Genomic DNA, 57,671 nt, shown 5'->3' with positions numbered 1-57,671 from the left:
CCGGGCGTCTACAACCGGGGATCTGTTTACACCTTATCAGTAAAGAGCAGGCAGAACGGGCAGCGGCACAGGCGGATGCAGAGATCCTGCAACGCGATTTATCGGGCCTGCTGATGGAGTTGTTACAGTGGGGATGCCAGGATCCTGGCCAGCTGCGCTGGCTGGATTTGCCCCCTGCTCATCATCTTGCCGCCGCGCGTAAGTTGCTCACGCAACTGGGAGCGCTGGACGGTGAACGTTTATCTGTCTTCGGGCAGAAAATGGCGGCGACAGGTAACGATCCGCGGCTTGCCGCTATGCTGGCCAGTGCTCAGAATGCCGATGAAATAGCCACGGCGGCGAAGGTGACGGCCATCCTTGAAGAACCTCCACGCAGCGCAAACAGGGATTTGAGTGCGGCATTTGCCCGGCATCAACCGCAGTGGCAGCAGCGTGCCCGTCAGTTGACCCGCCGCCTGAAGGCCACCGATGGCGAGGCGGACAGTAGCCTACTGGCCCCTTTACTGGCGCGCGCGTTTGCTGACCGGATTGCGCGGCGACGCGGGCTGGACGGACGCTACCAGCTGGCAAACGGCATGGGCGCTATGCTCGATGCTGATGATGCGCTTAACCGCCATGAATGGCTGCTGGCACCACTGCTTTTGCAGGGAAGTCACTCCCCCGATGCCCGTATATTGCTGGCGTTGCCGCTGGATATTGATGCGCTGGTCGCCGCGTGTCCGGCCATTTTGCAGCACGCCGATACGGTGGAGTGGGATGATGCGCAGGGAACATTAAAAGCCTTGCGCCGTAGCCAGATTGGTCAGCTTACGGTCAAGGTGCAACCGCTCTCGAAACCGTCAGAAAAGGTGCTGCACCAGGCAATGCTTAACGGCATTCGTGAGAAGGGGCTGGATGTCCTTAACTGGACACCAGAAGCAACTCAACTGCGGCTGCGGTTACATTGCGCAGCAAAATGGCTGCCTGAAGTTGCGTGGCCAGCGGTCGATGATGCCTCATTACTGGCTAACCTTGAGAGCTGGTTGCTGCCGCATATGGATGGCGTGCATTCACTGCGTGCCCTTAAGGCGCTGGACCTTCATGGCGCGTTACTCGCCTGGCTGCCCTGGCCTTTACGGCAACAGCTGGAGAGTTCGTTGCCAGCGCATTACACTGTGCCGACAGGAAGCCGGATTGCTATTCGATATCATGAGGATAATCCTCCGGCACTGGCGGTACGTATGCAGGAGATGTTTGGCGAGGCCACAACGCCTTCACTTGCGGGAGGGCGAATCGCGCTGGTGCTTGAGCTGTTGTCGCCAGCCCAGCGGCCGCTGCAAATTACCCGCGACCTGGCGGCATTCTGGCAGGGGGCGTATCGCGAGGTGCAAAAGGAGATGAAGGGGCGCTATCCGAAGCACGTCTGGCCTGACGATCCTGCGAATACGGCGCCGACCCGGCGTACAAAAAAGTATTCCTGATGTACGGAGGTGCGGTCTGATGCCCGCGCCCCAACCCTCTCCTGCGAGGAGAGGGGGAAAAGCTTAAAAGATTTTCTCCTGGAGGAAATCTGCTGTTTGTTTTGAGAGATATCTTCTTCCTCCACCTGGAGCAAGAACTGAGAATCGGGCCTTTGCGCCTGAATGTTGCGGAGAGAGAGAGCATGGCGGGGAATGACCGCGAGCCAATTGGACGTAAGAGCAGAAACACACGTCCGGCAAAAGAGAAAATCAGTCGTCGTCGCGCCAGAGAAGAGGAATACGACGACTACGACGATGAGGATAGCGAAGAGGTGTCAGCCCCACGCAAAGGAAAGGGCCGGGGCGGCAAGCCGCGGAAGAAACGCCGCTGGTTATGGCTGCTGTTTAAAATTTGTCTTATCGGCGCGGTCCTGTTAGCCATCTATGGGGTGTATCTCGACCAGAAGATCCGTGCCCGTATTGATGGCAAAGTCTGGCAGCTTCCGGCAGCAGTGTATGGCCGTATGGTCAACCTCGAACCTGATATGCCCGTCAGCAAAAATGAGATGGTAAAACTGCTTGAGTCGACGCAGTACCGCCAGGTAACCAAAATGACGCGGCCTGGCGAATTTACCGTGCAGGCCAAAAGCATTGAGATGATCCGTCGCCCGTTCGATTTCCCGGACAGTAAAGAAGGGCAGGTCCGCGCACGTCTGACCTTTGACGGCAACCGGCTGGATACTATCGAGAACATGGACAGCAACCGTCAGTTCGGTTTCTTCCGTCTCGATCCCCGCCTCATTACGATGCTCTCTTCACCTAACGGTGAGCAGCGTCTGTTTGTGCCGCGTAGTGGTTTCCCGGATCTGCTGGTGGATACGTTACTGGCGACCGAAGACCGTCACTTCTATGAACACGATGGCATCAGCTTCTACTCTATTGGCCGTGCGGTACTGGCGAACCTGACTGCCGGCCGTACCGTGCAGGGGGCAAGTACGCTGACGCAACAGTTAGTGAAAAACCTCTTCCTGAGCAGCGAGCGCTCATACTGGCGTAAGGCCAATGAAGCCTTGATGGCGCTCATTATGGATGCCCGATACAGCAAGGATCGTATTCTTGAACTGTATATGAACGAAGTGTATCTCGGGCAGAGCGGTGACAACGAGATCCGTGGTTTCCCGCTGGCGAGCCTGTACTACTTTGGTCGCCCGGTGGAAGAACTGAGCCTTGATCAGCAGGCGATGCTGGTGGGGATGGTGAAGGGTGCGTCTATTTACAACCCGTGGCGTAACCCGAAACTGGCCCTCGAACGTCGTAACCTGGTACTGCGCCTGATGCAAGAGCAGAAGGTGATCGATCAGGAGCTGTACGATATGCTCAGTGCCCGTCCGCTTGGCGTTCAGCCGCGCGGTGGCGTTATCTCCCCACAGCCTGCTTTTATGCAGATGGTGCGTCAGGAGTTGCAGGCGAAGCTTGGTGACAAAGTGAAGGATCTCTCAGGCGTGAAGATCTTCACCACCTTTGACTCCCTGGCTCAGGATGCAGCTGAAAAAGCGGCGGTGGAGGGGATTCCGGCGCTGATTAAACAGCGCAAACTGGACGATCTTGAAACCGCAATGGTCGTGGTAGACCGCTTTAGCGGTGAGGTCCGTGCGATGGTCGGTGGATCAACGCCGCAGTTTGCGGGTTATAACCGTGCGATGCAGGCGCGCCGCTCCATTGGTTCTCTGGCGAAGCCAGCAACCTACCTGACGGCGCTGAGCCAGCCGGATAAGTACCGTCTGAACACCTCGATTGCTGATGCCCCTATCTCGCTGCGCCTTTCTAATGGTCAGGTGTGGGCACCCCAGAACGATGATCATCGGTTTAGCGGCCAGGTGATGCTGGTCGATGCGCTTACCCGTTCGATGAACGTGCCAACCGTTAACCTGGGTATGGCACTGGGTCTGCCTGCGGTGACCGATACCTGGCTGAAGCTGGGCGCGCCAAAAGATCAGTTAACGGCGAACCCGTCAATGCTACTTGGTGCGCTTAACCTGACCCCGATTGAAGTGGCGCAGGCATTCCAGACCATCGCCAGCGGCGGTAACCGTGCCACCTTATCTGCGCTGCGCTCTGTGATTGCAGAAGATGGGACGGTGCTCTATCAGAGCTTCCCGCAGTCTGAGCGGGCAGTGCCGGCCCAGGCCGCCTATATGACGCTATGGACCATGCAGCAGGTAATACAGCGTGGTACAGGCCGTCAGTTAGGAGCGAAATACCCAAATCTGCATCTGGCGGGTAAAACCGGCACCACCAACAACAATGTGGATACCTGGTTTGCCGGTATTGACGGGCGTGAAGTGACCATTACCTGGGTTGGGCGGGATAACAACCAGCCGACCAAACTCTACGGGGCAAGCGGGGCAATGGCCATTTACCAGCGCTATCTGGCAAATCAGTTGCCTATTCCTCTGGATCTGACGCCGCCCGAAGATATCACCACCCTGAGCGTGGATGAGATGGGTAACTTCATCTGTGGAGGCGGTGGCGTCCGCTCGCTGCCGGTGTGGACGACCAATCCGGATGCGCTGTGTCAGCAAAGTCAAATGCTCATGCAGCAACAACAGCAGCAGCAACAGCAGGGCAATCCGTTTAATCAGTCTGCGCCGCAGCAACAGCAACAGCAGCAGCAACCGCCACAGCAGGAAGAGAAGAGCGATGGTGTTGCGGGCTGGATTAAGGATATGTTCGGCAGTAACTAACCTTATGACCCTCAGCCGTCAGGCTGGGGGTTTTTTGGGCGATAAACCCGACCCGATAAACCGCTCTGTTACCTCGATGTAACCACCCGATCCTTCTTTATTAACGCCCCACATTTCATCTGGTTATTTCTTCATCCCCTCTGTCGGTCAGGGCCGCATATCGCTTGCTATGCTGACAATCCTTCGCATATTATGCTGCCGTCATAATAATAATTATCGTTTACGTTATCATTCACTCATCGTCAGAGAAAAAATAATGGCGCGTCTAAAAACTGCTCAGCCAGTCAACAGTTCACTGCGTAAAATCGCAGTAGTTGTAGCCACAGCGGTTAGCGGCATGTCTGTTTATGCACAGGCTGCTACAACCCAAAAAGAAGATACCATCAACGTAAGTGCCGCCGCCGCGCCACAAGAGAGCGCGTGGGGACCGGCTGCGACGATTGCCGCACGCCAATCCGCAACGGCGACTAAAACGGATACCTCTATTGAGAAGGCACCGCAGTCTGTCTCAGTGGTAACCAGCGAAGAGATGGCGCTACACCAGCCAAAATCGGTTAAAGAGGCATTAAGCTATACGCCGGGTGTGGCCGTGGGGACGCGCGGCGCGTCTAACACCTATGATTACCTGATCATTCGTGGTTTTGCCGCTGATGGACAGAGCCAGAACAACTACCTCGACGGTATGAAGATGCAGGGCAACTTCTATAACGACGCGGTGATTGATCCTTACATGCTCGAACGTGCTGAGGTCCTGCGTGGCCCCTCTTCCGTGCTGTACGGCAAGAGCAGCCCCGGTGGGTTGCTGAACATGGTGAGCAAGCGTCCCACCACGACGCCGCTGTACGAAGTGCAGTTCAAAATGGGCACCGATAATCTCTACCAGACCGGCTTTGATTTCAGCGATGCGCTGGATGACGACGGTGTTTACTCCTATCGTTTAACCGGGCTGGCACGCTCCGCCACTGCCCAGCAGGAAGGGGCAAAAGAGCAGCGTTATACTATCGCGCCATCGTTTAGCTGGCGTCCTGATGACAAAACCAATTTCACCTTCCTCTCTTATTTCCAGAACGAGCCGGATACCGGTTATTACGGCTGGCTGCCAAAAGAAGGGACGGTTCAACCGCTGCCGAACGGTAAGCGTTTATCCCGCGACTTTAACGAAGGTGCTGAAAACAACACCTACTCTCGTAATGAGAAAATGGTGGGCTACAGCTTCGAACACGGCTTTGATGACACCTTCACCATGCGTCAGAACCTGCGCTTTGCAGAGAACAAAGTGGCGCAGAACAGCGTCTACGGCTACGGGATGTGTTCCGATAAGCTCTACTCCAGTAATCCGTCCACAAGCCCTTGTGCAGGCATCGCCTCCTCTGAATGGGATCATACGCTGACCCGCCAGTACGTGATTGACCGCGAAAAATTGCAGACCTTTACTGTCGATACCCAATTGCAGAGTAAATTTGCGACCGGTGCCATCGATCATACGCTGTTGACCGGCGTTGACTTTATGCGCATGCGTAATGATATCGACTCGTACTTTGGCTATGCAGGTTCTGTTGCCCCTTCAGATATCTACAATCTTGATCGCAGCGATTATGACTTTGCTGCGCACGATGGCCCGTCTGGTCCTTACCGTATCCTGCTGAAACAGCAACAGACCGGTGTGTATGCGCAGGATCAGGCGCAGTGGGATAAGGTACTGGTCACGCTGGGTGGCCGCTACGACTGGGCGAAACAGGATTCCCTGAACCGTGACTACGGTACGCATCCATCACGTGATGATAATCAGTTCACCTGGCGCGGCGGTGTAAACTACCTGTTTGATAACGGCGTCACGCCGTACTTCAGCTACAGCGAATCTTTCGAGCCGGCATCGACCACCGGTGCTGATGGCGCGATTTTTGCCCCCTCTAAAGGCAAGCAGTATGAAGCGGGCGTGAAGTACGTACCAAAAGATCGGCCGATTGTGCTGACCGGTGCCTTATACCAGCTGACCAAAACCAACAACCTGATGGCCGACCCGGCAGGCTCTTCCTGGTCTGTTGAAGGCGGGGAAATCCGTGCGCGTGGTGCAGAGATTGAAGCGAAAGCCGCCCTTTCTGCCAGCATCAACGTGGTGGGTTCTTACACCTACACCGAGGCTGAGTACACCACCGACACCAGCTACAAAGGCAATACGCCCGCCCAGGTGCCTAAACATATGGCTTCTGCATGGGGCGATTACACCTTCTATGATGGCGCACTGTCTGGCCTGACGCTGGGCACAGGCGCGCGCTTCACCGGTTCCAGCCAGGGTGACCCGGCGAACAGCTTCAGGGTGGGTAGCTATACCCTCGTTGATGCGCTGGTACGTTATGACCTGGCACGTGTGGGTCTGGCGGGCTCTAACGTGGCGGTACACGTGAATAACCTGTTCGATCGTGAATACGTTGCCAGCTGCTTTAACTCGTACGGCTGCTTCTGGGGCGCTGAGCGTCAGGTGGTGGCGACAGCAACCTTCCGCTTCTAATCTCTCTTCGGGCACGGTTCGCCGTGCCCATTTACAAGTTGGCTCTTATGCAGGAAAAGATCGCGCTTCCCGACACAACATTTCAACTCCTTGACGTCACCTTCCGTGTGCCTGGTCGAACGCTCCTTCATCCGCTTTCGCTGACCTTTCCGGTCGGTAAAGTGACGGGGCTGATAGGGCATAACGGTTCCGGTAAATCCACCTTGCTTAAAATGCTGGGTCGCCATCAACCCCCATCCGGGGGAGAGGTGCTGCTCGACGGGCAACCGCTCGAAAGCTGGAACAGCAAATCCTTTGCCCGCAAAGTCGCTTATCTGCCGCAGCAGCTGCCGCAGGCTGAGGGGATGACCGTACGTGAACTGGTGGCAATTGGACGTTACCCGTGGCACGGCGCGCTGGGGCGCTTTGGGGTGGCCGATCGTGAGAAAGTGGAAGAGGCGATTTCGCTGGTGGGGCTTAAACCGCTTGCCCATCGACTGGTGGATAGCCTGTCTGGTGGTGAACGCCAGCGTGCGTGGATTGCGATGCTGGTGGCGCAGGACAGCCGCTGCCTGTTGCTGGATGAACCCACCTCCGCGCTGGACATCGCCCATCAGGTAGATGTGCTGGCGCTGGTGCACCGTTTGAGCCAACAGCGTGGCCTGACGGTGATAGCTGTACTTCATGATATTAATATGGCCGCGCGTTATTGTGATTACCTTGTCGCCCTTCGCGGGGGCGAAAAAATTGCGCAGGGTACGCCGGATGAGCTTATGCGCGCCGAAACCCTGGAGCAAATTTACGGTATTCCGATGGGCATACTGCCTCACCCGTCCGGGGCAGCACCGGTGAGCTTTGTCTACTGATGGCCGGTTTTAATCAGATTAGCCGTCGCCGTCTGCTGACGATGATGGCACTTTCCCCTTTGTTATGGCAGATGCGCAGTGCGCAGGCGGCCGCTATCGATACGCAGCGAATTGTGGGGCTTGAATGGCTGCCGGTTGAGTTGATGCTGGCGCTGGGCATTAAACCTTACGGGATCTGCGATATTCCCAATTACACCTTGTGGGTCAATGAGCCCGCCCTCCCTGAAGGGGTGATTGACGTCGGGTTGCGTACCGAACCGAACCTTGAACTGTTGACGCAAATGAAGCCTTCGTACCTTCTCTGGTCTGCAGGTTATGGGCCCTCTGCGGAGGTGCTGGCAAAAATTGCGCCGGGGCGGGGTTTTAGTTTCAGCGATGGTAAAAAACCGCTGGCAACGGCACGGCAGTCGCTTACCGACATGGCCCAACTCTTTAATATGAATGCCGCGGCAGAAAAGCATCTGGCTGAATTTGACCGCTTCATGGAGAGCCGAAAACCCCATTTTTCCGGACGCGGCGAGCGCCCCCTGCTCATGGTGACGCTGCTGGATGCGCGCCATATGCTGGTGTTTACGCAAAACTGTCTGTTCCAGGAAGTGCTGGATGAGTTTGGTATCCGCAATGCCTGGCAGGGGGAAACCACCTTCTGGGGCAGTACCTCGGTGGGCATTGACCGGCTGGCCATCTTTAAGGATGCGGATGTAGTGTGCTTTGACCACGGCAATGACGCAGAGATGCGTAAGCTGATGGCGACGCCATTGTGGCAGGCGATGCCGTTCGTGCGTGCCGGGCGTTTTCAGCGCGTCCCTGCGGTATGGTTCTATGGCGCAACCCTTTCGGCGATGCACTTCGTTCGCGTACTGGATAACGCGCTGGGGGGAAAAGCATGAAAAACCGTATTGCTCTCTTTCCAGCCATTGTGCTCTCGATACTCTTCATGGCGGGCATCTGGCTGACGTGGATGAATTTCAGTGCCGCGCTGCCCCGGGCGCAGTGGGCGCAGGCCAGCACTGCGCCGGATATCAACGTCATCGAACAGATGCTGTTTCATTACAGCCTGCTGCCACGCCTGGCGATCGCATTGCTGGTGGGGGCAGGGCTTGGTCTGGTGGGGGTACTTTTTCAGCAGGTGCTACGTAACCCGCTGGCGGAACCGACGACGCTTGGCGTCTCCACCGGTGCGCAACTGGGCATTACCATTACTACGCTCTGGGCTCTGCCGGGGGCCTTAACCACGCAATTTGCTGCCCTTGCCGGTGCCTGTGTGGTGGGGGCACTGGTGTTTGGCGTTGCCTGGGGTAAACGTCTCTCACCGGTCACGCTGATTCTGGCGGGGCTGGTCGTGAGCCTTTACTGCGGGGCGATAAACCAACTGTTGGTACTTTTCCATCATGAGCAACTGCAAAGCATGTTCCTCTGGAGCACCGGTACGCTAACACAAACCGACTGGAGCGGCGTTGAGCGTCTCTGGCCGCAACTCCTTGGCGGCGTGGTGCTCACGCTGCTGCTGCTACGTCCGTTGACCCTGATGGGGCTGGATGATGGCGTAGCGCGAAACCTTGGGCTGGCGCTGTCACTGGCGCGTCTGGGCGCATTAACCCTGGCGATTGTGCTGAGCGCGTTATTGGTCAACGCCGTGGGGATTATTGGTTTTATCGGTCTGTTTGCCCCTTTACTGGCGAAAATGCTCGGCGCAAGACGTTTGCTGACCCGCTTGATGCTGGCCCCGCTCATTGGTGCGCTCATCCTTTGGCTCTCCGACCAGCTTGTTTTGTGGCTGACCCGTGTGTGGATGGAAGTCTCCACTGGGTCGGTTACGGCGCTGACTGGCGCACCTCTCCTGCTTTGGCTGCTGCCACGTTTACGCAGTATGAGCGCGCCATCAATGGACGCTGGGGACAACGTACCCAACGAGCGCGGAAATGTGCAGTGGTTTGCCCTTGCAGGGGTGACGGTTCTGCTGCTGGGAATTCTGGTGGCGCTCTCCTTCGGGCGCGATGCCGAAGGCTGGCGCTGGATAAGCGGCACGGTGCTTGAGGAAATGATGCAGTGGCGTATGCCGCGCATCGCGGCTGCGTTAACCGCCGGCATGATGCTGGCGGTGGCCGGATGTATTATTCAGCGCCTCACTGGTAATCCGATGGCGAGTCCGGAAGTGCTGGGTATCAGCTCAGGTGCCGCGTTTGGGATCGTCGTGATGCTCTTCTTTGTACCCGGTAACGCTTTTGGCTGGCTGATGCCCGCCGGGAGCATCGGGGCGGCCGCCACGCTGCTCGTCATCATGGTCGCCGCCGGGCGCGGCGGTTTTTCACCCCACCGGATGTTGCTGGCCGGGATGGCGCTCAGTACGGCGTTCACGATGTTACTGATGATGCTGCAGGCAAGTGGCGATCCCCGTATGGCGCAGATCCTGACCTGGATCTCCGGCTCGACCTACAGAGCAACCTGGGAGCAAGTGTCCCGCACGGGCCTTGCGATGATAGTCCTGCTGGCGATGGTGCCACTGTGTCGCCGCTGGCTGACGGTACTGCCGTTGGGAGGCGAAACGGCGCGTTCGGTGGGGTTAGCGCTCACCTCATCCCGCATCGCGCTGTTACTGCTGGCAGCCTGTCTCACCGCCACGGCAACCATGACCATTGGCCCGCTGAGCTTTATCGGCCTCATGGCCCCGCATATTGCACGTATGATGGGTTTCAGGCGTACGATGCCGCACCTTGTTATCTCGGCGCTGGTTGGCGGGTTACTGCTGGTGTTTGCGGACTGGTGTGGCCGGATGATGATGTTCCCGTATCAGATTCCGGCAGGTTTACTCTCGACCTTTATCGGCGCGCCGTACTTTATCTATTTGCTGAGAAAGCAGAGTCGTTAATACGTCATCCCTCTCCCGGTGGGAGAGGGATCCCCAGTAATGTTACGACTTACAGCGATATTACTGCGCCATGAGAATAAAACACTCATCGCGATGACAGGGTCCGGCTGAAAATCGACGACGCGTATCCGTAAGGCCGGGGCGACGCGCAGGGATGCGCGGCGAGGGCGGATTTACAGGGACGTTACCTCCGCCCGTCCCCGATAAGCCTGAAGGAGATGCTAAGTGGACCGCGCCAGCGGCGATTTTCTTAGGCCGGGAGCCCGGGTCGCCAGGGTGGTGGCGGTGAAACCCTCTGGCACGTTCACGGGTTCTGTCGTTACAGACAAGCAAGGAACATAAGGTGAACGGAATGACCCTCAGAGCCGCATGTTTCCCCTCACCCTAACCCTCTCCCCGGTGGGGCGAGGGGATTGTCCGTGCTCGCATCTTTTTGTGGGGATCCCTTAGCCCAGTGAGAAAGGGCCGGGGTGAGTGCATCAGGCCGCACAAATCTGGCCTGATGCTACCGCTTACAGCTTCGCGAACACCCGACGTGCGGCGTCTACGGTATTGCGAATGTCCTCTTCGCTATGGGCGACAGACATAAAGCCCGCTTCGAAGGCAGAGGGTGCCAGGTAGACCCCTTCTTCCAGCATCAAATGGAAGAAGCGCTTGAAGCGCTCAACGTCGCAGGCCATCACGTCCTGGTAGCAGGTCACTTCCGGCGCATCGGTAAAGAACAGACCGAACATGCCGCCCACATGGTTGACCACCAGCGGGATATTCTGGCCGCGAGCGGCATCAATCAGACCGTCAGCCAGCAGTGCCGTCAGGTCATTCAATGTTTCATGAATGCCCACCTGCGACACCTCGGTCAAACAGGCATAACCTGCCGCCATCGCAATCGGATTACCGGAAAGCGTACCCGCCTGGTAGACCGGGCCGGTCGGAGCCAGCGCGTCCATAATGTCGCGACGACCACCAAAGGCACCCACCGGCATACCGCCGCCGATGATTTTTCCAAGGCAGGTGAGGTCAGGGGTGACGTCGTAATAAGCCTGCGCGCCACCCAGGGCCACGCGGAAACCGGTCATGACTTCATCGATAATCAACAACGCGCCAGACGCATCGCACAGCGCACGCAGCCCTTGCAGGAAGCCCTCTTTCGGCGGAATGCAGTTCATGTTGCCGGCAACCGGTTCAACGATGATGCAGGCAATCTCCTGCGGATACTGCGCGAAAGCTTCACGCACGCTGTCAAGATCGTTATAGGTACAGGTCAGGGTGTGTCTGGCGAAATCAGCCGGTACGCCCGGTGAGTTTGGCTGGCCCAGGGTCAACGCGCCGGAACCGGCTTTCACCAGCAGGCAGTCGGCGTGGCCGTGGTAGCAGCCTTCAAACTTGATGATTTTGTCCCGGCCGGTAAAACCGCGCGCCAGGCGGATGGCGCTCATGGTGGCTTCGGTGCCGGAGTTAACCATACGCACCATGTCCATCGACGGCACCAGTTCAGTCACCAGCTCCGCCATTTTGACTTCCATCTCTGTCGGCGCGCCAAAGCTCAGACCGCGTTCAGCCGCCTCAATCACGGCGTTGCGAATCGCCGGGTGGTTGTGACCCAACACCATCGGACCCCAGGAGCCGACGTAGTCGATGTAGGCTTTGCCATCGGCGTCATAAAGATAAGCGCCGTCAGCACGCTCAATAAACAGCGGTGTACCGCCTACGCCGGTAAAAGCACGAACCGGGGAGTTCACGCCTCCCGGAATAAGTTTGCGGGCGGCGCTGTAGAGGTTTTCTGACTTACTCATAAATCGTTCCTGGTGAATTTTCGAAAGTAGAGGGCATTCTAAGGGATCAGGCGATCGTTACCAAAGTTTTGCGCACGGAAAGGATAGACAAGGCGAGGGGAGAAGACTTGAAGGATTAGTAGCAGTGATGGATAATAGCCAAAATGATCGGGTCATTATTTGCCCAGATCGCAGTATGAATGGGAGCAAAAGATGAGTGATGATGTAGTGCTGCCGCTGCAGTTTACGGACGCAGCCGCCAGCAAAGTAAAAAATCTGATCGCAGATGAAGAGAATCCAAACCTGAAACTGCGTGTCTACATCACCGGCGGTGGATGTAGCGGCTTCCAGTACGGTTTCACGTTTGACGATCAAGTTAACGATGGCGACATGACTATCGAGAAGCAGGGCGTGGGTCTGGTTGTTGACCCGATGAGCCTGCAATATCTGGTCGGTGGTGCGGTCGATTATACCGAAGGCCTTGAGGGCTCGCGTTTCGTGGTTACAAACCCGAATGCGACCAGCACCTGCGGCTGCGGTTCCTCCTTCAGCATCTGAGGTTAAGGATGCAAAAAAAGCCGTGTCACTGACACGGCTTTTTGTTATCTGCCATTCTCGTCCAGCGCAAAGGTGGGCAGTTTCAGGTGCCAGCGAATAGCGGCCAGTCGAATGGCCAGCGTGACTACCATTCCGACCATACTGGCGGCTTCCAGCGGCATAGCAAAAGTATAATAAGCCGTGGCATGTACGATTCCGCCTGCGATACAGGCCGTCGCGTAAATCTCCGTTCGCAGGATCATCGGGATTTCCCGCGCCAGGACATCGCGAATAATCCCGCCACCAACCCCGGTAACCACGCCCATGCAAATCGCTACCATCGGGCCGGTGCCAGCCAGAAAAGCTTTATTAACCCCGATGCCGACAAACACCGCCAGTCCAACGGCATCCAGCACCGGCAAAACCCATTTCGGCAGGCGGCGCGGCTGGCGCACCAGCAAAATGGTTAGCATACAGGTGACCATCGCAACCACCAGGTCGGTAGGATCTTTCACCCAAAACACCGGGCCGTGAGCGAGCGCCATATCGCGAATAGTGCCGCCGCCGACTGCCGTCACAACGCCGAGTACAAGAACGCCAAAGGGGTCCATCCGGAGCTTGCCGGCGAGTAATACACCTGATATTGCAAAAACAGCGGTGCCGACAATATCCAGCCAATAGACAAGCATGGTTCAATCCCCGGTTATTTCACCTGCGCAAGGGCAGAGCAGAGTTGTTGAGCGGCGAGGATAATACGCGGGCTGGCGCGTTCAAACCAGTCACTGGTAAGCGGAATCACCGGAATGGCGAGCTGTTTGTGCCAGAATTGCTCAATTTTAGGAATCTCGCCTGCACCTCCCGCCACCACAATAGCCTGCGGCTGGCGTGCCAGTACCTGCTCACGGCTGACCTGCGGCCAGGGCACCCGGCTGGCGGCAAAGATGTTTTCCCCGCCGCACAGCTCCAGCACCTCATTTTGCAGTGAGCCTTTGCCGCTGGTGAAAAGGGGCTCGCCGCCAAATTGCAGGAAAACACGTTTTTTCGTCTGACCGGCATACTGTTTTTTCAGCGCATCATATTGCGCCAGAAGCGCATCCGCAGCCTGCGTCGCCTTTTCAGGGGTAGGGCTGTACTGGGCCAGTTGCGCAAGCGCCCCGGCGACCTGTTCAATGGTTACGGCATCTATCCACTTGACCGTAATGCCGAGCCGACCCAACTGATCGACCTGGCGCTCAGCGTTGCCTCCGCGCCAGGCGAGCACCACATCGGGTTTCAGCGCCACGATGCGTTCAACGTTCATACCTTGCCAGGTGGCAACCTGTTCAATGCTGGCAGCTTCAGCAGGGAAATCAGAATAGCTGCTCACACCTACCGGCGTAATGCCTGCGGCGAAAGCCAGTTCCGTATTGCCAGGAGAGAGAGAAATGACCCGCGGCGCGGCAGAGAGCCACACGGGGAGAAGAAGGAACAGGGCGGCCAGCGCCCTGAAAAAAGAGTTAGCCACGCGTCAGGTTCTGCACCAGCGTCTCAACCATCAGGCTGGACTGTTTCGCCGCAACCACCAGGAACTCATCAAAGCTCAGGTGGGACTGCTGGTCGGCCACGTCGGAGATGGCGCGAACGACCACAAACGGGACGCCAAAATTATGGCAAACATGCGCAATCGCCGTGGCTTCCATTTCGACGGCGGCAGCCTGCGGGAAGTTATGGCGGATTTTTGCCAGCGCGACTGAACCATTGATAAAGGCATCGCCGCTGACGATAAGACCACGCACGGCGTTGAGATTGAGCGCGTTAATGCAGCTCTCTGCCGCAGCAATCAGTTTTTCATCGGCTTTGAAACCGGCCGGGCAGCCAGGAAGCTGACCGAACTCGTAGCCAAACGCGGTAACATCCGCATCGTGATAGCGCGCTTCGTCGGAAACCACGATATCACCCACTTTCAGCGTGGAGGCCAGGCCGCCCGCTGAACCGGTATTGATAATCACGTCTGGCTTGCAGCGCTCCAGCAGCAGGGTCGCCCCCATCGCAGCTGCCACCTTGCCAATACCGGATTTCAGCAGGGCCACTTCTGCGCCATTGAGCGTACCGGTGTAAATTTCACAGCCGCCCAGGGAGAGCGTCTGTCGATTGTCGATTTTGTCACGCAGAAGCGTAACTTCTTCTTCCATTGCACCAATAATGCCAATTTTCATGGAGATACTCGCTAAAGTGATAAGACAGGGTTACGTTTACAGGTCATAGTCTATCATGGCATACAGAATTGCATGACATCCCGTGACGCCTCGCAGACAGGAGCGGCAATGAGTGAGATCGATTTTCGAAAAAAAATAAACTGGCACCGTCGCTATCGCTCCCCGCAGGGGGTGAAAACTGAACGTGAAATCCTGCGCATTTTCGAAAGCGATCGTGGTCGCATCATCAATTCGGCAGCCATTCGTCGTCTGCAGCAAAAAACCCAGGTTTTCCCCCTTGAACGCAACGCGGCAGTGCGCACGCGTTTGACCCACTCGCTTGAGGTTCAGCAGGTCGGACGCTACATCGCCAAAGAAATTTTGAGTCGCCTGAAAGAGATGCGCCTGCTCGAAACCTACGGACTTGATGAACTGACGGGCCCTTTTGAAAGTATCGTTGAGATGGCGTGCCTGATGCACGACATTGGTAATCCGCCGTTTGGTCACTTTGGCGAGGCGGCCATCAATGACTGGTTTCGTCAGCGCCTTGCCCCCGATGATGCCGCCAGTCAGCCGCTGACGGATGATCGTTGCGAAGTGGTCACGCTTCGCCTGCGGGAGGGCGAGGAGAGTCTGAATGCGTTACGCCGTAAGGTGCGTCAGGATTTAAGCCATTTTGAGGGCAATGCGCAGGGGATTCGCCTGGTGCATACCTTAATGCGCATGAATCTTACCTGGGCGCAGGTGGGCTGTATTCTAAAATACACGCGTCCGGCGTGGTGGGCGGGTGAGCCTCTGGCAACCCACAGCTATTTAATGAAAAAACCCGGTTTTTATTTGTCAGAAGAAGCTTACGTTGCCCGCTTGCGTAAAGAATTAAACCTGGAGACATACAGTCGTTTCCCATTGACGTGGATTATGGAGGCGGCGGATGACATCTCCTATTGCGTGGCCGATCTTGAAGATGCGGTTGAGAAACGCATTTTCACCGTTGAACAACTTTACCAGCATCTTTATGACGCCTGGGGCAATCACGCAAAAGGTTCGCTCTTTTCTCAGGTGGTGGAAAATGCCTGGGAGAAATCCCGCGCCAATACGCTAAGCCGCAGTGCTGAAGATCAGTTTTTTATGTATTTACGGGTCAACACCTTAAATAAACTTGTGCCCTACGCGGCACAACGCTTTATCGAAAATCTGGCGCAGATTTACCGGGGAGAATTTAATCACGCGCTGCTGGAGGACGACAGCGATTACAGCCAGCTCCTTGAATTATATAAAAACGTCGCCATAAAAGAGGTGTTCAGCCACCCGGATGTTGAACAGCTGGAATTACAGGGGTATCGCGTGATTAGCGGGTTACTGGAGATATACCGCCCTCTGCTGCAATTATCGCTCGCAGATTTTTCAGAGCTTGTAGAAAAGGAGCGTCTACGCCGTTTGCCTATTGAATCGCGCTTACTGCAAAAGCTTTCAACCCGCCATCGACTGGCCTACGTTGAAGCGGTAAGTAAATTATCCTCGGAGGACCCAGAGTATCCGGTAATGGAATATTACCATCGCTGCCGTTTAATCCAGGACTATATCAGTGGCATGACAGATTTATATGCATGGGATGAATACCGCCGCCTGATGGCCGTGGAATAACGAGTCGGGAATTGTAAAGACCACCAATAAATTTTTACTTTTTCCAAAAACTTAATCCCGGAACTTCACGTTATAAAACGACTCTGAGTGACACATACACAGCCGTTTTGCGTTATCAGTAAAGAGATTGAGAGACATGAAAAAAACTACGTTAGCAATGAGTGCTCTGGCGCTGAGCTTAAGTCTGGCGCTGATCCCGGTATCTTCCTTGGCGGCAGAGACGGCATCGTCAGCAGCCACGTCTCAGCAGCTTCCAAGCCTTGCCCCAATGCTTGAAAAAGTGATGCCTTCCGTGGTGAGTATTAATGTTGAAGGCAGCACCACGGTCAACACGCCGCGTATGCCGCGCAACTTCCAGCAGTTCTTTGGTGATGACTCCCCGTTCTGCCAGGAGGGATCGCCCTTCCAGAGTTCACCATTCTGCCAGGGTGGGCAGGGCGGACCGGGAGGTCAGGGTGGCGGACAGCAGCAAAAATTTATGGCGCTGGGGTCCGGGGTGATCATTGATGCAGCAAAAGGCTACGTGGTTACCAATAACCACGTTGTGGACAACGCCACAACCATTAAGGTGCAGTTGAGCGACGGGCGTAAATTCGATGCGAAAGTTGTTGGCAAAGATCCGCGCTCTGATATCGCACTGATTCAAATTCAGGATCCTAAGAACCTGACGGCTATCCAGTTAGCGGACTCTGACGCGCTGCGCGTCGGTGACTATACGGTCGCTATCGGCAACCCGTTTGGTCTGGGTGAAACCGTGACTTCGGGTATTGTGTCAGCACTGGGACGCAGCGGTCTGAATGCTGAGAATTATGAGAACTTTATCCAGACCGATGCTGCCATTAACCGGGGTAACTCCGGGGGAGCGCTGGTCAACCTGAACGGTGAGCTGATCGGTATTAACACCGCGATTCTGGCCCCTGACGGTGGCAACATTGGGATTGGTTTTGCTATTCCGAGCAATATGGTGAAAAACCTCACGGCGCAGATGGTGCAATATGGCCAGGTACGGCGTGGTGAGCTGGGGATCATGGGCACTGAGCTCAACTCAGAGCTGGCGAAAGCCATGAAAGTGGACGCGCAGCGTGGGGCGTTTGTCAGCCAGGTCATGCCAAACTCTGCGGCCGCGAAAGCTGGCGTGAAAGCAGGCGATGTGATCACCTCCCTCAACGGTAAGCCTATTGCCAGCTTCGCTGCCCTGCGTGCGGAAGTCGGATCTATGCCGATTGGCAGTAAAGTAACGCTCGGCCTGGTGCGTGATGGCAAACCTGTGAATGTAAGCATTGAACTGCAACAGGGTAGCCAGGCGTCAGCAGAAGCGGCTACGGTATTCAGCGGGATCGAAGGCGCTGAAATGAGTAACAAAGGCAAAGATGAAGGCGTGGTGGTCAATGAAGTTAAAGCCAACACACCGGCTGCGCGCATTGGTCTTAAGAAAGGTGATGTGGTTATTGGTGCTAACCAGCAACCGGTTAAGAACCTGGGCGAATTGCGTAAAATTCTCGACAGCAAACCTTCCGTGCTGGCCCTGAACATTCAGCGCGGTGACTCCTCTCTCTACCTGCTCATGCAGTAACCGCTTTAACCCTCTTCTCCCGTCCGGGGGGAGAGGGCTTCCCGCAGATTCTGTGAGGCCTTCCACAACTCCATACTTCTGATTCTGGCTTTGTGCATATGCACAGTGCACGGCATGATTTTCTCTCATATGCTTGGGCTCTGCTCACGGGAGGGTTACATGGCTGGCTGGCATCTTGATACTAAAATGGCACAGGATATCGTGGCACGCACCATGCGTATCATCGATACGAACATTAACGTCATGGATGCCCGTGGCCGCATCATTGGTAGTGGCGATCGCGAACGAATTGGGGAATTGCACGAAGGCGCACTGCTTGTGCTTGCCCAGGGACGCGTGGTCGATATTGATGATGCCGTTGCGCGTCATCTGCACGGCGTTCGTCAGGGCATCAACCTGCCGCTGCGTCTGGAAGGGGAGATAGTCGGTGTCATTGGACTGACGGGAGAACCGGAATCGTTGCGCAAGTACGGTGAACTGGTGTGCATGACCGCCGAAATGATGCTGGAGCAGTCCCGGTTAATGCATCTGCTTGCCCAGGATAGCCGCCTGCGTGAAGAGCTGGTCATGAACCTGATTCAGGCGGAAGAGCACACGCCTGCCCTGACCGAATGGGCACAACGTTTAGGTATCGATCTGAATCAGCCGCGCGTGGTCGCCGTTGTTGAAGTGGACAGCGGGCAGTTGGGCGTCGACAGCGCAATGGCCGAGCTTCAGCAGCTGCAAAACGCCCTGACAACCCCTGAGCGCAACAACCTTATTGCGATTGTCTCACTGACAGAGATGGTGGTGCTGAAACCTGCGCTCAACCAGTTTGGCCGTTGGGATGCCGAAGATCATCGTAAACGCGTTGAACAACTGATTCAGCGCATGAAAGAAAACGGGCAGCTGCGTTTTCGTGTTTCTCTGGGTAACTATTTTACCGGGCCAGGAAGCATTGCCCGCTCCTACCGTACTGCCCGCACCACCATGATGGTGGGTAAACAGCGGATGCCGGAAAGCCGTAGCTATTTCTATCAGGACCTGATGCTGCCGGTTTTACTCGACAGCCTTCGCGGCGGCTGGCAGGCCAATGAACTCTCACGTCCGCTACAGCGCCTTAAAGCAATGGACAACAACGGTCTGCTGCGCCGTACCCTGTCAGCGTGGTTTCGTCATAACGTGCAGCCACTGGCGACCTCAAAAGCGCTCTTTATTCACCGTAATACGCTTGAATATCGCCTGAATCGCATTTCTGAATTAACGGGATTAGATTTGGGGAATTTTGACGATCGATTGCTGCTGTATGTGGCGCTGCAGCTGGATGAACAGCGCTAAGTAAAAGCAAAACGGCAGCCGCAGGGTTGCCGTTTTTGATGTCTGCTCCCTCTCCTGTAAGAGAGGGCGGGGCGAGGGCAGCAGAGTGCGCCCATCCCCGTCACTTATTGCGCGTCAGTTTTTCCAGGTCAGATTCAATTTCATTGATCTTATTGGCAACCACGCTTTCAAGATGGCGAAGATCGTCCAGGATCTTGCGTTTCAAATCCACATCCGTGCGGTCACGCTGGCAAATCTGGTCAAGCTCATCGATAACGTAGCGCAGGTTCGGACTGATTTCCTGCACTTCCTTATAGCCCTGACCGACCCCATCCGCGACCACCGTCTTGCGTTGGCGGGGATATTTAAACTTCACGCTTTTGGCAAAAAATTCGCCTTTGTCCTTGTGAAAATAGATTTTCAGGATGTCATTATTGGCTTCCTGGCGGAGGCTGTAACGGTCAATTTCATCAGGATTGGTAATGCCTAAACTTTTCAGATTATCGTACATAGCGGTACCCTTAAGCTCAACATAACCTATGAATAATTAACGAAAAAATCTATTTTCGCCACTTGAATGTGCTAAAAAGGCGGTATATATCACCCTCTTTCAAATCGGGAGAGGGGATTGCTTAATCGATGGTACGAAGCAGTTCGTTGATACCGACTTTACCACGGGTTTTTGCATCGACTTTCTTAACGATGACTGCGCAGTACAGGCTGTATTTGCCATCTTTAGAAGGCAGGTTGCCGGAAACGACGACGGAGCCAGCCGGTACGCGACCATAATGCACTTCACCGGTTTCACGATCGTAAATGCGCGTGCTCTGACCAATATAGACGCCCATTGAGATGACGGAACCCTCTTCGACGATAACACCTTCCACCACTTCAGAACGTGCGCCAATAAAGCAATTATCTTCAATAATAGTCGGGTTCGCCTGCAGCGGCTCCAGAACGCCACCGATACCCACGCCACCAGACAGGTGGACATTTTTACCAATCTGCGCACAGGAGCCGACGGTGGCCCAGGTGTCAACCATGGTCCCTTCATCGACATAGGCGCCAATGTTGACATAGGAGGGCATCAGTACGGTGTTACGGGCAATAAAGGCTCCCTGACGAACTGCCGCTGGCGGCACTACGCGGAAACCTTCTTTCTGAAAGCGTGCTTCGTCATAGTCAGCAAACTTCATCGGCACTTTATCGAAGTAGCGGCTTTCTGCGCCGTCGATAACCTGATTATCGTTAATGCGGAACGAGAGCAGAACGGCCTTTTTGAGCCATTGGTGAGTCACCCACTGGCCGTCAATCTTCTCTGCGACGCGCAGTGCGCCTGAATCCAACAGGGAGATAACCTGGTTAACCGCTTCACGGGTAACGGTATCCACGTTTGCCGGGGTGATTTCTGCGCGACGCTCGAAAGCGGCTTCAATAACGTTCTGTAACTGCTGCATTATGACTCTTTCCATCTCTGTAAAAAAAAACGTTACCCTTTATCGTTTGGATTGAGGGCCTCTGTCAACCGTTGTTGTACCTCTTGTTGCAGCGCATTATTAAGGCCGCGCCGCTCGGCTGTCGCGATTATAAATAAATCTTCTACTCGCTCACCAATTGTCGTAATTCTCGCCCCGTGGAGCGAAATACCGAGGTCGGCAAACACCTTACCGACGCGGGCCAGTAAACCTGGCTGGTCGAGGGCAATCAGTTCGAGGAACGTTCTTCTGTCCGTATGGGTCGGCAGGAAATTGACCTCGGTCTCGACGTTAAAGTGGCGCAGTTTGGCCGGCTGACGACGTGGCTGCGGCGGTTGCCATGAGCGCTGAGTAATGGCCTGCTCAAGGCCGAAGCAGGTGGCATCGTGCCGGTCTGCGGAGAGAGGGCTGCCGTCCGGCTCCAGCACGATAAAGGTATCCATCGCCATGCCATCACGGGTGGTGAAAATCTGGGCATCATGGACGCTCAGATTGCGACGATCGAGTTCGGCGCAGACAGCGGCAAACAGATAGGGTCTGTCAGGGCTCCAGATAAAAATTTCGGTCCCGCCACGTGTCGCCTGCGGACTAAGCAATATTAAAGGCCTGGTCAGATCGTGGTTCAGTAAGTGCCGTGCATGCCAGGCCAGTTGATTTGGGCTGTGTCGTACAAAATAGTTAGCACGGCATCGCGCCCAGATCTGGTGCAGTTTTTCCTCATCAATATTGTCCATTCGCAACAGCGCCAGCGCCTGGAGCTGATGATGACGAACGCGCTCACGCATATCCGGGGTGTTCTGCATCCCACGGCGCAACTGTTTCTCGGTAGCAAAATAGAGCTCTCGCAGAAGGCTCTGTTTCCAGCTGTTCCAAAGTGTCTCGTTGGTGGCGCAGATGTCAGCAACGGTCAGACAAACCAGAAAACGCAGGCGATTTTCGGTTTGGATCTCCTCGGCAAATTGCTTAATGACTTCCGGATCCTGAATATCGCGCCGTTGCGCAGTGACCGACATCAACAAGTGATTACGTACAAGCCAGGCCACCAGCTGTGTTTCACGTGAGTTAAGCCCATGCAGTTCGGCAAATTTCAGCACATCCTGCGCGCCAAGTATGGAATGGTCTCCACCGCGACCTTTGGCGATATCATGGAAAAGGGCGGCCATTAAAATCAGTTCGGGGTGCGTCAGGCGGGGCCAGAGATCAACACAAAGCGGGTGCCGCGCTCGTGTGGCTTCCTCCGCGAAGCTCTCAAGCTTAAGCATTACCCGGATAGTGTGCTCATCGACGGTATAGGCGTGAAACAGATCAAATTGCATCTGCCCCACAATATGCGACCACTGCGGCATATAGGCCCAAAGAACACTGTGACGATGCATGGGCAGTAATCCGCGCTTAACGGCACCAGGATGACGTAACAGGCTCAGGAAAATCGCGCGTGCTTCGGGGATATAGCACAACGGTTGAGTCAGATGACGGCGGGCATGGCGCAAATGGCGCAGTGTTGTCGAATAGATGCCGGTTATGCTGCTGTTCCGCACCATGATGTAGAACATACGCAATATCGCCTGCGGCTCGCGTATAAACAGCGTCTCGTCACGCAGATCAATCAGTGTACCGCGCAACTGGAATTCATCATCAATGGCGCGAGGTTTCTCATCCGTGGTCAGGGCCAGAATGGCTTCATCGAACAGCTGTAAAAGCATATGGTTCAGTTCAGTTACGCGACGGGTAACCCGGTAGAAATCCTTCATCATATGTTCGACGGGCTGATTGCCTTCCCCTACATAGTTCAGGCGTTGCGCCACACTGAGCTGCCGGTCAAACAGCAGGCGGTTATCGTAGCGGTTCAATTCGAGATGCAGAGCAAAACGGATCCGCCAGAGCAGGTGCAGGCACTCGTTCAGCTCGTTGCGTTCGGCCTCGGTCAAAAAGCCAAAGCCGACCATCTCATCCATTGAGGTGGCACCGAAATGGCGGCGGGCGACCCATTGCAGCGTGTGGATGTCTCTCAACCCGCCCGGACTGCTTTTAATGTCCGGTTCCAGATTGTAGCTGGTGCCGTGATAGCGTTGATGGCGCTCGTTCTGCTCCACCACTTTCGCCGGGAAAAATTTTTCGGAGGGCCAGAAGGCTTCACTGAATATGTGCTTTTGCAGTTCAAGAAATAACGCGACATCGCCAATTAACAGGCGCGACTCGATCAGGTTGGTGGCGACGGTTAAATCGGATAGCCCCTCCAGCAGGCACTCCTCTAACGTACGCACGCTGTGACCTACTTCCAGCTTCACATCCCAGAGCAGAGTAAGGAGTTCTCCAATCTTCTGCGCACGGTCATCGGCGAGTTTTGTCCGACTCAGGATCAGCAAATCAATATCCGACAGGGGGTGCAATTCGCCACGGCCATAGCCCCCAACGGCGACCAGCGCCACATCGCTCTGTTCACCAAAGCCGTAGTCCAGCCACAGGCGTTGCAGTAACTGGTCGATAAACTCGGTGCGCGCTTCTATCAACTGCTCAGCGGAGAGGCCGGCATCGAAGACATGTCCCAGCCACTGCTGGAAAGTATCGATGTGGCTTTTGATACTGGCACAGGTCAGTTCACTTGAGGGCCAGTCGCCCGGATAAGCGGGTTGGCCGGGGAGGGAAGGTTTTACGGTACTGACAAACTGTTCAGAAAAGGTATTGCTCATTAGCGGGCCACCCTACGCAATGGGACAGCGAAACACGCCGCTGGCCGTCAAATGTGCCGATGCGGACAACACGTATTCATAAAAGATTAAGACAAGCGTCTAAGCAGACAAATTAAAAGAGATAACGGGAAATGAAAAGACGTTTATCTTTATGAAACATGACACGGGGCATAAGAAAAACGCGTGCTTACATACTCAAGAAATAAGCGTTTTTTCTGAATCAATTATAAAAAAGCGGCCCTTTTGCAGGCCGCTTCTCATGACAAAAAAGAGATTACTCAGCCGTGAGAACGGCGGGGATGGTGTCATCTTTACGCAGGGTAAGGATTTCACAGCCATTCTCGGTCACCACGATGGTATGTTCGTACTGGGCAGACAGGCTGCGGTCCTTCGTTTTAACTGTCCAGCCGTCTTTCATCGTACGGATGCGATAATCGCCAGCGTTGACCATAGGTTCAATGGTGAAGGTCATGCCCGCCTGTAATACCACGCCGCCATCATCCGCGTCATAGTGCAGAACCTGGGGTTCTTCATGGAAAACGCGGCCAATGCCGTGTCCACAATACTCACGTACAACGGAAAAACCTTCGCCTTCAACATACTTCTGAATGGCCGCGCCCAGCGAGCGCAGGCGGATGCCCGGTTTCACCATCCGCAGGGAGAGATAGAGGCTGTCCTGAGTTACACGGCACAGGCGCTCACCGAGGATGGTAGGCTTGCCGACGATAAACATTTTGGAGGTGTCGCCGTGGTATTCGTCTTTAATGACGGTCACGTCAATGTTGACGATATCGCCATCCTTCAGCACTTTTTCGTCATCCGGAATACCGTGGCAGACCACTTCGTTAATGGAGATACAGACGGATTTCGGGAAGCCGTGATAGCCGAGGCAGGCGGAAACCGCATGCTGCTCGTTAACGATGTAGTCGTTACAGATGCGATCCAGTTCGCCGGTGCTCACGCCAGGCTTGATATAAGGCTCGATCATCTCCAGCACTTCTGCAGCAAGGCGGCCAGCCACGCGCATTTTTTCGATTTCTTCAGGGGTCTTAATTGAGATAGCCATTGATTCTGTCCATCAGTGCCGATTTTCGACATTATTTAGTTCAAGTGCTGCTAATGGTAACAGTCTGGCCTGGCGGGTGCCACATTGAGAATCATTCTGCCCGGTGCCTTTTGTGCCTCCCCTTACGCAAAGGTGCTACCCTTGTCTACCGGGCGCCGTGAATTGTCACAGGAAATTCACTGTTCAGCGGGCGGTTCTCCATTAACAATAATTGGAGTCTGGTCGCTGTTTGTGGTATAAAGCGCGCCGGACTCACGTTCCTCTTCGGAACGAAGTCGACAAATCTCACTTTGTGTAAATAACACACACGTATCGACACATATTCCGGGGTGCCCTTTGGGGTCGGTAATATGGGATACGTGGAGGCATAACCCCAACTTTTATATAGAGGTTTTAATCATGGCAACTGTTTCCATGCGCGACATGCTCAAGGCTGGTGTTCACTTTGGTCACCAGACCCGTTACTGGAACCCGAAAATGAAGCCTTTCATCTTCGGCGCACGTAACAAAGTTCACATCATCAACCTTGAGAAAACTGTACCGATGTTCAACGAAGCTCTGGCTGAACTGAACAAGATCTCTTCTCGTAAAGGCAAAATCCTTTTCGTTGGTACTAAACGCGCTGCGAGCGAAGCGGTGAAAGAAGCAGCGAACAACTGCGATCAGTTCTTCGTGAACCATCGCTGGTTGGGCGGCATGCTGACTAACTGGAAAACTGTTCGTCAGTCCATCAAACGTCTGAAAGATCTGGAAACTCAGTCTCAGGACGGTACTTTCGACAAGCTGACCAAGAAAGAAGCGCTGATGCGTACTCGTGAACTGGACAAGCTGGAAAACAGCCTTGGCGGTATCAAAGACATGGGCGGCCTGCCGGACGCACTGTTCGTTATCGACGCTGACCACGAACACATCGCGATCAAAGAAGCAAACAACCTGGGTATCCCGGTATTTGCTATCGTTGATACCAACTCCGATCCGGACGGTGTTGACTTCGTTATCCCGGGTAACGACGACGCAATCCGTGCAGTTAGCCTGTATCTGAATGCTGTTGCTGCTACCGTACGTGAAGGCCGTTCTCAGGATCTGGCTGTTCAGGCGGAAGAAAGCTTCGTAGAAGCTGAATAATAAGGTCCAGCCCTTATTAGTACCGAGTATGGATAGGGGCCACTTTTTGGCCCCTTTTTCACTTTTACACCTGTCTGGCTGATTGCCGGGCAGGTCATCTCTCCCGAGGATTAAAGAATGGCTGAAATTACCGCATCCCTGGTAAAAGAGCTGCGCGAACGTACTGGCGCAGGCATGATGGATTGCAAAAAAGCACTGACTGAAGCTAACGGCGACATCGAGCTGGCAATCGAAAACATGCGTAAGTCCGGTGCTATCAAAGCAGCGAAAAAAGCAGGCAACGTAGCTGCTGACGGCGTGATCATCACTAAGATCGACGGTACCTACGGCATCATTCTGGAAGTTAACTGCCAGACTGACTTCGTTGCGAAAGATGGCGGTTTCCAGGCATTTGCTAACAAAGTTCTGGACGCAGCTGTAGCAGGCAAAATCACTGACGTTGAAGTTCTGAAAGCACAGTTCGAAGAAGAACGCGTTGCGCTGGTTGCTAAAATCGGTGAGAACATCAACATCCGTCGTGTTGCTGCTCTGGAAGGCGAAGTACTGGGTTCTTACCTGCACGGCGCACGTATCGGTGTTCTGGTTGCTGCTAAAGGCGCTGATGAAGAGCTGGTTAAACAGCTGGCCATGCACATCGCTGCAAGCAAGCCTGAGTTCGTTAAGCCGGAAGACGTTTCTGCTGAAGTCGTTGAGAAAGAGTTCCAGGTTCAGCTGGACATCGCCATGCAGTCTGGCAAGCCGAAAGAAATCGCAGAGAAAATGGTTGAAGGCCGCATGAAGAAATTCACCGGCGAAGTTTCTCTGACTGGTCAACCTTTCGTTATGGATCCGAGCAAAACTGTTGCTCAGCTGCTCAAAGAGCACAACGCTGACGTAACTAACTTCATCCGCTTCGAAGTAGGTGAAGGCATCGAGAAAGTTGAGACTGACTTCGCAGCAGAAGTTGCTGCAATGTCCAAGCAGTCTTAATTAAAAAAGAAGCCGCCTGAGGGCGGCTTCTTTTTGTCCCCGTCTTGTAAATTCAGCTAACCCTTATAGAGGTTGCGCTGAAAAGCGACGTACAATGTCGCCGGAATTAACTCATCTCAATCGTTGACAGTCTCAGGAAAGAAACATGGCTACCAATGCAAAACCCGTCTATAAACGTATTCTGCTTAAGTTGAGTGGTGAAGCTCTTCAGGGTACGGAAGGCTTCGGTATTGACGCAAGCATCCTTGATCGTATGGCTCAGGAAATCAAAGAACTGGTGGAACTGGGTATTCAGGTTGGTGTGGTGATTGGTGGCGGTAACCTGTTCCGTGGTGCAGGACTCGCGAAAGCGGGTATGAACCGCGTTGTGGGCGACCACATGGGCATGTTGGCCACTGTCATGAACGGTCTGGCCATGCGCGATGCGCTTCACCGCGCCTATGTGAACGCCCGCCTGATGTCCGCTATTCCGTTGAATGGCGTCTGTGACAACTACAGCTGGGCTGAAGCTATTAGCCTGCTGCGCAATAACCGTGTGGTCATTCTGAGCGCCGGTACGGGTAACCCTTTCTTTACCACTGATTCTGCTGCATGTTTGCGCGGCATCGAAATCGAAGCCGATGTGGTACTGAAAGCAACCAAGGTTGATGGCGTCTTTACTGCCGATCCGGCAAAAGATCCCACTGCCACCATGTATGAGCAACTGACTTATACCGAAGTGCTGGATAAAGAGCTGAAAGTGATGGATCTGGCAGCCTTTACCCTGGCACGTGACCACAAATTACCTATCCGTGTCTTTAACATGAATAAGCCTGGTGCGCTGCGTCGCGTTGTCATGGGCGAAAAAGAAGGCACGTTGATCACGGAATAATTCCCGTAGGCAACAAATAAAGGTAAGATTCCGCTTTATTATTTAGCGATTATGGCAGGCATCTTTCACGGTGCCTTGTACTGAACGAGACTATACTAACCACACCTGTGGCGTATGGTTTGCCTGAGACAAGATTTCAAGGATTCGTAACGTGATTAACGACATCAGAAAAGATGCTGAAGTACGCATGGACAAATGCGTTGAAGCCTTCAAAACCCAAATCAGCAAAATCCGTACCGGCCGTGCTTCCCCAAGCCTGCTTGATGGTATCGTCGTGGAATACTACGGTACGCCGACGCCGCTGCGTCAGTTGGCTAACGTCACCGTAGAAGACACCCGTACGTTGAAAATCAACGTATTCGATCGCTCTATGGGTCCTGCCGTTGAGAAAGCAATTATGGCTTCCGATCTGGGTTTGAACCCAAGTTCAGCGGGCACTGACATCCGCGTTCCGCTGCCACCGCTGACGGAAGAGCGTCGTAAAGACCTGATTAAAGTGGTACGTGGTGAAGCTGAGCAGGGCCGCGTTTCCGTGCGTAACGTGCGTCGTGACGCCAACGACAAAGTTAAAGCTCTGCTGAAAGAGAAAGAGATCAGTGAAGACGACGATCGTCGTTCTCAGGACGATGTGCAGAAGCTGACAGATGCCGCCATCAAGAAAATTGATGCGGCGCTGGCAGATAAAGAAGCAGAACTGATGCAGTTCTGATTCAACTCTTGATTAAAACGCCGTACAGAGGGCTGCGATGCGGCTTTGCTGGCGGCGTTTTGCTTTTTTATCCTCGCGATAGTGTGAGCGTTTCATGAAGCATATAACCCTTCTGGGCTCCACCGGTTCCATTGGCTGCAGCACGCTTGATGTGGTTCGCCACAATCCTGAGCGGTTTACTGTGACTGCGCTGGTTGCAGGTAAAAACGTTGCACGCATGGTCGAGCAGTGTCTTGAGTTCACGCCGCGATTTGCGGTAATGGACGATGAGGCCAGTGCCAAAGAACTCCGCATTATTTTACGGCAGCATAACAGCCGCACAGAGGTCATGAGCGGTCAACAGGCGGCGTGTGAAATGGCTGCCCTTGATGAAGTCGACCAGGTCATGGCGGCGATAGTCGGTGCTGCGGGCCTTGTTCCTACGCTTGCCGCGATTCGTGCTGGTAAAACCGTTCTGCTCGCCAATAAAGAATCTCTCGTAACCTGCGGTCGTCTGTTTATGGAGGCGGTTAAGGAGAGCGGGGCGCAGCTTCTGCCGGTAGATAGTGAACATAACGCTATTTTTCAGAGTTTACCGGAACCAATCCAACAGAACCTGGGGTACGCTGATCTGGAGCAGAACGGCGTATCGTCGATTTTGCTCACCGGGTCTGGTGGTCCATTTCGGGAGACGCCACTGGCTGAACTGGCTGCGATGACGCCGGATCAAGCCTGTCGCCATCCGAACTGGTCGATGGGGAGAAAAATCTCTGTTGATTCAGCCACTATGATGAATAAAGGTCTGGAATACATTGAAGCACGCTGGCTGTTTAATGCCTCTGCCCGTCAGATGGAAGTGTTGATCCATCCGCAATCGGTGATCCACTCCATGGTTCGTTATCTGGATGGCAGCGTGTTGGCACAATTGGGTGAACCGGATATGCGCACGCCAATTGCACACACCATGGCCTGGCCTGGACGCGTGCCATCCGGTGTGAATAGCCTCGATTTCTGTAAACTCAGTGCCCTCAGCTTTGCCGAGCCGGATTATGATCGCTACCCGTGTCTGAAGCTGGCCATTGATGCTTTTGCGCAAGGACAGGCGGCGACCACCGCGTTAAACGCGGCGAACGAGGTGACGGTGGCAGCATTTCTGGCGTCTGACATTCGATTTACGGATATCGCAGCCCTTAATTTATCTGTTCTGGAACAGATGACGTTGTGCGAACCGCAAAGTATTGACGATGTTGTTGCAGTGGATCGACTGGCTCGTGACGTTGCGCGAAAACAAGTGATACGCCTCGCAAGCTGGTGATAATCCAGCCACGCTAAGTCATGCTATTTGTTAGCGTTAGGCTTCAGTGGTATAGTCTGCGCACCCAATTGCCAGAGTTAAACCTGGCGCTGAGGTGAAGCCGTGGTTGACACGGCTTTTTTGCGTAAGGGCTTTGTATTCCTGAGTACCGCTAAATCCTTTTCAGGGACTAAAACGCGTTATGTTGTCTGCTAATCAACCAATAAGCGAAAATTTGCCTGCGCATGGCTGTCGTCATGTTGCCATTATTATGGACGGCAATGGTCGCTGGGCGAAAAGACAAGGAAAAATCCGCGCCTTTGGCCACCGGGCTGGTGCAAAATCGGTTCGCCGTGCGGTTTCATTCGCCGCCAATAGCGGAATCGATGCGCTGACGCTGTATGCGTTTAGTAGTGAAAACTGGAACCGTCCGGCGCAGGAAGTAACGGCGCTGATGGAACTGTTTGTATGGGCCCTGGATAGTGAAGTGAAAAGCCTGCATCGCCATAATGTGCGTTTGCGAATTATTGGTGATACAAGCCGCTTCAATTCGCGTTTGCAGGAGCGCATTCGTAAAGCGGAGGCGTTAACGGCTCAGAATACAGGGCTGACGCTAAATATCGCAGCGAATTACGGCGGGCGTTGGGATATCGTGCAGGGCGTGCGGCAGCTGGCCGCTCAGGTTCAGGAAGGGCTATTGCGTCCTGAACAGATTGATGAAGAGGCGCTGAGCCAGCAAATCTGCATGCATGAACTGGCCCCCGTAGATTTAGTGATTAGGACTGGTGGGGAACATCGCATAAGTAATTTTTTACTTTGGCAAATTGCCTATGCCGAACTTTACTTTACAGATGTTCTTTGGCCCGATTTTGATGAACAAGACTTTGAAGGTGCGCTGCATGCCTTTGCCAATCGAGAACGTCGCTTCGGCGGCACCGAGCCCGGCAGCGATAATGCCTGATGGGGGTAGCTTTTGCTGAAGTATCGCCTGATTTCCGCGTTTGTATTAATACCCATTGTCATCGCCGCACTGTTTTTGCTGCCGCCGATGGGCTTTGCGATTGTGACACTGGTCGTGTGTATGCTGGCTGCATGGGAATGGGGGCAACTGAGCGGCTTCACCTCCCGTACGCAACGCGTCTGGCTTGCAGTGCTATGCGGCTTTGTATTGGCAGCCATGCTGTTTACCATCCCGGAGTACCATCACAATATTCATCAGCCATTGGTTGAAATATCCCTGTGGGCGTCATTGGGATGGTGGCTGGTCGCATTGTTATTGGTGCTAGGGTATCCGGCTTCTGCAGGGATCTGGCGTCATTCAAAAGTCCTGCGGTTGATGTTCGGCATTCTCACTATCATCCCTTTTTTCTGGGGTATGCTGGCATTACGTTCCTGGCACTATGATGACAACCACTACAGCGGTGCGCTGTGGTTGTTGTACGTTATGATCCTGGTCTGGGGAGCGGATTCGGGTGCCTATATGTTCGGTAAACTCTTTGGTAAGCATAAGCTGGCGCCAAAAGTCTCCCCGGGTAAAACCTGGCAAGGCTTCATTGGTGGCTTGTTCACCGCCGCTATTATTTCCTGGGGGTATGGCGCCTGGGCAAACCTGGATGTAACGATCTCCACACTGTTTATCTGTTCCGTTGTGGCGGCCCTGGCATCAGTGCTGGGTGATTTAACGGAAAGTATGTTTAAGCGTGAAGCGGGAATTAAAGATAGTGGTCATCTAATTCCGGGTCATGGCGGTATACTGGATCGCATCGACAGTTTGACAGCAGCAGTACCCGTATTTGCTTGCCTGTTATTGCTGGTTTTCAGGACGATTTGACGGAAGGATTTATGGTGAGCATTCTCTGGAATCTGGCAGCGTTTATTGTTGCACTTGGTGTGCTTATCACCGTGCACGAGTTTGGCCATTTCTGGGTTGCTCGCCGTTGCGGCGTCCGGGTTGAACGCTTTTCCATTGGGTTTGGTAAAGCGCTCTGGCGCCGTCATGACAAGCAGGGGACTGAATTTGTCATTGCCCTGATTCCACTTGGCGGCTACGTCAAAATGCTGGATGAGCGCGTTGAGGCGGTAACGCCAGAAATGCGCCACCACGCCTTTAACAACAAAACCGTAGGCCAGCGTGCGGCAGTGATTGCTGCAGGGCCTATTGCCAATTTTCTTTTTGCCATTTTTGCTTACTGGCTGGTGTTTATCATTGGCGTCCCTGGCGTGCGGCCGGTTATTGGTGAAATAACCACCGATTCCATCGCGGCACATGCGCAAATTACACCCGGTACGGAACTTAAAGCAATTGATGGTATCGAAACGCCTGATTGGGATGCTGTGCGTTTGCAACTGGTGTCAAAAATCGGTGACAAACAAACGACCCTCAGCGTGGCACCTTTTGGCAGCGACAGCCGCCAGGACAAAGTTCTTGATTTGCGCCAGTGGCATTTTGAGCCTGACAGAGAGGATCCGGTAGCGTCATTAGGGATTCGACCTCGTGGTCCGCAGATTGAACCGGTGCTTGCTGAGATACAATCAGGTTCTGCTGCCAGCAAAGCAGGTTTGCAAGCTGGCGACAGGATCGTTAAAGTCGATGGTCAGCCACTTACGCAATGGATGACGTTTGTAACCCTGGTGAGGGATAATCCGGGTACATCACTTGCGCTGGACATCGAAAGGCAAGGGAGTTCCTTGTCTTTAACACTGATACCGGATACAAAGCCCGGTAACAAAGCAGAAGGGTTTGCTGGCGTTGTGCCAAAAATCATCCCTCTGCCAGATGAATACAAGACAGTACGCCAGTACGGACCATTCAGCGCTATTGCCGAGGCCACGGATAAGACCTGGCAATTAATGAAGCTTACGGTCAGTATGTTGGGGAAATTGATAACCGGTGACGTAAAACTGAACAACCTCAGTGGGCCGATTTCGATCGCTCAGGGGGCTGGGATGTCAGCAGAGTTCGGGGTGATTTACTACCTGATGTTCCTCGCTTTAATCAGCGTGAACCTGGGGATAATCAACCTGTTTCCATTACCTGTCCTGGACGGGGGACATCTGTTGTTTTTGGCGATTGAAAAGCTGAAAGGTAAACCGGTATCCGAGCGAGTTCAAGACTTTAGCTACCGCATTGGCTCGATATTGCTGGTGTTGTTAATGGGGCTTGCACTTTTCAATGATTTCTCTCGGTTATGAGAGAGTTTGTTAGGAAGAACGCATAATAACGATGGCGATGAAAAAGTTGCTCATAGCGTCGCTGCTGTTCAGCAGCGCCACCGTATACGGTGCTGACGGGTTCGTAGTGAAGGACATTCATTTCGAAGGCCTGCAGCGTGTCGCCGTTGGTGCGGCCCTCCTCAGTATGCCGGTCCGTCCGGGCGATACGGTGAATGATGAAGATGTCAGTAACACCATTCGTGCGTTGTTTGCCACTGGCAACTTCGAGGATGTTCGCGTACTTCGCGACGGTGATACCCTTCTTGTTCAGGTAAAAGAACGCCCGACAATCGCCAGTATCACTTTCTCCGGTAACAAAGCGGTGAAAGATGACATGCTGAAGCAGAATCTCGAAGCTTCTGGCGTGCGTGTTGGCGAATCCCTCGATCGCACCACCCTTGCTGATATTGAAAAAGGGCTGGAAGATTTCTACTACAGTGTGGGTAAATACAGCGCCAGCGTGAAGGCTGTTGTCACGCCGCTGCCGCGAAATCGTGTTGATCTCAAACTGGTCTTCCAGGAAGGTGTCTCAGCGAAGATCCAGCAGATCAACATCGTCGGTAACCATGCCTTTAGTACCGAACAGTTGATCTCCACCTTCCAGCTCCGTGACGAAGTGCCGTGGTGGAACGTGGTCGGCGATCGCAAATACCAGAAGCAAAAACTGGCGGGCGATCTCGAATCCCTGCGCAGTTACTATCTGGATCGTGGCTACGCGCGTTTCAATATTGATTCCACGCAGGTGAGTCTGACGCCCGATAAAAAAGGCATCTATATCACCATCAATGTGACGGAAGGCGATCAGTACAAACTCTCAAGCGTACAGGTGAGCGGTAATCTTGCGGGGCACTCTGCTGAGATTGAAAGCCTGACCAAAATTGAGCCGGGCGAGCTGTATAACGGCGCCAAAGTGACCAAAATGGAAGATAATATTAAAAAGCTTCTGGGTCGCTATGGTTATGCCTACCCGCGTGTTCAGTCTCAGCCTGAAATCAACGATACCGACAAAACCGTTAAGCTGCACGTCAACGTTGACGCCGGTAACCGTTACTACGTCCGTAAAATCCGCTTTGAAGGGAATGACACATCCAAAGACGCTGTATTGCGTCGCGAGATGCGTCAGATGGAAGGGGCGTGGCTTGGCAGCGATCTCGTTGACCAGGGTAAAGAGCGTCTGAACCGTCTGGGTTACTTCGAGACCGTAGATGCGGATACGCAGCGCGTGCCGGGTCGTCCAGACCAGGTGGATGTTGTCTATAAAGTCAAAGAGCGTAACACCGGTAGTTTCAACTTTGGTGTGGGCTACGGTACTGAAAGCGGCGTGAGCTTCCAGGTCGGCGTTCAGCAGGATAACTGGTTGGGTACGGGTTATTCTGTTGGTATCAACGGCACCAAGAACGATTACCAGACCTACTCCGAGTTCTCTGTCACTAACCCGTACTTTACGGTAGATGGTGTCAGCCTTGGTGGGCGCATCTTCTACAATGACTTTAAAGCTGACGATGCGGATTTGTCCTCCTATACCAACAAAAGTTATGGTCTGGATGGCACGCTCGGCTTCCCGATTAACGAATACAACACCCTCCGCCTTGGTTTAGGCTATGTCCATAATGACTTGTCTAATATGGAACCGCAGGTGGCGATGTGGCGTTATCTGGACTCCGTAGGTCAAACGTCCAGCACGACCAGTGATAACAACGGCTATAATGCCAACGACTTTACCTTCAACTACGGTTGGACTTACAACAACCTTGACCGCGGCTACTTCCCGACAAAAGGCTCGCGCGTCAACCTGAATGGTAAAGTAACGATCCCAGGATCCGACAACGAGTTCTACAAAGTAACGGTAGACACCGCGTCCTACTTCCCTATCGATGAAGATCATAGCTGGGTTGTTCTTGGACGTACGCGTTGGGGGTATGGTGATGGATTGGGCGGTAAAGAGATGCCGTTCTATGAAAACTTCTATGCCGGTGGTTCCAGCACGGTTCGTGGTTTCCAGTCCAACAACATCGGTCCAAAAGCGGTCTACTACGGCGGCCGTGGCCTGGATAACTGTGATTCGACGACAGAAAAATACTGTAGCTCTGATGATGCGGTGGGTGGTAACGCCATGGGTGTTGCCAGCGTAGAGTTGATTACCCCAACGCCGTTTATCAGCGAAAAATATGCAAACTCAGTACGTACCTCCTTCTTCTGGGATGCAGGTACCGTATGGGATACCAACTGGCAGAATACTGCTGATATGAAAGCGCTGGGTGTCCCGGATTATAGTGATCCAAGCAATATCCGTATGTCTGCGGGTATCGCACTACAATGGATGTCCCCATTGGGGCCGTTGGTATTCTCCTACGCCCAGCCGTTTAAGAAGTACGATGGAGACAAGGCAGAACAGTTCCAGTTTAACATTGGTAAAACCTGGTAACGTGCCACTGCGATGGAATGCATGATGTAGTGATGGTCGTGGCGGTGACAGACACCGCCCGCCAACGCAAAGAACGGTACCTCAGGGTACAATTGGGATGGTGAGGAGTTTATAGTGAAAAAGTTGTTATTAGCTGCAGGTTTCGGTTTGGCAATGGCTTCTTCTGCTCAGGCAGCTGACAAAATTGCTGTCGTGGATATGAACAGCCTGTTCCAACAGGTTGCGCAGACTTCCGGCGTTTCTCAGACCATGAAAAACGAGTTCGGTAGCCGTGCCAGCGAGCTTCAGCGTCTGGAATCTGACCTGCAGACCAAAATGCAGCGTTATCAGCGTGACGGTTCCACGATGAAAGCGACGGAACGTACCAAGCTGGAAAAAGATATCCAGTCCCAGCGTCAGAATCTCGCGCAGAAAGGTCAGGCATTCGAGCAGGATCAGGCTCGTCGTTCTAATGAAGAACGTGGCAAGCTGATGACGCGTATTCAGGCTGCAGTGAAGAAAGTTGCTGCGGATCAGGGCGTAGACCTGGTTATCCCGGCTAACGCTGCTATCTACAACAGCAGTGACGTGAAAGACATCACCGCTGATGTGCTGAAACAGGTTAAATAAGTAATGCCTTCAATTCGACTGTCTGATTTAGCTCAACAGTTGGATGCAGAATTACACGGTGATGGCGATCTCGTCATCACCGGCGTTGCGTCCATGCAATCTGCTAAAGCAGGTCAAATCACCTTCATGGTTAATCCTAAATACCGTGAAAATCTGAATGACTGCCAGGCGTCTGCTGTCGTTATGACACAGGACGATCTTCCGTTTGCCAAAAGCGCGGCTTTAATTGTGAGAAATCCTTATCTCACTTATGCCCGTATGGCCCAAATTCTAGATTCAACGCCGCAGCCGGCTGAGAACATTGCACCCAGTGCCGTGATCGACCCGAGCGCAACAGTAGGCAATAACGTAGCTATTGGCGCAAATGCTGTTATCGAATCCGATGTGATTCTCGGTGATAACGTAGTGATTGGCGCCGGTTGCTTTGTCGGTAAAAAGACAAAAATTGGTGCAGGGTCGCGACTCTGGGCTAACGTCACCATTTACCATGAAATTGAGATCGGTGAGAATTGCCTCATCCAGTCCGGTACCGTGATCGGGGCTGACGGCTTCGGTTATGCGAACGATCGTGGTAACTGGGTTAAGATCCCGCAGATCGGGCGCGTCATTATTGGCGATCGTGTCGAGATTGGTGCCTGCACCACTATCGATCGTGGGGCGCTTGATGACACACAAATTGGTAACGGTGTGATCATTGATAATCAGTGTCAGATTGCACATAACGTCGTGATTGGCGACAATACTGCCGTTGCTGGTGGCGTCATCATGGCGGGCAGTTTGAAAATTGGCCGTTACTGTATGATTGGTGGTGCCAGCGTCATTAATGGTCACATGGAAATCTGCGACAAGGTCACCGTGACGGGGATGGGTATGGTGATGCGTCCTATCACTGAGCCTGGTGTCTATTCCTCGGGTATCCCGCTTCAGCCGAACAAAGTCTGGCGTAAAACTGCCGCACTGGTAATGAATATTGATGACATGAGCAAGCGCCTCAAAGCTGTTGAGCGCAAGGTCAATAAAGAAGACTAACAGCTCGCTCGTTAACACTTAAACTTCCCGGCCTGCAGGCATTCTCACGATTGCCTCGGGCCGTGTTATTATTGCCTTTTAGTATATTTAGACAGGAAGAGTATTTTGACTACTGACACTCATACTCTGCACATTGAAGAGATTCTGGAGCTTCTGCCGCACCGTTATCCGTTTTTACTGGTTGACCGCGTGCTGGATTTTGAAGAAGGTCGTTTTCTGCGCGCAGTTAAAAATGTCTCTGTAAATGAGCCATTTTTCCAGGGACATTTCCCGGGCAAACCCATTTTTCCGGGTGTGTTGATTCTGGAAGCGATGGCGCAGGCCACGGGTATTCTGGCGTTTAAAAGCGTTGGAAAACTGGAGCCGGGTGAGCTCTATTATTTCGCAGGTATTGACGAAGCGCGCTTCAAGCGTCCGGTTGTGCCAGGCGATCAAATGATCATGGAAGTCACCTTTGAAAAAACGCGCCGTGGGCTGACTCGCTTTAAAGGCGTAGCTCTGGTCGACGGTAAAGTTGTTTGCGAAGCTACTATGATGTGTGCACGTAGCCGGGAGGCCTGATACGTGATTGATAAAACCGCCTTTATTCATCCTTCTGCCATTGTTGAAGACGGTGCCATTATTGGCGCTAATGCTCACATTGGTCCGTTTTGTATTGTTGGCGCTAACGTCGAAATTGGCGAAGGCACCGTACTGAAGTCTCATGTTGTTATAAACGGCCATACTAAAATTGGTCGTGATAACGAGATTTATCAGTTCGCTTCCATCGGGGAAGTTAACCAGGATCTTAAATATGCTGGTGAGCCGACTCGCGTGGAAATTGGCGATCGCAACCGCATTCGCGAAAGCGTCACCATTCACCGTGGCACGGTACAAGGCGGCGGATTAACGAAGGTGGGCAGTGATAACCTCATGATGGTCAACACGCATGTTGCGCATGACTGTACCATTGGTGATCGCTGTATCCTCGCGAATAACGCCACGCTTGCAGGCCATGTCTCTGTTGATGACTTTGCTATCATCGGTGGCATGACCGCAGTCCACCAGTTCTGCATCATCGGTGCGCACGTGATGGTGGGCGGCTGCTCCGGTGTGGCGCAGGACGTTCCGCCTTACGTTATCGCTCAGGGCAACCATGCGACGCCGTTTGGGGTTAACATCGAAGGGTTGAAACGTCGCGGCTTCAGCCGTGAAGCGATTCACGCCATCCGTAACGCCTACAAACTGCTTTATCGCAGCGGTAAAACGCTGGACGAAGCAAAACCTGAGATTACTGAGCTGGCACAGCAGTATCCTGAAGTGAAGGCGTTCACTGAATTCTTTGAGCGCTCCACGCGTGGCCTGATTCGGTAATGGTCGAGCATCGCCCGTTAACAATAGCCCTCGTCGCCGGAGAAACCTCCGGCGATATTCTTGGTGCGGGGCTCATTCGCGCCCTGAAGGCGCGTGTGCCTGACGCCCGCTTTGTTGGGGTGGCAGGGCCACTGATGCAGGCGGAAGGGTGTGAAGCCTGGTATGAAATGGAAGAGCTGGCGGTGATGGGGATCGTTGAGGTACTGGGGCGGCTGCGTCGGTTACTTCACATTCGTGCCGATCTCACCCGCCGTTTCTCTGCATTAAAGCCGGATGTCTTTGTCGGCATTGATGCGCCTGATTTCAACATTACCCTTGAGGGGAACCTGAAAAAACAGGGCATCAGGACTATTCATTATGTCAGCCCCTCAGTCTGGGCCTGGCGCCAGAAACGCGTTTTCAAAATAGGCAGAGCCACCAATCTGGTGCTAGCTTTTCTGCCTTTCGAAAAAGCGTTTTATGACAGATTTAATGTTCCTTGTCGGTTCATCGGTCACACGATGGCGGATGCCATGCCGCTGGATCCGGACAAGCAGGCCGCGAGAAGCAGATTAGGGATTCCGCCTGAGGCACACTGTCTCGCCCTGCTACCGGGTAGCCGGGGCGCGGAAGTGGAAATGCTGAGTGCCGACTTCCTGCGTACGGCACAACTTCTGCGTGAGCATTATCCTGATCTGCATGTGGCCGTGCCCCTGGTCAATGCGAAAAGGCGTGAACAGTTTGAGCGAATCAAACAGGAGACCGCCCCTGATTTACAGGTGCATATGCTTGATGGCATGGCGCGTGATGCCATGATTGCCAGCGATGCAGCGCTTCTGGCGTCAGGCACCGCGGCGCTGGAGTGTATGCTGGCAAAATGCCCGATGGTGGTCGGCTACCGAATGAAGCCGTTCACCTTCTGGCTTGCGAAACGGCTGGTCAAAACCGATTACGTCTCGCTGCCAAACTTGCTGGCAGGCCGCGAGCTGGTAAAAGAGTTATTGCAGGATGAGTGTCAGCCTAAGAAATTAGCGGATGCATTACTTCCGTTGCTGGCGAATGGCAAAGCGCACCATGCCATGCATGACATTTTCCGCGAACTGCACCTGCAGATCCGATGTAATGCCGATGAACAGGCCGCTGCTGCTGTACTGGAGTTGGCACAATGATTGAATTTGAATACCCGCACACGCATCTGGTTGCGGGTGTGGATGAAGTGGGGCGCGGGCCGTTGGTAGGTGCAGTGGTCACCGCTGCGGTTATTCTTGACCCCCTGCGACCCATCGTGGGGCTAACTGACTCCAAGAAGTTATCGGAGAAGCGCCGTCTCGCGCTCTGCGAGGAGATCAAAGAGAAGGCGTTATCCTGGAGTCTTGGCCGCGCTGAGCCCCATGAAATAGACGAACTGAACATTTTGCATGCCACGATGCTGGCGATGCAGCGCGCCGTTGCCGGACTGCATATCGTCCCGGAGTATGTGTTGATTGACGGCAACCGTTGTCCCACATTGCCTGTGCCCTCGATGGCGGTGGTAAAAGGGGACAGCCGGGTGCAGGAAATCAGCGCGGCGTCTATTCTTGCCAAAGTGTCACGGGATGCGGAAATGGCCGCGCTGGATATGACATTCCCCCAATATGGTTTTGCGCAACACAAAGGTTATCCAACCGCATTTCATCTCGAAAAGCTGGTTGAACATGGCGCAACCGAACACCACCGGCGCAGTTTCGGCCCGGTCAAACGCGCGTTGGGCCTTGTGTCCTGATTCTTGTCACACGATAAAACCGGAATCTGAAAATGGCTGAACCACGTTTCGTACACCTGCGGGTGCATAGCGACTACTCCATGATTGATGGGCTGGCAAAGACCGGACCGCTGGTGAAAAAGGCGGCCGCGCTCGGTATGCCTGCGCTGGCGATCACCGATTTTACCAACCTATGTGGTCTGGTGAAGTTTTATGGAACGGCGCACGGTGCGGGTATGAAGCCCATCGTGGGAGCTGATTTTCACGTTCAGAGTGATGTGCTGGGCGATGAACTGACCCAACTGACGGTTCTGGCCGCCAATAACGCAGGATATCAAAACCTCACGCTGCTTATTTCCCGTGCCTATCAGCGTGGCTATGGCGCTGCTGGCCCGTGGATTGACAGAGACTGGCTGGTTGAGCATAAAGAGGGGCTGCTCCTGCTTTCCGGCGGCCGCATGGGCGATGTGGGACGAAGCTTGCTTCGTGGCAATACTCCCCTTGTGGAGCAGTGCGTCAGTTTCTATGAAACCCATTTCCCCGATAGCTATTATCTGGAGCTTATCCGTACCGGGCGCCCGGATGAAGAGAGTTACCTGCATGCTGCGGTAGCGCTGGCGGAGGCGCGGGGGCTTCCCGTGGTTGCCACCAATGATGTGCGTTTTATCGACGCGGGTGACTTCGACGCGCACGAGATCCGCGTCGCCATCCACGACGGTTTTACCCTCGACGATCCTAAGCGTCCGCGTCATTATTCCCCTCAGCAGTACATGCGTACCGAAGACGAGATGTGCGAGCTGTTTGCTGATATTCCGGAAGCGCTCGAAAACAGCGTCGAAATTGCCAAACGCTGTAACGTGACCGTTCGGCTGGGCGAATACTTTCTTCCTCAGTTCCCGACAGGGAATATGACCACCGAAGACTTCCTGGTAGCGAAATCCAAAGAGGGGCTTGAAGAGCGTCTGGCATTCCTCTTCCCGGATCCACAGCTGCGGGCAGAGCGTCGCCCTGAATATGATGAGCGCCTGGAGGTGGAGCTGCAGGTTATCAACCAGATGGGCTTCCCAGGCTACTTCCTTATCGTGATGGAGTTTATCCAGTGGTCGAAGGATAACGGCGTGCCCGTAGGACCCGGGCGTGGTTCTGGTGCGGGTTCGCTGGTGGCTTATGCACTGAAAATCACCGACCTCGATCCGCTGGAATTTGACCTGCTGTTCGAACGTTTCCTTAACCCGGAACGTGTCTCCATGCCCGACTTTGACGTTGACTTCTGTATGGAGAAACGCGACCAGGTCATTGAGCACGTGTCGGAAATGTACGGACGCGATGCGGTTTCACAGATTATCACCTTCGGTACGATGGCGGCGAAAGCGGTTATTCGCGATGTGGGGCGCGTGCTGGGGCATCCCTACGGTTTCGTAGACCGAATTTCAAAACTGGTGCCACCCGATCCGGGTATGACGCTGGCAAAAGCGTTTGAAGCGGAACCTCAGTTGCCTGAAATCTATGAGGCTGACGAAGAGGTGAGAGCGCTCATTGATATGGCGCGCAAACTGGAAGGTGTCACCCGTAACGCCGGTAAGCATGCGGGCGGGGTGGTTATTGCACCGACCAAAATCACCGATTTTGCACCGCTCTACTGCGACGAAGCGGGTCATCATCCGGTTACCCAGTTTGATAAAAACGACGTGGAATATGCCGGGCTGGTGAAGTTTGACTTCCTGGGGCTGCGTACGCTGACCATCATCGACTGGGCTCTGAAGATGATTAATCCGCGACGTGAGAAGCAGGGGCTTGAGCCTATCGATATCGCCGCTATCCCGCTCGATGACAAGAAAAGCTTCGATATGCTGCAACGCTCGGAGACCACGGCGGTCTTCCAGCTTGAATCCCGTGGCATGAAAGATCTCATCAAGCGTCTGCAGCCGGACTGCTTTGAGGACATGATAGCCCTGGTGGCGCTGTTCCGTCCTGGCCCGTTGCAGTCAGGGATGGTAGATAACTTTATCGACCGTAAGCATGGCCGCGAGGAGATCTCTTACCCGGACGTGCAGTGGCAGCATGAGTGCCTGAAGCCTGTTCTGGAGCCGACCTACGGCATCATCCTCTACCAGGAACAGGTGATGCAGATTGCGCAGGAGCTATCCGGCTACACCCTCGGTGGTGCGGATATGCTGCGTCGTGCAATGGGTAAGAAAAAACCGGAAGAGATGGCAAAGCAGCGGTCGGTTTTTGAAGACGGTGCAAAGAAAAACGGCGTTGACGGCGAACTGGCGATGAAAATCTTTGACCTGGTGGAAAAATTCGCCGGGTACGGATTTAACAAATCTCACTCCGCTGCCTATGCTTTAGTCTCCTACCAGACGTTGTGGCTGAAAGCCCACTTTCCGGCAGAATTTATGGCGGCCGTAATGACCGCGGATATGGATAACACGGAAAAAGTGGTTGGGCTGGTGGATGAATGCTGGCGCATGGGCCTTAAAATCCTGCCGCCGGATATTAATTCCGGTTTGTACCATTTCCACGTCAATGATGACGGGGAGATCGTGTATGGTATCGGCGCGATTAAAGGCGTCGGTGAAGGGCCCATTGAAGCCATCATTGAAGCGCGTAATGAAGGCGGATATTTCCGCGAGCTGTTTGATCTCTGCGCCCGTACTGACACCAAAAAATTAAACCGTCGGGTGCTGGAAAAACTGATCATGTCCGGGGCGTTTGACCGTCTTGGGCCGCACCGCGCGGCATTAATGAACTCTCTGGGCGATGCATTAAAAGCCGCCGATCAGCACGCTAAAGCGGAAGCGATTGGCCAGGCGGATATGTTTGGCGTGCTCGCAGAAGAGCCGGAGCAGATTGAGCAGTCTTATGCCAGTTGTCAGCCCTGGCCGGAACATACGGTACTGGAAGGTGAGCGTGAAACCTTAGGACTCTATCTGACGGGTCACCCCATCAACCAGTATTTAAAAGAAATCGATCGCTATGTCGGCGGCCTTAGGCTAAAAGACATGCACCCAACCGACCGTGGCAAGGTCACCACGGCGGCGGGGCTCGTGATTGCTGCAAGGGTAATGGTCACCAAACGCGGCAATCGTATCGGCATCTGTACGCTGGATGACCGTTCCGGGCGTCTGGAGGTGATGTTATTCACCGAAGCGCTGGAAAAGTACCAGCATTTGCTGGAAAACGACCGCATACTTATCGTCAGCGGACAGGTCAGCTTTGATGACTTCAGCGGTGGCCTTAAAATGATGGCCCGTGAAGTGATGGATATTGACGAAGCCCGTGAAAAATATGCTCGCGGGCTTGCTATCTCGCTGACGGACAGGCAAATTGATGACCAGCTTTTGACCCGACTCCGTCAGTCTCTGGAACCCCATCGCTCGGGGACAATTCCAGTACATCTCTACTATCAGAGGGCGGATGCACGAGCACGATTGCGTTTTGGCGCGACGTGGCGTGTCTCTCCGAGCGATCGTTTATTAAACGATCTCCGTGGCCTTATTGGTTCGGAGCAGGTGGAACTGGAGTTTGACTAATACAGGAATACTATGAGTCTGAATTTCCTTGATTTCGAACAGCCGATTGCTGAGCTGGAAGCGAAAATCGATTCTCTGACTGCGGTGAGCCGTCAGGATGAAAAACTGGATATTAACATTGACGAAGAAGTGCATCGTCTGCGTGAAAAAAGCGTAGAACTGACGCGCAAAATATTCGCCGATCTTGGCGCATGGCAGGTAGCCCAGCTGGCACGCCATCCGCTGCGTCCATACACCCTGGATTACGTCCGCCTCGCGTTTGATGAGTTTGACGAACTCGCAGGTGACCGTGCTTACGCCGACGACAAAGCCATCGTGGGCGGTATCGCCCGCCTGGACGGTCGTCCGGTGATGATCATTGGTCACCAGAAAGGCCGTGAAACCAAAGAAAAAATCCGCCGCAATTTCGGTATGCCTGCACCTGAAGGCTACCGTAAAGCGCTGCGTTTGATGGAAATGGCCGATCGTTTCAATATGCCCATCATTACCTTCATTGACACCCCAGGCGCTTATCCGGGTGTCGGTGCAGAAGAGCGTGGTCAGTCCGAAGCCATCGCCCGTAACCTGCGCGAAATGTCTCGCCTGAATGTGCCGGTCATTTGTACCGTCATTGGTGAAGGTGGTTCCGGTGGGGCACTGGCTATTGGCGTGGGTGATAAAGTGAATATGCTGCAGTACAGCACCTATTCCGTTATCTCGCCGGAAGGTTGCGCCTCGATTCTCTGGAAGAGCGCAGATAAGGCGCCGCTGGCAGCAGATGCTATGGGCATTATTGCGCCGCGTCTGAAAGAGCTGAAACTGATCGATTCTATTATTCCGGAACCACTCGGTGGTGCTCATCGCAACGCGGAAGCGATGGCTGCCTCCCTGAAAGCGCAGCTGATTGCCGATCTGGCCGATCTTGACGTGCTGAGTAAAGAAGATCTGCGTAACCGCCGTTACCAGCGTCTGATGAGCTACGGCTACGCCTGATTTCCCTGAAAGACCATTCTGAAAAGCCACACTCCGGTGTGGCTTTTTTTATACCCGCGGCCTGGCTCAACTATGCTTTACGCATGTTTTTTAAGGAGGTAGGCGTGAATATTATTGCCATCATGGGGCCGCATGGCGTTTTCTACAAAGACGAGCCAATCAAGGAACTTGAACAGGCGCTTAAGCAACAAGGCTTTCAGCTTATCTGGCCGCAAAACAGTAATGACTTACTCAAGTTTATTGAACACAATCCGCGTATTTGTGGCGTTATCTTTGACTGGGATGAGTACGACCTCGATCTCTGCAGCGAAATCAATCAGCTTAACGAATACCTGCCGTTATACGCCTTTATCAATACCCACTCGACGATGGACGTCAGCGCCCATGATATGCGCATGGCGCTGTGGTTCTTCGAATATGCGCTGGGCACGGCGGACGACATCGCGACCCGCATAGAACAGTACACGCGCGAATATCTCGATAACATTACGCCCCCTTTCACCAAAGCGTTGTTCACCTATGTGAAAGAGGGTAAATACACGTTTTGCACGCCGGGGCATATGGGCGGCACGGCCTACCAGAAAAGCCCAGTGGGATGTCTGTTTTACGATTTTTTTGGCGGTAATACGTTAAAAGCAGATGTATCTATTTCGGTGACTGAACTGGGATCGCTGCTGGATCATAGCGGGCCGCATCTGGAAGCTGAAGAGTATATCGCCCGCACCTTTGGTGCTGAACAGAGCTACATGGTCACCAATGGCACCTCCACCTCCAATAAGATTGTGGGAATGTATGCTGCTCCGGTCGGCAGCACGTTACTTATCGATCGCAACTGCCATAAGTCACTTGCGCATTTGCTGATGATGAGCGATGTCACGCCGATCTGGCTGAAACCCGGACGCAATGCGTTGGGTATTCTGGGCGGTATCCCGCGTCAGGAATTTGCCCATGCGAGTATTGAGCAGAAAGTGGCTACCACGCCGGGGGCGAGCTGGCCTGTTCATGCCGTCATCACTAACTCAACCTATGACGGCCTGCTTTACAACACTGACTGGATTAAAAAGACGCTGGATGTTCCATCCATTCATTTTGATTCTGCCTGGGTGCCCTACACCAATTTTCATCCTATTTACGCAGGCAAAAGTGGGATGAGCGGCGAGCGCGTGCCGGGCAAAGTTTTCTTTGAAACGCAATCGACGCACAAGATGCTGGCGGCGCTTTCGCAAGCCTCACTGATTCACGTTAAAGGTGATTATGACGAAGACACCTTCAACGAAGCCTTCATGATGCACACTTCCACTTCACCCAGCTATCCTCTGGTTGCCTCCATCGAGACGGCAGCGGCGATGCTGCGCGGCAACCCGGGCAAGCGGCTGATTAACCGCTCGGTCGAGCGGGCGTTGCACTTTCGCAAAGAGGTGCAGCGCCTTAAGGATGAAGCAGACAGCTGGTTCTTTGACATCTGGCAGCCTGAAGAGATCGATGAGGCTGACTGCTGGCCCGTTTCGCCAGGAGAAACATGGCACGGCTTCCGGGATGCTGACGCAGACCATATGTTCCTCGATCCGGTTAAGGTGACGATTTTGACACCGGGTATGGATGAGCACGGTCATATGAGCGAAGAGGGGATCCCGGCTGCGCTGGTAGCGAAGTTCCTTGATGAACGTGGCGTAGTAGTGGAAAAAACAGGCCCCTATAATCTGCTGTTCCTTTTCAGCATCGGAATAGACAAAACCCGGGCGATGGGGTTATTACGCGGGCTGATGGAGTTTAAGCGCGCCTACGATCTTAATCTTCGGGTGAAAAATATGTTGCCGGATCTCTATGCCGAGGATCCGGACTTTTATCGCACTATGCGTATTCAGGATCTGGCGCAAGGGATCCACAAGTTGATCCGCCAGCACGATCTTCCGCAACTGATGCTAAGAGCGTTCGATGTTTTGCCAGAGATGAAAATGACGCCGCATCAGGCCTGGCAGGAGCAGATCCGTGGCGATGTGGAAACCATTGAGCTGGAAAAACTGATCGGACGTACTTCCGCCAATATGATCCTGCCGTACCCACCGGGGGTTCCATTGCTGATGCCCGGAGAGGTGATTACCGAACAGAGTCGTGCGGTGCTGGACTTTTTATTGATGCTTTGCGCAATAGGACGGCATTACCCGGGGTTTGAAACGGATATTCACGGGGCGAAGCGGGGAGAAGACGGAGTGTATTGGGTACGTGTCTTAAAATAACCCTGACCGCTTGCGGGTTATCACCGGCAAGGGTAACGTGCTGAAAGACAAAAGGAGGCACTATGCTGGGTTTGAAACAGGTACACCATATCGCCATCATCGCGACGGACTATGCCAGAAGCAAAGCGTTTTACTGCGATATTCTGGGCTTCACATTAGAAAGCGAGTTTTATCGCGAAGAGCGTGATTCATGGAAAGGGGATTTGGCCCTCAATGGGCAATATGTCATTGAACTTTTCTCCTTTCCGTTCCCGCCAGCGCGTGCGAGTGGGCCGGAATCCTGCGGGTTGCGCCATCTGGCTTTCAGCGTTGAGAATATCGACAAGGCAGTTTCTCACCTTGAGGCGCACGGGGTTGTTTGTGAAGATATCCGCATCGACCCTTTTACTGGTAAACGTTTTACCTTTTTCAAAGATCCCGATAATTTGCCGCTGGAGCTCTATCAGCAGTAGGGCTTGCCACTTTTCCCGATGCCCGGTAACGTGCCGGGCATGAACCACCTTTCGGTTATCACCATGTCTCTGCCATTGCTGTCTCATCTACCCTCCTCTCAACGCCAGTTTTTAGTAGCGTTCAGTGGAGGGCTGGATTCCACGGTGCTTTTGCACCGGCTTGTGCTATGGCGTCGCCAGCAACCGACGATCGCACTGCGTGCCATTCACATCCACCACGGATTAAGCCCGAATGCGGATAAATGGGTGGAACACTGTCAGCAGCAGTGCGACAGCTGGCAGGTTCCCCTGGCGATATGTCGCGTCAATCTTGTGGATGAGGGGAACGGGGTGGAAGCGCAGGCTCGTAAGGCGCGTTATGCTGCTTTCGAAAAGGCTCTTTTGCCCGGTGAGCTATTGCTTACGGCACAACACCTTGACGATCAAGCAGAAACGTTTCTGCTGGCGTTAAAGCGCGGAAGCGGGCCAGCCGGACTCGCCGGTATGCCGGAAACCATGCCATTTGCTGGCTCACTACTGTTACGACCACTGCTAAATGAGACGCGGTCTGCGCTGGAAGCGTGGGCACACCAGCACGGTTTATCGTGGATTGATGACGAAAGTAATAACGACGACCGCTACGATCGCAATTTTTTACGGTTGCGGGTCTTACCCCAACTTAATGCCCGTTGGCCGCATTTTGCTGATGCAGTGGCTCGCAGCGCGGCGCTGTGCGGTGAGCAGGAACAACTGCTGGATGAATTGCTGGCGGATGAGCTTTCAGCCGCCACCAGCCAGGACGGTGGCCTGTTGATTGCGGCATTAACGCCGTTAAGTGCTATAAGACGAGGCGCAATCCTGCGTCGCTGGCTGGCTTCCCGACAGGCGGTTATGCCTTCAAGGGAGACGCTTAACCGCATCTGGAATGAAGTTGCCCTCGCCAGAGAGGATGCAGAACCTTGTTTACGCATGGGCGCTCTGAGCGTACGCCGTTATAAAGGTCAGCTTTTTCTGGTGAGCCTCTCTCCTGACTTGCGCGAGCTGGTGCTCGCGTGGCCTTCGCCATTCGCTCCGCTGAGGCTCCCCGGCAATGGCGGTATCGTGTCGCTAACCAAAGGGGGCGAGTTGCGTTCACCTCTACCAGATGAACCGGTATCCCTGCGTTTTCAGGCGAGCGGCATACTGCATATTGTTGGTCGCAACGGTGGACGTAAGCTCAAAAAAATCTGGCAGGAACGTGGAGTGGCACCCTGGCAGCGGGAGACTACCCCGTTACTTTTCTATGGCGAGAAACTTATTGCCGCGGCCGGGCAATTTGTCACGCTGGAGGGGGCGGTTAAAGAGGGGGACGAGGGGGTCGGACTCAGGTGGGAGAAGTAACGGGCAGACCGGGCTGCCCGTCTGAGGACTTCAGGACTCGCTCACCACAACGGTGCCGATTTCCGGATGACTGAAGCTCGCAATCTTGTCGAGGCGTAATTCGCGGATAGCGCCCGCGGTTTCCGCCACCAGGTACTCCACGTTTTTACGAGAGACCAAATCGCTGGCTTTTGCCTGCAACTCTTCGCCATCTTTGAGCGTCAGCGTCAATAAGAGATGATGCTGACAGGCAAGTTCCAGGTTGTCATAATCATCGCAGTTAATGGGTTGATAAGTATCATTCATTGACATAATCGCTCACCAGTAAGTTCGCGGCAGCATAAGCCGCCTTTTCCCTGACCGACTCTGAAACGGTATCGTCCGATGCCATCTCATTCAAAACCTTCAATACGCATCCCAGTGCATCCGGGACATACCCTAAATCCCCGCTCGCAATTTCCGCATACCGCTTGCGTATCAATTCACAATAATTTCCCACATGTCCTCCTGTAAGCGCCCTGGCTTTACTGTGAGATACCATTAAGCCTACGAAGATACGCTCTGTTTCGCAAGGTGACTATAACACAGCCAGCTAATCATTATCAGAGTGATGACCTCCGTGAAGCTAAAGAGAGAACAGCGTGTTATACCTTTATTCGCTACAATAGCGCCTGTTTTGTTCAGGAGGCGGTATGGCATTAAAAGCAACAATTTATAAAGCAATGGTGAATGTGGCAGATTTGGACCGGAATCAGTTTCTTGATGCCACCTTAACGCTTGCTCGTCATCCTTCTGAAACGCAGGAACGCATGATGCTGCGTCTGCTGGCGTGGCTGAAGTTTGCTGATGAACGCCTGCAGTTTACGCGTGGGCTCAGCGCGGAAGATGAACCAGAAGTCTGGTTGCTGAACGACCATCTGGGCATCGATCTGTGGGTTGAGCTGGGATTGCCCGATGAGAGGCGAATCAAAAAAGCCTGCAGCCAGTCTCAGGCGGTTGCCCTGTTTACCTATAACGACCGGGCGGCGCAAATCTGGTGGCAACAAAACCAGACCAAAATGGCGGGTTTTAAAAATTTGAGCATCTGGTATCTGGATGATATGCAGCTGGCGAAACTGAGCGAACTGGCTACCCGCACCATGACGCTTCAGGCGACGATTCAGGATGGAACTATCTGGCTCAGCGATGCTCAAAATAATCTGGAAATTCAGCTAACGACCTGGCAGCATCACGAATGATTGTCCTGTCCCGGCATGCCACTATTACGGATGACGAACTGGAGATCACCGCAGTTCGCGCGCAGGGGGCAGGCGGTCAGCATGTGAATAAAGCCTCGACGGCTATTCATCTGCGTTTTGATATTCGTGCTTCCGGTTTGCCTGATTTTTATAAAGAACGGCTTCTGGGGGCGTCGCATCATCTTATCACCGCTGATGGCGTGGTGATTATCAAGGCGCAGGAATACCGCAGTCAGGAGATGAATCGAGAAGCGGCGATCGCCAGGCTGGTGGCATTAATTAACGAGCTGACCGTGGTGCAAAAAAGCCGTCGTGCAACGCGTCCCACCCGGGCGTCGAAAGAGCGGCGCCTGGCGAGCAAGTCGCAAAAGTCGTCAGTAAAAGCGCTACGTGGAAAAGTCCGCCGACCACAGGAATGATGGGTGTAATAAGCAATATTCATAAGGAAAAGAGCGTGAAAAGAGCAATATTGTCCCTGGCTGCCGTCATAACACTCTTTGGCCTGATGGGGTGTAATAACCGGGGGGAAGTGCAGACGGTTTCACCACCCGAGTCGCATGAACTTAAGCCTATGCAGCAAAGCTGGCGGGGCATTTTGCCCTGTGCGGATTGTGAAGGCGTTGAGACCTCGCTTTTCCTCGAAAAAGACGGTACCTGGGTGATGAATCAGGGCTATCAGGGGGCTAAGGGGGCCGAAGAATTTGCCAGCTATGGCGTCTGGGCGCGTACAGCAGACAAGCTGGTTTTAACCGATACCGCAGGTGAGAAGCGTTACTTCCGGCCCAGGGGTGACGCGCTGGAAATGCTCGATCGCGAAGGAAATCCGATTCATTCTCAACTCAATTATACGTTACAGCCGGTAAAAAGTGCCCTGCCAGCCACACCTATGGCCATGCGTGGGATGTATCTCTATTTTGCGGATGCCGCGACCTTCACCGACTGCGCAACCGGCAAACGCCTTCCGGTGAAGAACAGTGACCAGCTTGCACTGAAGTTTAACCAGGCGAAGGGGACACCTGCGCAGGCACTACTGCTTGAAGTGGACGGTCATTACGCCCACACCCCAAACCCGGACACCGGGGGGCCGGTTATAACGGTGGTTACGGATAAGAACGCAAGATTCATCCTCGGAAAAGATTGCCATCATCCATAAAAAAAGGCCTCGCATGCGAGGCCTTTTTAATATTAAAGCGATTAGCCCTTAATGGCGTTAACCAGGAAGTTCATGATGTCACCGGTCTTGATCATCTGCTTCTCGCCGCTGCGACGGTATTTATACTCAATATCGTCGCTATCAAGGTTGCGGTCACCAATCACGATGGTGTGAGGAATACCAATAAGCTCCATGTCTGCAAACATGACGCCTGGGCGTTCTTTACGATCGTCCATCAGTACGTCGATACCCTGCGCACGCAGTTCGTGATAGAGCTTCTCTGCCAGTTCCTGTACACGGTAAGATTTGTGCATATTCATTGGCAAAATGGCTACCTGGAACGGGGCAATACTGTCCGGCCACAGAATGCCACGCTCGTCAAAGTTCTGCTCGATGGCGGCCGCCACTACGCGAGTCACCCCGATGCCATAGCAACCCATTGTCAGGATCTGGTTACGACCATCTTCACCCTGAACGGACGCTTTCAATGCTTCAGAGTACTTAGTACCCAACTGGAAGATATGGCCCACTTCGATACCGCGTTTAATCAGCAAAGTACCTTGACCATCCGGGCTGGCATCACCCGCCACTACGTTACGAATATCAGCCACTTCCGGGGTCGCTACATCGCGGTCCCAGTTGATACCGAAGTAGTGCTTGCCATCCACGTTAGCGCCGGCGGCGAAATCGCTCATGGCGGCAACGGTACGGTCGATAACCACCGGAATCGGCATATTAACCGGGCCCAGTGAGCCTGGACCCGCATTAACCACGGCACGGATGTCGGCTTCGGTTGCAAAGGTCAATGGGCTGGCCACCTGCGGCAGTTTTTCCGCTTTTACTTCGTTCAGTTCATGATCGCCACGTACCAGTAACGCGACCAGTGGGTAGCTGCTTCCTTCGACCGCTTTGACCAACAGGGTCTTCACAGTCTTTTCAATCGGCAGAGCAAACTGCTCAACCAGCTCGGCGATGGTTTTTGCATTTGGTGTATCGACCAGCGTCATTTCCTGCGTTGCCGCTGCGCGTGGCGTTTTTGGCGCAACCGCTTCTGCCAGTTCAATGTTAGCTGCATAGTCAGAGGTGTCAGAGAAGACGATGTCATCTTCACCGCTCTGCGCCAGAACCTGGAATTCGTGAGAGGCGCTACCACCAATCGAGCCGGTATCAGCCTGCACCGGGCGGAATTCGAGCCCAATGCGCGTGAAGATTTTGCTGTAAGCGGCGTACATTGCATCGTACGTTTCCTGCAGCGATTCCTGTGTTGTATGGAAAGAGTACGCATCTTTCATCAGGAATTCGCGGGAACGCATTACGCCGAAACGCGGGCGCACTTCGTCACGGAATTTGGTCTGGATCTGAAAGAAGTTCAGCGGCAGCTGTTTGTAAGAGCTGAGCTCGTTACGGATCAGATCGGTAATGACTTCTTCGTGAGTCGGGCCGAGTACGAATGGACGCTCGCCACGGTCGGAAATACGCAGCAGTTCCGGGCCATACTGCTCCCAACGACCGCTCTCTTGCCACAGTTCTGAAGGCTGAACTACCGGCATTAACACCTCGATCGCACCGGCGTTATTCATCTCTTCACGCACGATGTTTTCGACTTTTTTCAGGACGCGCACGCCGGTCGGCAGCCAGGTGTACAACCCGGAGGCCAGCTTGCGGATCATCCCGGCGCGCAGCATCAGTTGATGACTGATAACCTCGGCGTCGGCAGGTGTCTCCTTCAGAGTGGAGAGCAGGTATTGGCTAGTACGCATGTTGTTACGTTTCCAGTTGGACGAGTAGAACAGGCTCAAAGGGAGCCTGATTTAAAAAAGTGCTTCAGTTTACCAGCGAGGCCGGAATGTCAAAAGTAGAGCGGGATAAATTAACGGTCTTCCAGCGCAAAGACTTCAAAACCCGCTTCGGTTACCCGCCAGCGAACATTGAAATCCAGTAGCCAGACAGCGTAGGTTTTTCCCTGTTCTTCACCTTTTCGGTAGGCCGGGCGCGGGTCCTGGGCCAGCACTTCACAAATAAAGGAGGAAAGGTGAGGGTAACGCTTTTCAAGCCCAGGTAACAGTGCTTCAACGTCTGGACTGAACATGACGGGCATATCAGCAGACGGAGCATGCTGTGCATAGCTGGCACGTGCGTCTGGCAGGGCTTCAGCAAACGGCAGATAGGGTTTGATATCGACAACAGGTGTACCGTCGACCAGGTCCAGGCTGCCTAATTGCAGGATCACGCGATCTTTCTCGCACTGGATACCCTTTAGTTCAACCAGCGACATCCCGACAGGATTGGGACGAAAGGTCGACCGCGTGGCAAAAACGCCCATTCTGGCATTGCCGCCTAAACGGGGTGGGCGAACGGTAGGTCGCCAGCCGCCATCCATTGTCTGGTGAAAAACAAACAAAATCCACAGATGGCTGAAGGCTTCAAGTCCGCGAACGGCCTCGGCGTGGTTATAAGGGGCGATAAGATGCAATTCGCCGCCCCCATGTTTCACCAGACCTGGCTGGCGGGGAACGGCGAACTTTTCTTTATAGGGAGAGCGGATGACGCCTATCTGTTCAAAAGTAAACGCGGTCATTTCGCCGATACGTTAAGGGCGGAACCCACACAAACGGCCTGGCGATAACATCCCGGCGTACCGCTTGTGACTTCGCAGCTATGCAGCAAAACGGCGTTCGCTTTCATTTTAGACGCGTTAATCTGCAGGCGCTTACGCGCGGTAGGGATATTGGGCGGAGAGTCCTGAGTACTGGCCTGACAGGAGTCGCCCGTCACTTCTCCTAAATCACGGAACGTTTTTCCCACTAAATCTTCAGCATTAGTGATGATTCGCACGGGGGCGGCACGCGGCGGTTTGGGCTTTGCCGGTTCCACTTTTGGAGGCGTTGCTGTGCTTTTAACAGGTTCGACGGGAGATCTGCTTAGCATTGAACAGCCGCTCAGCATGAGTGCCAGTAAACAGATCGGTAAAGCACGCATAATATTTCCTCAATAAAATTTCTTAACGTTGCTTATTGAATCAGGTGCTTGGGAAAATAACAAGACGGGCATGTGCCCGTCCTGAAGGATTATAAGGTTACAGCGAATTACCAACCTTTAACCGCACCACCGTTGAACACTTTGTTAGCAGCTTCGTACACTTCATCAGACTGATAAGCCTGAACGAATTTCTTCACGTTTTCCGCGTCTTTATTGTCTTCGCGGCTGACGATCAGGTTTACGTATGGAGAGTCTTTATCTTCAACAAAGATGCCATCTTTTGCAGGCGTCAGGTTGATCTGGCTGGCATACGTGGTGTTGATGACGGCCAGCGCAATTTGCGCATCGTCCAGAGAGCGCGGCAGCTGCGGGGCTTCCAGTTCAACGATTTTCAGGTTTTTTGGATTCTCAGCAACATCCAGAACGCTAGGCAGCAGGCCGACGCCGTCTTTCAGTTTGATGAGACCCTGCTGTTGTAACAGCAACAGAGAACGGCCCAGGTTAGTCGGATCGTTTGGTACGGCGATCTGTGCGCCTTCCTGCAATTCATCGATAGATTTGATTTTTTTAGAATATCCGGCAATCGGGTAAACAAAGGTGTTGCCCACGGTCACCAGTTTGTAACCACGATCTTTAATCTGCTGATCCAGGTAAGGCTTATGCTGGAAGGCGTTAACATCGATATCGCCTTTACTCAGCGCTTCATTTGGCAGTACATAGTCGTTAAATGTCACCAGCTCAACATCGAGGCCATACTTCTCTTTCGCGACTTTTTGTGCCACTTCAGCAACCTGCTGTTCTGCGCCAACAATTACGCCAACTTTAATATGGTTTGGATTTTTTTCGTCCTGACCGCAGCCTGCCAGGGCCAGGGAGCCAATCAGCGCACCTACTGCCGCAAAGGTCTTGAATTTAAACGCCATGTGTATTTCCTTTCTCAGAGTCGTTGTGTTGTGTGCAACATTATTTATGCGTAACAGCGCGAACGATACGATCGCCTGCAAACTGAATTAAGTAAACCAGAATCACCAGTAGCGCCAGCACCGTATTCATGACCACGGCGTTGTAGCCTATGTAGCCATACTGATAGCCAATCTGGCCCAAACCACCGGCACCCACAGCGCCTCCCATTGCGGAATAACCTACCAGGGTGATAAGCGTAATGGTTGCCGCGTTTACCAGACCGGGTAACGCTTCCGGTAAAAGGACCTTACGCACGATTTGCATCGGCGTGGCACCCATCGCGCGTGAGGCTTCGATAAGACCCGTTGGGATCTCCAGCAACGCATTTTCTACCATACGTGCAATAAAAGGCGCAGCCCCGACGGTTAATGGAACAATCGCCGCCTGCAGGCCGATCGAAGTGCCCACCACAATACGAGTGAAGGGGATCATCCAGACCAGCAGGATAATAAAAGGAATAGAACGGAAGATATTCACCAGCGCGGATATCGTGCGGTAAAGCTTCGCGTTTTCAGAAATCTGCCCAGGACGCGTGACATAAAGAAGTACGCCGACCGGTAGGCCTAATACAAAACCGAAAAAACCGGAGACGAAGGTCATTGCCAGCGTTTCCCAGACGCCCTTCACCAGTAACCACATCATTGGCTCAGACATAACCCAGCACCTCTACTTTTACATGGTGTTCTTTAAGCCAGGCAATAGCCGCTTGCGTATCTTGTTGTGTGCCGTGCATTTCGGTCAGCATGATGCCGAACTTAACGCCACCGGCATAATCCATCTGCGCGCTAATAATGTTGTTGTTCACATTAAAACGACGGGCCGTTTCAGACAGTAACGGTGCGTCGACCGATTGACCGGTAAATTCCATACGCAGCATCGGTACGCTGTCTTCAAGCGGCTGGGGTTTTAAACGCTGAAGATAATCTTCCGGGATATCCAGGTGTAATGTGGACTGGATAAACTGCTGCGCCAGTGGGGTTTTCGGATGAGAGAAAACTTCACTGACCGTATCCTGTTCGATTAATTCACCATTACTGATGACGGCAACACAGTCACAGATACGCTTCACCACATCCATCTCATGCGTGATCAGCAAAATGGTCAGGCCCAGGCGACGATTAATATCTTTCAGTAGTTCCAGAATGGAACGGGTAGTGGCGGGATCGAGTGCGCTGGTGGCTTCGTCACACAGCAACACTTTGGGGTTACTCGCCAGAGCACGCGCGATGGCAACTCGCTGCTTCTGACCACCCGACAGGTTTGCCGGGTAGCTGTCCTGCTTGTCGCTCAGTCCAACCAGATCAAGCAACTCTTTCACGCGGCGGTTAATTTCTTCACGCGGTGTGCTATCCAGCTCCAGAGGCAGCGCGATGTTGCCGAAGACGGTGCGGGAGGCGAGCAGATTAAAATGCTGGAAAATCATGCCAATCTGGCGACGTGCTTTAGTCAATTCAGACTCAGAAAGTGCGGTCAGTTCCTGGCCATCAACCTGAACGCTACCCTGGGTTGGACGCTCAAGTAAATTGACGCAGCGAATCAGCGTACTTTTACCTGCGCCTGAGGCGCCAATGACGCCATAAATTTGCCCGGCAGGAACGTGCAGGCTGACATTGTTCAGCGCCTGAATCGATCGCGTCCCCTGCTGGAACACTTTGGTGATATTCGAAAGTTTAATCATCAGATTATTTTTATCGTATTAAGAGTGAGCCGTGGCATTTTGTTCTGCCGGTTACGGCCATTGACCGTAAACAGAGCGGATGTTAGGGCATCCAGACGTCTAAATCAATCATACCCTTTGCGATGAGCACTTTCCTGCCCGATGAAACGTGAGATAATAAAGGTACAAGCCTTATTCAGGAGCAAACCGGTGGCAAACTCAGTACCTGCAATTTTTCTCGATCGTGATGGCACTATAAATGTTGATCATGGTTATGTTCATGAGATAGACAATTTTGAGTTTATTGATGGCGTTATAGAGGCCATGCGTGAATTAAAAGCCATGGGCTTCGCTTTAGTTATCGTGACTAACCAGTCCGGTATTGCCCGCGGCAAGTTTACGGAGGCACAGTTCGAAACGCTGACGGAGTGGATGGACTGGTCACTGGCAGACCGGGATGTTGAATTAGATGGTATCTATTACTGTCCGCATCATCCTCAGGGGACGGTTGAAGAGTTCCGCCAGAGCTGTGATTGTCGTAAACCGCATCCGGGAATGTTCATCTCAGCTCGCGATCATCTGCACATTGATATGTCTTCTTCTTATATGGTGGGCGATAAACTTGAAGATATGCAGGCAGCAAATGCAGCGCAGGTAGGAAAGCGTGTATTGGTTCGTACCGGTAAACCCGTCACGCCAGAAGCAGAAAATGCAGCGGATTGGGTGATTAATAGCCTTGCAGACCTGCCTGCAGCCATTAAAAAGCACCAAAAATAGCCGTTATGATGAAAAGATGAGCGGTTGAAATAAAAATGCATTTTTCCGCTTGTCATTCATCGGGAGCTCCCTATAATGCGCCTCCATCGACACGGCAGATGTGAATCACTTCACACTAAACAGCCGGTTCGGTTGAAGAGAAAAAYCCTGAAAATCAGGGTTGACTCTGAAAGAGGAAAGCGTAATATACGCCACCTCGCAACGGTGAGCGAAAGCCGCGTTGCACTGCTCTTTAACAATTTATCAGACAATCTGTGTGGGCACTCAAAGTGACATGGATTCTTGATGTCYTCGGACAAAAAATGAATACCAAGTCTCAAAGAGTGAACACGTAATTCATTACGAAGTTTAATTCTACGAGCATCAAACTTAAATTGAAGAGTTTGATCATGGCTCAGATTGAACGCTGGCGGCAGGCCTAACACATGCAAGTCGAACGG

50 protein-coding genes and 1 rRNA gene (1 of these 51 running past the window's edge) are annotated in these 57,671 nt (G+C 53.5%); 35 read left to right on the top strand and 16 right to left on the bottom strand.

Annotated features, from left to right (window positions below):
- The 6 genes from hrpB to fhuB form a co-directional block, all read left to right on the top strand.
- Positions 1 to 1,460: the 3' portion of an ATP-dependent helicase HrpB gene (gene hrpB / locus KXR87_RS16905; protein WP_437433377.1), read on the top strand. The gene continues 970 nt to the left of window position 1, outside the view; only the last 1,460 of its 2,430 coding nucleotides appear in the window; the start codon falls outside the window, past its left edge; the stop codon is at positions 1,458 to 1,460.
- Between the two features lie 182 nt (positions 1,461 to 1,642).
- Positions 1,643 to 4,183, top strand: a complete 2,541-nt coding sequence (mrcB, locus tag KXR87_RS16900) for a bifunctional glycosyl transferase/transpeptidase (protein ID WP_437433376.1) — start codon at positions 1,643 to 1,645, stop codon at positions 4,181 to 4,183.
- A gap of 256 nt (positions 4,184 to 4,439) precedes the next feature.
- Positions 4,440 to 6,692: a ferrichrome porin FhuA gene (gene fhuA, locus KXR87_RS16895; RefSeq protein ID WP_437433375.1), complete on the top strand. Its 2,253-nt coding sequence runs from the start codon at positions 4,440 to 4,442 to the stop codon at positions 6,690 to 6,692.
- Positions 6,693 to 6,739: 47 nt separating this feature from the next.
- Positions 6,740 to 7,537: a Fe3+-hydroxamate ABC transporter ATP-binding protein FhuC gene (fhuC, locus tag KXR87_RS16890; protein WP_437433374.1), complete on the top strand. Its 798-nt coding sequence runs from the start codon at positions 6,740 to 6,742 to the stop codon at positions 7,535 to 7,537.
- Positions 7,537 to 8,427, top strand: a complete 891-nt coding sequence (gene fhuD, locus KXR87_RS16885) for a Fe(3+)-hydroxamate ABC transporter substrate-binding protein FhuD (protein ID WP_437433373.1) — start codon at positions 7,537 to 7,539, stop codon at positions 8,425 to 8,427. Before fhuC ends, fhuD begins: the two co-directional genes overlap by 1 nt.
- Complete coding sequence (fhuB, locus tag KXR87_RS16880; protein WP_437433372.1) at positions 8,424 to 10,406, top strand: Fe(3+)-hydroxamate ABC transporter permease FhuB; 1,983 nt, start codon at positions 8,424 to 8,426, stop codon at positions 10,404 to 10,406. Before fhuD ends, fhuB begins: the two co-directional genes overlap by 4 nt.
- Before the next feature lie 512 nt (positions 10,407 to 10,918).
- Here the strand turns inward: fhuB and hemL are convergent.
- Positions 10,919 to 12,199, bottom strand: a complete 1,281-nt coding sequence (hemL, locus tag KXR87_RS16875) for a glutamate-1-semialdehyde 2,1-aminomutase (protein WP_437433371.1) — start codon at positions 12,197 to 12,199, stop codon at positions 10,919 to 10,921.
- A 192-nt stretch (positions 12,200 to 12,391) separates the two neighbouring features.
- Between hemL and erpA the strand changes: the two genes are divergently transcribed.
- Positions 12,392 to 12,736: an iron-sulfur cluster insertion protein ErpA gene (gene erpA / locus KXR87_RS16870; protein ID WP_437433370.1), complete on the top strand. Its 345-nt coding sequence runs from the start codon at positions 12,392 to 12,394 to the stop codon at positions 12,734 to 12,736.
- A gap of 44 nt (positions 12,737 to 12,780) precedes the next feature.
- Here erpA and KXR87_RS16865 read toward each other — a convergent pair whose 3' ends face one another.
- From KXR87_RS16865 to mtnN, 3 genes are read right to left on the bottom strand one after another with little or no spacing between them, the layout of a single operon-like run.
- Positions 12,781 to 13,404 (bottom strand): TRIC cation channel family protein, encoded by a 624-nt coding sequence (locus KXR87_RS16865; protein ID WP_437433369.1) that lies wholly within the window; start codon positions 13,402 to 13,404, stop codon positions 12,781 to 12,783.
- A 14-nt stretch (positions 13,405 to 13,418) separates the two neighbouring features.
- Complete coding sequence (gene btuF, locus KXR87_RS16860) at positions 13,419 to 14,219, bottom strand: vitamin B12 ABC transporter substrate-binding protein BtuF (RefSeq protein WP_437433368.1); 801 nt, start codon at positions 14,217 to 14,219, stop codon at positions 13,419 to 13,421.
- Complete coding sequence (gene mtnN, locus KXR87_RS16855) at positions 14,212 to 14,910, bottom strand: 5'-methylthioadenosine/S-adenosylhomocysteine nucleosidase (RefSeq protein ID WP_437433367.1); 699 nt, start codon at positions 14,908 to 14,910, stop codon at positions 14,212 to 14,214. The genes btuF and mtnN overlap by 8 nt, the downstream gene beginning before the upstream one ends.
- A 108-nt stretch (positions 14,911 to 15,018) precedes the next feature.
- On the opposite strand from mtnN, the gene dgt reads away from it, so the two are divergent.
- From dgt to cdaR, 3 genes are all read left to right on the top strand, one after another.
- Positions 15,019 to 16,533 (top strand): dGTPase, encoded by a 1,515-nt coding sequence (dgt, locus tag KXR87_RS16850; RefSeq protein WP_437433366.1) that lies wholly within the window; start codon positions 15,019 to 15,021, stop codon positions 16,531 to 16,533.
- A 136-nt stretch (positions 16,534 to 16,669) separates the two neighbouring features.
- A complete protein-coding gene (gene degP, locus KXR87_RS16845; protein WP_437433365.1) occupies positions 16,670 to 18,106 on the top strand; it encodes a serine endoprotease DegP in 1,437 nt (478 codons plus the stop codon).
- A 159-nt stretch (positions 18,107 to 18,265) separates the two neighbouring features.
- On the top strand, positions 18,266 to 19,423 hold the full coding sequence (gene cdaR, locus KXR87_RS16840) for a DNA-binding transcriptional regulator CdaR (protein WP_437433364.1): 1,158 nt from the start codon (positions 18,266 to 18,268) through the stop codon (positions 19,421 to 19,423).
- A 100-nt stretch (positions 19,424 to 19,523) separates the two neighbouring features.
- Here cdaR and KXR87_RS16835 read toward each other — a convergent pair whose 3' ends face one another.
- The 4 genes from KXR87_RS16835 to map all read right to left on the bottom strand — a co-directional run bounded on the left by KXR87_RS16835 (position 19,524) and on the right by map (position 24,633).
- Positions 19,524 to 19,913 (bottom strand): DUF3461 family protein, encoded by a 390-nt coding sequence (locus KXR87_RS16835; protein ID WP_437433363.1) that lies wholly within the window; start codon positions 19,911 to 19,913, stop codon positions 19,524 to 19,526.
- A gap of 121 nt (positions 19,914 to 20,034) precedes the next feature.
- Positions 20,035 to 20,859: a 2,3,4,5-tetrahydropyridine-2,6-dicarboxylate N-succinyltransferase gene (gene dapD, locus KXR87_RS16830; protein ID WP_437433362.1), complete on the bottom strand. Its 825-nt coding sequence runs from the start codon at positions 20,857 to 20,859 to the stop codon at positions 20,035 to 20,037.
- Between the two features lie 32 nt (positions 20,860 to 20,891).
- Entirely contained in the window at positions 20,892 to 23,567 is a 2,676-nt protein-coding gene (glnD, locus tag KXR87_RS16825) for a bifunctional uridylyltransferase/uridylyl-removing protein GlnD (RefSeq protein WP_437433361.1), read from the bottom strand.
- A gap of 274 nt (positions 23,568 to 23,841) precedes the next feature.
- Positions 23,842 to 24,633, bottom strand: coding sequence for a type I methionyl aminopeptidase (gene map, locus KXR87_RS16820; RefSeq protein WP_437433360.1), 792 nt, complete (start codon positions 24,631 to 24,633; stop codon positions 23,842 to 23,844).
- Positions 24,634 to 25,032: 399 nt separating this feature from the next.
- Between map and rpsB the strand changes: the two genes are divergently transcribed.
- From rpsB to tilS, 20 genes are all read left to right on the top strand, one after another.
- A complete protein-coding gene (gene rpsB / locus KXR87_RS16815; protein WP_437433359.1) occupies positions 25,033 to 25,758 on the top strand; it encodes a 30S ribosomal protein S2 in 726 nt (241 codons plus the stop codon).
- 117 nt (positions 25,759 to 25,875) lie between these two features.
- A complete protein-coding gene (gene tsf / locus KXR87_RS16810; protein WP_437433358.1) occupies positions 25,876 to 26,727 on the top strand; it encodes a translation elongation factor Ts in 852 nt (283 codons plus the stop codon).
- 145 nt (positions 26,728 to 26,872) lie between these two features.
- A complete protein-coding gene (pyrH, locus tag KXR87_RS16805; protein WP_035891961.1) occupies positions 26,873 to 27,598 on the top strand; it encodes a UMP kinase in 726 nt (241 codons plus the stop codon).
- 151 nt (positions 27,599 to 27,749) lie between these two features.
- Entirely contained in the window at positions 27,750 to 28,307 is a 558-nt protein-coding gene (gene frr / locus KXR87_RS16800; RefSeq protein WP_437433357.1) for a ribosome recycling factor, read from the top strand.
- A 94-nt stretch (positions 28,308 to 28,401) separates the two neighbouring features.
- The gene (gene ispC, locus KXR87_RS16795) at positions 28,402 to 29,601 is read left to right on the top strand and encodes a 1-deoxy-D-xylulose-5-phosphate reductoisomerase (RefSeq protein ID WP_437433356.1); all 1,200 of its coding nucleotides are present in this window, start codon (positions 28,402 to 28,404) and stop codon (positions 29,599 to 29,601) included.
- Positions 29,602 to 29,782: 181 nt separating this feature from the next.
- The gene (ispU, locus tag KXR87_RS16790; protein WP_437433355.1) at positions 29,783 to 30,541 is read left to right on the top strand and encodes a (2E,6E)-farnesyl-diphosphate-specific ditrans,polycis-undecaprenyl-diphosphate synthase; all 759 of its coding nucleotides are present in this window, start codon (positions 29,783 to 29,785) and stop codon (positions 30,539 to 30,541) included.
- A 12-nt stretch (positions 30,542 to 30,553) separates the two neighbouring features.
- Entirely contained in the window at positions 30,554 to 31,411 is an 858-nt protein-coding gene (gene cdsA / locus KXR87_RS16785; protein WP_437433354.1) for a phosphatidate cytidylyltransferase, read from the top strand.
- Positions 31,412 to 31,422: 11 nt separating this feature from the next.
- A complete protein-coding gene (rseP, locus tag KXR87_RS16780) occupies positions 31,423 to 32,772 on the top strand; it encodes a sigma E protease regulator RseP (protein WP_437433353.1) in 1,350 nt (449 codons plus the stop codon).
- 31 nt (positions 32,773 to 32,803) lie between these two features.
- The gene (bamA, locus tag KXR87_RS16775) at positions 32,804 to 35,218 is read left to right on the top strand and encodes an outer membrane protein assembly factor BamA (protein ID WP_437433352.1); all 2,415 of its coding nucleotides are present in this window, start codon (positions 32,804 to 32,806) and stop codon (positions 35,216 to 35,218) included.
- Positions 35,219 to 35,332: 114 nt separating this feature from the next.
- Positions 35,333 to 35,827 carry a molecular chaperone Skp gene (skp, locus tag KXR87_RS16770; protein ID WP_437433351.1) on the top strand — a complete coding sequence of 165 codons (495 nt, stop codon included), beginning with the start codon at positions 35,333 to 35,335 and terminating at the stop codon, positions 35,825 to 35,827.
- A gap of 3 nt (positions 35,828 to 35,830) precedes the next feature.
- Positions 35,831 to 36,856 carry a UDP-3-O-(3-hydroxymyristoyl)glucosamine N-acyltransferase gene (gene lpxD, locus KXR87_RS16765; protein WP_437433350.1) on the top strand — a complete coding sequence of 342 codons (1,026 nt, stop codon included), beginning with the start codon at positions 35,831 to 35,833 and terminating at the stop codon, positions 36,854 to 36,856.
- Between the two features lie 105 nt (positions 36,857 to 36,961).
- Positions 36,962 to 37,417, top strand: a complete 456-nt coding sequence (gene fabZ / locus KXR87_RS16760) for a 3-hydroxyacyl-ACP dehydratase FabZ (RefSeq protein WP_007373234.1) — start codon at positions 36,962 to 36,964, stop codon at positions 37,415 to 37,417.
- Positions 37,418 to 37,420: 3 nt separating this feature from the next.
- Positions 37,421 to 38,209, top strand: a complete 789-nt coding sequence (gene lpxA, locus KXR87_RS16755; protein WP_437433349.1) for an acyl-ACP--UDP-N-acetylglucosamine O-acyltransferase — start codon at positions 37,421 to 37,423, stop codon at positions 38,207 to 38,209.
- On the top strand, positions 38,209 to 39,357 hold the full coding sequence (gene lpxB / locus KXR87_RS16750; RefSeq protein WP_437433348.1) for a lipid-A-disaccharide synthase: 1,149 nt from the start codon (positions 38,209 to 38,211) through the stop codon (positions 39,355 to 39,357). Before lpxA ends, lpxB begins: the two co-directional genes overlap by 1 nt.
- Entirely contained in the window at positions 39,354 to 39,950 is a 597-nt protein-coding gene (rnhB, locus tag KXR87_RS16745) for a ribonuclease HII (protein WP_437433347.1), read from the top strand. Before lpxB ends, rnhB begins: the two co-directional genes overlap by 4 nt.
- Before the next feature lie 32 nt (positions 39,951 to 39,982).
- Complete coding sequence (dnaE, locus tag KXR87_RS16740) at positions 39,983 to 43,465, top strand: DNA polymerase III subunit alpha (RefSeq protein WP_437433346.1); 3,483 nt, start codon at positions 39,983 to 39,985, stop codon at positions 43,463 to 43,465.
- A gap of 12 nt (positions 43,466 to 43,477) precedes the next feature.
- Positions 43,478 to 44,437, top strand: a complete 960-nt coding sequence (gene accA / locus KXR87_RS16735; protein WP_437433345.1) for an acetyl-CoA carboxylase carboxyl transferase subunit alpha — start codon at positions 43,478 to 43,480, stop codon at positions 44,435 to 44,437.
- Between the two features lie 104 nt (positions 44,438 to 44,541).
- On the top strand, positions 44,542 to 46,674 hold the full coding sequence (locus KXR87_RS16730; RefSeq protein WP_437433344.1) for a lysine decarboxylase LdcC: 2,133 nt from the start codon (positions 44,542 to 44,544) through the stop codon (positions 46,672 to 46,674).
- A gap of 62 nt (positions 46,675 to 46,736) precedes the next feature.
- Complete coding sequence (locus tag KXR87_RS16725; RefSeq protein WP_437433343.1) at positions 46,737 to 47,126, top strand: VOC family protein; 390 nt, start codon at positions 46,737 to 46,739, stop codon at positions 47,124 to 47,126.
- Between the two features lie 63 nt (positions 47,127 to 47,189).
- The gene (gene tilS / locus KXR87_RS16720; protein ID WP_437433400.1) at positions 47,190 to 48,485 is read left to right on the top strand and encodes a tRNA lysidine(34) synthetase TilS; all 1,296 of its coding nucleotides are present in this window, start codon (positions 47,190 to 47,192) and stop codon (positions 48,483 to 48,485) included.
- Positions 48,486 to 48,515: 30 nt separating this feature from the next.
- On the opposite strand, the gene rof is transcribed toward tilS, so the two are convergent.
- Together rof and KXR87_RS16710 are read right to left on the bottom strand one after the other, a co-directional pair.
- A complete protein-coding gene (gene rof, locus KXR87_RS16715; protein ID WP_437433342.1) occupies positions 48,516 to 48,776 on the bottom strand; it encodes a Rho-binding antiterminator in 261 nt (86 codons plus the stop codon).
- The gene (locus tag KXR87_RS16710; RefSeq protein WP_437433341.1) at positions 48,763 to 48,963 is read right to left on the bottom strand and encodes a YaeP family protein; all 201 of its coding nucleotides are present in this window, start codon (positions 48,961 to 48,963) and stop codon (positions 48,763 to 48,765) included. Before KXR87_RS16710 ends, rof begins: the two co-directional genes overlap by 14 nt.
- Before the next feature lie 193 nt (positions 48,964 to 49,156).
- Here KXR87_RS16710 and KXR87_RS16705 point away from each other — a divergent pair, with 193 nt between their 5' ends.
- The 3 genes from KXR87_RS16705 to nlpE are packed head-to-tail and all read left to right on the top strand — an operon-like array spanning position 49,157 to position 50,855.
- Positions 49,157 to 49,702, top strand: a complete 546-nt coding sequence (locus tag KXR87_RS16705; protein ID WP_437433340.1) for a YaeQ family protein — start codon at positions 49,157 to 49,159, stop codon at positions 49,700 to 49,702.
- Positions 49,699 to 50,121 carry an alternative ribosome rescue aminoacyl-tRNA hydrolase ArfB gene (gene arfB, locus KXR87_RS16700; RefSeq protein WP_437433339.1) on the top strand — a complete coding sequence of 141 codons (423 nt, stop codon included), beginning with the start codon at positions 49,699 to 49,701 and terminating at the stop codon, positions 50,119 to 50,121. Before KXR87_RS16705 ends, arfB begins: the two co-directional genes overlap by 4 nt.
- A 35-nt stretch (positions 50,122 to 50,156) precedes the next feature.
- Positions 50,157 to 50,855: an envelope stress response activation lipoprotein NlpE gene (gene nlpE, locus KXR87_RS16695; RefSeq protein ID WP_437433338.1), complete on the top strand. Its 699-nt coding sequence runs from the start codon at positions 50,157 to 50,159 to the stop codon at positions 50,853 to 50,855.
- Positions 50,856 to 50,896: 41 nt separating this feature from the next.
- Here the strand turns inward: nlpE and proS are convergent, their stop codons facing one another.
- From proS to metN, 6 genes are all read right to left on the bottom strand, one after another.
- On the bottom strand, positions 50,897 to 52,615 hold the full coding sequence (proS, locus tag KXR87_RS16690; RefSeq protein ID WP_437433337.1) for a proline--tRNA ligase: 1,719 nt from the start codon (positions 52,613 to 52,615) through the stop codon (positions 50,897 to 50,899).
- A 110-nt stretch (positions 52,616 to 52,725) separates the two neighbouring features.
- Positions 52,726 to 53,433 carry a tRNA (N6-threonylcarbamoyladenosine(37)-N6)-methyltransferase TrmO gene (gene tsaA / locus KXR87_RS16685; protein ID WP_437433336.1) on the bottom strand — a complete coding sequence of 236 codons (708 nt, stop codon included), beginning with the start codon at positions 53,431 to 53,433 and terminating at the stop codon, positions 52,726 to 52,728.
- Positions 53,430 to 53,834, bottom strand: coding sequence for an Rcs stress response system protein RcsF (gene rcsF / locus KXR87_RS16680; RefSeq protein WP_437433335.1), 405 nt, complete (start codon positions 53,832 to 53,834; stop codon positions 53,430 to 53,432). The genes tsaA and rcsF overlap by 4 nt, the downstream gene beginning before the upstream one ends.
- 107 nt (positions 53,835 to 53,941) lie before the next feature.
- Positions 53,942 to 54,757: a MetQ/NlpA family lipoprotein gene (locus tag KXR87_RS16675; protein WP_437433334.1), complete on the bottom strand. Its 816-nt coding sequence runs from the start codon at positions 54,755 to 54,757 to the stop codon at positions 53,942 to 53,944.
- A 40-nt stretch (positions 54,758 to 54,797) separates the two neighbouring features.
- Complete coding sequence (locus tag KXR87_RS16670; RefSeq protein WP_437433333.1) at positions 54,798 to 55,451, bottom strand: methionine ABC transporter permease MetI; 654 nt, start codon at positions 55,449 to 55,451, stop codon at positions 54,798 to 54,800.
- Positions 55,444 to 56,475, bottom strand: a complete 1,032-nt coding sequence (metN, locus tag KXR87_RS16665; RefSeq protein ID WP_437433332.1) for a methionine ABC transporter ATP-binding protein MetN — start codon at positions 56,473 to 56,475, stop codon at positions 55,444 to 55,446. Before metN ends, KXR87_RS16670 begins: the two co-directional genes overlap by 8 nt.
- A 189-nt stretch (positions 56,476 to 56,664) precedes the next feature.
- On the opposite strand from metN, the gene gmhB reads away from it, so the two are divergent.
- Positions 56,665 to 57,231, top strand: coding sequence for a D-glycero-beta-D-manno-heptose 1,7-bisphosphate 7-phosphatase (gene gmhB / locus KXR87_RS16660; RefSeq protein WP_437433331.1), 567 nt, complete (start codon positions 56,665 to 56,667; stop codon positions 57,229 to 57,231).
- Between the two features lie 371 nt (positions 57,232 to 57,602).
- Positions 57,603 to 57,671: ribosomal RNA gene (locus KXR87_RS16655) — 16S ribosomal RNA — on the top strand; the annotation flags it as partial.

Origin of the sequence: Yokenella regensburgei (assembly GCF_051486985.1) — a bacterium.
Lineage (GTDB): Bacteria > Pseudomonadota > Gammaproteobacteria > Enterobacterales > Enterobacteriaceae > CBFFRJ01.
This window is presented reverse-complemented; position numbering and strand designations above follow the sequence as displayed.

Excerpts from the sequence above, each read along its gene's own strand:
- mrcB (WP_437433376.1), top strand. The coding sequence starts at position 1,643 with ATGGCGGGGAATGACCGCGAGCCAATTGGACGTAAGAGCAGAAACACA.
- fhuA (WP_437433375.1), top strand. The coding sequence starts at position 4,440 with ATGGCGCGTCTAAAAACTGCTCAGCCAGTCAACAGTTCACTGCGTAAA.
- fhuC (WP_437433374.1), top strand. The coding sequence starts at position 6,740 with ATGCAGGAAAAGATCGCGCTTCCCGACACAACATTTCAACTCCTTGAC.
- fhuD (WP_437433373.1), top strand. The coding sequence starts at position 7,537 with ATGGCCGGTTTTAATCAGATTAGCCGTCGCCGTCTGCTGACGATGATG.
- fhuB (WP_437433372.1), top strand. The coding sequence starts at position 8,424 with ATGAAAAACCGTATTGCTCTCTTTCCAGCCATTGTGCTCTCGATACTC.
- hemL (WP_437433371.1), bottom strand. The coding sequence starts at position 12,199 with ATGAGTAAGTCAGAAAACCTCTACAGCGCCGCCCGCAAACTTATTCCG.
- erpA (WP_437433370.1), top strand. The coding sequence starts at position 12,392 with ATGAGTGATGATGTAGTGCTGCCGCTGCAGTTTACGGACGCAGCCGCC.
- KXR87_RS16865 (WP_437433369.1), bottom strand. The coding sequence starts at position 13,404 with ATGCTTGTCTATTGGCTGGATATTGTCGGCACCGCTGTTTTTGCAATA.
- mtnN (WP_437433367.1), bottom strand. The coding sequence starts at position 14,910 with ATGAAAATTGGCATTATTGGTGCAATGGAAGAAGAAGTTACGCTTCTG.
- dgt (WP_437433366.1), top strand. The coding sequence starts at position 15,019 with ATGAGTGAGATCGATTTTCGAAAAAAAATAAACTGGCACCGTCGCTAT.
- degP (WP_437433365.1), top strand. The coding sequence starts at position 16,670 with ATGAAAAAAACTACGTTAGCAATGAGTGCTCTGGCGCTGAGCTTAAGT.
- cdaR (WP_437433364.1), top strand. The coding sequence starts at position 18,266 with ATGGCTGGCTGGCATCTTGATACTAAAATGGCACAGGATATCGTGGCA.
- KXR87_RS16835 (WP_437433363.1), bottom strand. The coding sequence starts at position 19,913 with ATGTACGATAATCTGAAAAGTTTAGGCATTACCAATCCTGATGAAATT.
- dapD (WP_437433362.1), bottom strand. The coding sequence starts at position 20,859 with ATGCAGCAGTTACAGAACGTTATTGAAGCCGCTTTCGAGCGTCGCGCA.
- glnD (WP_437433361.1), bottom strand. The coding sequence starts at position 23,567 with ATGAGCAATACCTTTTCTGAACAGTTTGTCAGTACCGTAAAACCTTCC.
- map (WP_437433360.1), bottom strand. The coding sequence starts at position 24,633 with ATGGCTATCTCAATTAAGACCCCTGAAGAAATCGAAAAAATGCGCGTG.
- rpsB (WP_437433359.1), top strand. The coding sequence starts at position 25,033 with ATGGCAACTGTTTCCATGCGCGACATGCTCAAGGCTGGTGTTCACTTT.
- tsf (WP_437433358.1), top strand. The coding sequence starts at position 25,876 with ATGGCTGAAATTACCGCATCCCTGGTAAAAGAGCTGCGCGAACGTACT.
- pyrH (WP_035891961.1), top strand. The coding sequence starts at position 26,873 with ATGGCTACCAATGCAAAACCCGTCTATAAACGTATTCTGCTTAAGTTG.
- ispC (WP_437433356.1), top strand. The coding sequence starts at position 28,402 with ATGAAGCATATAACCCTTCTGGGCTCCACCGGTTCCATTGGCTGCAGC.
- ispU (WP_437433355.1), top strand. The coding sequence starts at position 29,783 with ATGTTGTCTGCTAATCAACCAATAAGCGAAAATTTGCCTGCGCATGGC.
- rseP (WP_437433353.1), top strand. The coding sequence starts at position 31,423 with ATGGTGAGCATTCTCTGGAATCTGGCAGCGTTTATTGTTGCACTTGGT.
- bamA (WP_437433352.1), top strand. The coding sequence starts at position 32,804 with ATGGCGATGAAAAAGTTGCTCATAGCGTCGCTGCTGTTCAGCAGCGCC.
- lpxD (WP_437433350.1), top strand. The coding sequence starts at position 35,831 with ATGCCTTCAATTCGACTGTCTGATTTAGCTCAACAGTTGGATGCAGAA.
- lpxB (WP_437433348.1), top strand. The coding sequence starts at position 38,209 with ATGGTCGAGCATCGCCCGTTAACAATAGCCCTCGTCGCCGGAGAAACC.
- rnhB (WP_437433347.1), top strand. The coding sequence starts at position 39,354 with ATGATTGAATTTGAATACCCGCACACGCATCTGGTTGCGGGTGTGGAT.
- dnaE (WP_437433346.1), top strand. The coding sequence starts at position 39,983 with ATGGCTGAACCACGTTTCGTACACCTGCGGGTGCATAGCGACTACTCC.
- accA (WP_437433345.1), top strand. The coding sequence starts at position 43,478 with ATGAGTCTGAATTTCCTTGATTTCGAACAGCCGATTGCTGAGCTGGAA.
- KXR87_RS16725 (WP_437433343.1), top strand. The coding sequence starts at position 46,737 with ATGCTGGGTTTGAAACAGGTACACCATATCGCCATCATCGCGACGGAC.
- tilS (WP_437433400.1), top strand. The coding sequence starts at position 47,190 with ATGTCTCTGCCATTGCTGTCTCATCTACCCTCCTCTCAACGCCAGTTT.
- rof (WP_437433342.1), bottom strand. The coding sequence starts at position 48,776 with ATGTCAATGAATGATACTTATCAACCCATTAACTGCGATGATTATGAC.
- KXR87_RS16705 (WP_437433340.1), top strand. The coding sequence starts at position 49,157 with ATGGCATTAAAAGCAACAATTTATAAAGCAATGGTGAATGTGGCAGAT.
- arfB (WP_437433339.1), top strand. The coding sequence starts at position 49,699 with ATGATTGTCCTGTCCCGGCATGCCACTATTACGGATGACGAACTGGAG.
- proS (WP_437433337.1), bottom strand. The coding sequence starts at position 52,615 with ATGCGTACTAGCCAATACCTGCTCTCCACTCTGAAGGAGACACCTGCC.
- tsaA (WP_437433336.1), bottom strand. The coding sequence starts at position 53,433 with ATGACCGCGTTTACTTTTGAACAGATAGGCGTCATCCGCTCTCCCTAT.
- rcsF (WP_437433335.1), bottom strand. The coding sequence starts at position 53,834 with ATGCGTGCTTTACCGATCTGTTTACTGGCACTCATGCTGAGCGGCTGT.
- KXR87_RS16675 (WP_437433334.1), bottom strand. The coding sequence starts at position 54,757 with ATGGCGTTTAAATTCAAGACCTTTGCGGCAGTAGGTGCGCTGATTGGC.
- KXR87_RS16670 (WP_437433333.1), bottom strand. The coding sequence starts at position 55,451 with ATGTCTGAGCCAATGATGTGGTTACTGGTGAAGGGCGTCTGGGAAACG.
- metN (WP_437433332.1), bottom strand. The coding sequence starts at position 56,475 with ATGATTAAACTTTCGAATATCACCAAAGTGTTCCAGCAGGGGACGCGA.